46 protein-coding genes and 1 pseudogene are annotated in these 57,671 nt (G+C 45.8%); 34 read left to right on the forward strand and 13 right to left on the reverse strand.

The window, feature by feature from the left end; translation table 11 throughout:
• Positions 1-131: 131 nt before the first annotated feature.
• From rnr to K2Q13_RS07835, 10 genes are all read left to right on the forward strand, one after another.
• A complete protein-coding gene (gene rnr, locus K2Q13_RS07790) occupies positions 132-2,357 on the forward strand; it encodes a ribonuclease R (RefSeq protein WP_292920496.1) in 2,226 nt (741 codons plus the stop codon).
• A 123-nt stretch (positions 2,358-2,480) separates the two neighbouring features.
• Positions 2,481-3,221 carry a 23S rRNA (guanosine(2251)-2'-O)-methyltransferase RlmB gene (rlmB, locus tag K2Q13_RS07795; protein ID WP_292920497.1) on the forward strand — a complete coding sequence of 247 codons (741 nt, stop codon included), beginning with the start codon at positions 2,481-2,483 and terminating at the stop codon, positions 3,219-3,221.
• 104 nt (positions 3,222-3,325) lie between these two features.
• Positions 3,326-5,086 (forward strand): arginine--tRNA ligase, encoded by a 1,761-nt coding sequence (gene argS / locus K2Q13_RS07800; protein WP_292920498.1) that lies wholly within the window; start codon positions 3,326-3,328, stop codon positions 5,084-5,086.
• Between the two features lie 24 nt (positions 5,087-5,110).
• A complete protein-coding gene (locus K2Q13_RS07805; RefSeq protein WP_292920499.1) occupies positions 5,111-5,902 on the forward strand; it encodes an SPOR domain-containing protein in 792 nt (263 codons plus the stop codon).
• A gap of 96 nt (positions 5,903-5,998) precedes the next feature.
• Positions 5,999-6,643: a thiol:disulfide interchange protein DsbA/DsbL gene (locus tag K2Q13_RS07810; RefSeq protein ID WP_292920500.1), complete on the forward strand. Its 645-nt coding sequence runs from the start codon at positions 5,999-6,001 to the stop codon at positions 6,641-6,643.
• Between the two features lie 10 nt (positions 6,644-6,653).
• On the forward strand, positions 6,654-7,118 hold the full coding sequence (msrA, locus tag K2Q13_RS07815; RefSeq protein WP_292920501.1) for a peptide-methionine (S)-S-oxide reductase MsrA: 465 nt from the start codon (positions 6,654-6,656) through the stop codon (positions 7,116-7,118).
• Between the two features lie 149 nt (positions 7,119-7,267).
• Positions 7,268-8,890 carry an HDOD domain-containing protein gene (locus tag K2Q13_RS07820; protein ID WP_292920502.1) on the forward strand — a complete coding sequence of 541 codons (1,623 nt, stop codon included), beginning with the start codon at positions 7,268-7,270 and terminating at the stop codon, positions 8,888-8,890.
• 39 nt (positions 8,891-8,929) lie between these two features.
• Positions 8,930-9,547, forward strand: coding sequence for a guanylate kinase (gene gmk / locus K2Q13_RS07825; RefSeq protein WP_292920503.1), 618 nt, complete (start codon positions 8,930-8,932; stop codon positions 9,545-9,547).
• Positions 9,548-9,629: 82 nt separating this feature from the next.
• The gene (gene rpoZ, locus K2Q13_RS07830) at positions 9,630-9,836 is read left to right on the forward strand and encodes a DNA-directed RNA polymerase subunit omega (RefSeq protein WP_292920504.1); all 207 of its coding nucleotides are present in this window, start codon (positions 9,630-9,632) and stop codon (positions 9,834-9,836) included.
• A 186-nt stretch (positions 9,837-10,022) separates the two neighbouring features.
• Entirely contained in the window at positions 10,023-12,128 is a 2,106-nt protein-coding gene (locus K2Q13_RS07835; RefSeq protein WP_292920505.1) for a bifunctional (p)ppGpp synthetase/guanosine-3',5'-bis(diphosphate) 3'-pyrophosphohydrolase, read from the forward strand.
• An 87-nt stretch (positions 12,129-12,215) separates the two neighbouring features.
• Here K2Q13_RS07835 and K2Q13_RS07840 read toward each other — a convergent pair whose 3' ends face one another.
• From K2Q13_RS07840 to K2Q13_RS07855, 4 genes are all read right to left on the reverse strand, one after another.
• The gene (locus tag K2Q13_RS07840; RefSeq protein ID WP_292920506.1) at positions 12,216-15,662 is read right to left on the reverse strand and encodes a DEAD/DEAH box helicase family protein; all 3,447 of its coding nucleotides are present in this window, start codon (positions 15,660-15,662) and stop codon (positions 12,216-12,218) included.
• A 15-nt stretch (positions 15,663-15,677) separates the two neighbouring features.
• Positions 15,678-16,853 (reverse strand): restriction endonuclease subunit S, encoded by a 1,176-nt coding sequence (locus K2Q13_RS07845; RefSeq protein WP_292920507.1) that lies wholly within the window; start codon positions 16,851-16,853, stop codon positions 15,678-15,680.
• Positions 16,850-18,379, reverse strand: coding sequence for a class I SAM-dependent DNA methyltransferase (locus tag K2Q13_RS07850; protein ID WP_292920508.1), 1,530 nt, complete (start codon positions 18,377-18,379; stop codon positions 16,850-16,852). The genes K2Q13_RS07845 and K2Q13_RS07850 overlap by 4 nt, the downstream gene beginning before the upstream one ends.
• A 146-nt stretch (positions 18,380-18,525) precedes the next feature.
• Positions 18,526-20,025, reverse strand: coding sequence for a helicase HerA-like domain-containing protein (locus tag K2Q13_RS07855; protein WP_292920509.1), 1,500 nt, complete (start codon positions 20,023-20,025; stop codon positions 18,526-18,528).
• A 173-nt stretch (positions 20,026-20,198) separates the two neighbouring features.
• Between K2Q13_RS07855 and glk the strand changes: the two genes are divergently transcribed.
• The 3 genes from glk (at position 20,199) to K2Q13_RS07870 (ending at position 24,273) form a co-directional block, all read left to right on the forward strand.
• Positions 20,199-21,191 carry a glucokinase gene (gene glk, locus K2Q13_RS07860; protein WP_292920510.1) on the forward strand — a complete coding sequence of 331 codons (993 nt, stop codon included), beginning with the start codon at positions 20,199-20,201 and terminating at the stop codon, positions 21,189-21,191.
• Between the two features lie 88 nt (positions 21,192-21,279).
• Positions 21,280-23,832: an alpha-glucan family phosphorylase gene (glgP, locus tag K2Q13_RS07865; RefSeq protein WP_292920511.1), complete on the forward strand. Its 2,553-nt coding sequence runs from the start codon at positions 21,280-21,282 to the stop codon at positions 23,830-23,832.
• Between the two features lie 60 nt (positions 23,833-23,892).
• Complete coding sequence (locus K2Q13_RS07870) at positions 23,893-24,273, forward strand: VOC family protein (RefSeq protein ID WP_292920512.1); 381 nt, start codon at positions 23,893-23,895, stop codon at positions 24,271-24,273.
• A gap of 149 nt (positions 24,274-24,422) precedes the next feature.
• Here K2Q13_RS07870 and K2Q13_RS07875 read toward each other — a convergent pair whose 3' ends face one another.
• Positions 24,423-24,953, reverse strand: a complete 531-nt coding sequence (locus tag K2Q13_RS07875) for an FxDxF family PEP-CTERM protein (protein ID WP_292920513.1) — start codon at positions 24,951-24,953, stop codon at positions 24,423-24,425.
• Positions 24,954-25,653: 700 nt separating this feature from the next.
• Between K2Q13_RS07875 and K2Q13_RS07880 the strand changes: the two genes are divergently transcribed.
• Positions 25,654-27,639, forward strand: a complete 1,986-nt coding sequence (locus K2Q13_RS07880; RefSeq protein WP_292920514.1) for a multicopper oxidase domain-containing protein — start codon at positions 25,654-25,656, stop codon at positions 27,637-27,639.
• Between the two features lie 202 nt (positions 27,640-27,841).
• Here the strand turns inward: K2Q13_RS07880 and K2Q13_RS07885 are convergent, their stop codons facing one another.
• Positions 27,842-28,702 (reverse strand): HDOD domain-containing protein, encoded by an 861-nt coding sequence (locus K2Q13_RS07885; protein WP_292920515.1) that lies wholly within the window; start codon positions 28,700-28,702, stop codon positions 27,842-27,844.
• 250 nt (positions 28,703-28,952) lie between these two features.
• On the opposite strand from K2Q13_RS07885, the gene K2Q13_RS07890 reads away from it, so the two are divergent.
• The 6 genes from K2Q13_RS07890 (at position 28,953) to K2Q13_RS07915 (ending at position 35,905) form a co-directional block, all read left to right on the forward strand.
• On the forward strand, positions 28,953-30,218 hold the full coding sequence (locus K2Q13_RS07890) for a glutamate-5-semialdehyde dehydrogenase (RefSeq protein ID WP_292920516.1): 1,266 nt from the start codon (positions 28,953-28,955) through the stop codon (positions 30,216-30,218).
• Positions 30,219-30,240: 22 nt separating this feature from the next.
• Positions 30,241-32,007, forward strand: a complete 1,767-nt coding sequence (gene lpdA / locus K2Q13_RS07895; protein ID WP_292920517.1) for a dihydrolipoyl dehydrogenase — start codon at positions 30,241-30,243, stop codon at positions 32,005-32,007.
• 61 nt (positions 32,008-32,068) lie between these two features.
• Positions 32,069-32,473, forward strand: coding sequence for a hypothetical protein (locus K2Q13_RS07900; protein WP_292920518.1), 405 nt, complete (start codon positions 32,069-32,071; stop codon positions 32,471-32,473).
• Between the two features lie 324 nt (positions 32,474-32,797).
• Positions 32,798-33,379, forward strand: coding sequence for a RimK/LysX family protein (locus tag K2Q13_RS07905; RefSeq protein WP_292920519.1), 582 nt, complete (start codon positions 32,798-32,800; stop codon positions 33,377-33,379).
• On the forward strand, positions 33,379-34,929 hold the full coding sequence (locus K2Q13_RS07910) for an inactive transglutaminase family protein (protein WP_292920520.1): 1,551 nt from the start codon (positions 33,379-33,381) through the stop codon (positions 34,927-34,929). Before K2Q13_RS07905 ends, K2Q13_RS07910 begins: the two co-directional genes overlap by 1 nt.
• Before the next feature lie 28 nt (positions 34,930-34,957).
• Positions 34,958-35,905 carry an alpha-L-glutamate ligase-like protein gene (locus tag K2Q13_RS07915; RefSeq protein WP_292920521.1) on the forward strand — a complete coding sequence of 316 codons (948 nt, stop codon included), beginning with the start codon at positions 34,958-34,960 and terminating at the stop codon, positions 35,903-35,905.
• A 45-nt stretch (positions 35,906-35,950) separates the two neighbouring features.
• Here K2Q13_RS07915 and K2Q13_RS07920 read toward each other — a convergent pair whose 3' ends face one another.
• Together K2Q13_RS07920 and K2Q13_RS07925 are read right to left on the reverse strand one after the other, a co-directional pair.
• Entirely contained in the window at positions 35,951-37,615 is a 1,665-nt protein-coding gene (locus tag K2Q13_RS07920; protein ID WP_292920522.1) for a diguanylate cyclase, read from the reverse strand.
• 482 nt (positions 37,616-38,097) lie between these two features.
• Complete coding sequence (locus K2Q13_RS07925; protein ID WP_292920523.1) at positions 38,098-38,826, reverse strand: hypothetical protein; 729 nt, start codon at positions 38,824-38,826, stop codon at positions 38,098-38,100.
• A gap of 187 nt (positions 38,827-39,013) precedes the next feature.
• Here K2Q13_RS07925 and K2Q13_RS07930 point away from each other — a divergent pair, with 187 nt between their 5' ends.
• The gene (locus tag K2Q13_RS07930) at positions 39,014-39,703 is read left to right on the forward strand and encodes a VIT family protein (RefSeq protein ID WP_292920524.1); all 690 of its coding nucleotides are present in this window, start codon (positions 39,014-39,016) and stop codon (positions 39,701-39,703) included.
• Positions 39,704-39,747: 44 nt separating this feature from the next.
• Here K2Q13_RS07930 and K2Q13_RS07935 read toward each other — a convergent pair whose 3' ends face one another.
• The 3 genes from K2Q13_RS07935 to K2Q13_RS07945 all read right to left on the reverse strand — a co-directional run bounded on the left by K2Q13_RS07935 (position 39,748) and on the right by K2Q13_RS07945 (position 41,519).
• Positions 39,748-40,110: a hypothetical protein gene (locus K2Q13_RS07935; protein ID WP_292920525.1), complete on the reverse strand. Its 363-nt coding sequence runs from the start codon at positions 40,108-40,110 to the stop codon at positions 39,748-39,750.
• A gap of 57 nt (positions 40,111-40,167) precedes the next feature.
• Positions 40,168-40,680: a DUF1993 domain-containing protein gene (locus K2Q13_RS07940; protein WP_292920526.1), complete on the reverse strand. Its 513-nt coding sequence runs from the start codon at positions 40,678-40,680 to the stop codon at positions 40,168-40,170.
• A gap of 401 nt (positions 40,681-41,081) precedes the next feature.
• Positions 41,082-41,519 (reverse strand): CBS domain-containing protein, encoded by a 438-nt coding sequence (locus tag K2Q13_RS07945; RefSeq protein WP_292920527.1) that lies wholly within the window; start codon positions 41,517-41,519, stop codon positions 41,082-41,084.
• A 291-nt stretch (positions 41,520-41,810) separates the two neighbouring features.
• Here K2Q13_RS07945 and K2Q13_RS07950 point away from each other — a divergent pair, with 291 nt between their 5' ends.
• The 13 genes and pseudogenes from K2Q13_RS07950 to K2Q13_RS08010 all read left to right on the forward strand — a co-directional run bounded on the left by K2Q13_RS07950 (position 41,811) and on the right by K2Q13_RS08010 (position 55,737).
• Positions 41,811-42,197, forward strand: coding sequence for an NADH-quinone oxidoreductase subunit A (locus tag K2Q13_RS07950; protein ID WP_292920528.1), 387 nt, complete (start codon positions 41,811-41,813; stop codon positions 42,195-42,197).
• Positions 42,164-42,640, forward strand: a pseudogene (locus K2Q13_RS07955) (NADH-quinone oxidoreductase subunit B family protein); the annotation flags it as partial. The gene K2Q13_RS07950 and the pseudogene K2Q13_RS07955, both read left to right, overlap by 34 nt.
• A gap of 24 nt (positions 42,641-42,664) precedes the next feature.
• Complete coding sequence (nuoD, locus tag K2Q13_RS07960; RefSeq protein WP_292920530.1) at positions 42,665-44,377, forward strand: NADH dehydrogenase (quinone) subunit D; 1,713 nt, start codon at positions 42,665-42,667, stop codon at positions 44,375-44,377.
• A gap of 13 nt (positions 44,378-44,390) precedes the next feature.
• Positions 44,391-44,870, forward strand: a complete 480-nt coding sequence (gene nuoE, locus K2Q13_RS07965; protein ID WP_292920531.1) for an NADH-quinone oxidoreductase subunit NuoE — start codon at positions 44,391-44,393, stop codon at positions 44,868-44,870.
• A 6-nt stretch (positions 44,871-44,876) separates the two neighbouring features.
• Positions 44,877-46,157, forward strand: a complete 1,281-nt coding sequence (locus K2Q13_RS07970; RefSeq protein ID WP_292920532.1) for an NADH-ubiquinone oxidoreductase-F iron-sulfur binding region domain-containing protein — start codon at positions 44,877-44,879, stop codon at positions 46,155-46,157.
• A 2-nt stretch (positions 46,158-46,159) separates the two neighbouring features.
• Positions 46,160-48,469, forward strand: coding sequence for an NADH-quinone oxidoreductase subunit NuoG (nuoG, locus tag K2Q13_RS07975; RefSeq protein ID WP_292920533.1), 2,310 nt, complete (start codon positions 46,160-46,162; stop codon positions 48,467-48,469).
• Positions 48,466-49,428, forward strand: a complete 963-nt coding sequence (gene nuoH / locus K2Q13_RS07980; protein ID WP_292920534.1) for an NADH-quinone oxidoreductase subunit NuoH — start codon at positions 48,466-48,468, stop codon at positions 49,426-49,428. The genes nuoG and nuoH overlap by 4 nt, the downstream gene beginning before the upstream one ends.
• Positions 49,429-49,433: 5 nt before the next feature.
• Positions 49,434-49,988: an NADH-quinone oxidoreductase subunit NuoI gene (nuoI, locus tag K2Q13_RS07985; RefSeq protein WP_292920535.1), complete on the forward strand. Its 555-nt coding sequence runs from the start codon at positions 49,434-49,436 to the stop codon at positions 49,986-49,988.
• Between the two features lie 106 nt (positions 49,989-50,094).
• Entirely contained in the window at positions 50,095-50,586 is a 492-nt protein-coding gene (locus K2Q13_RS07990; protein WP_292920536.1) for an NADH-quinone oxidoreductase subunit J, read from the forward strand.
• Positions 50,583-50,906, forward strand: a complete 324-nt coding sequence (gene nuoK, locus K2Q13_RS07995) for an NADH-quinone oxidoreductase subunit NuoK (RefSeq protein WP_292920537.1) — start codon at positions 50,583-50,585, stop codon at positions 50,904-50,906. Before K2Q13_RS07990 ends, nuoK begins: the two co-directional genes overlap by 4 nt.
• On the forward strand, positions 50,903-52,840 hold the full coding sequence (gene nuoL, locus K2Q13_RS08000; protein WP_292920538.1) for an NADH-quinone oxidoreductase subunit L: 1,938 nt from the start codon (positions 50,903-50,905) through the stop codon (positions 52,838-52,840). Before nuoK ends, nuoL begins: the two co-directional genes overlap by 4 nt.
• 7 nt (positions 52,841-52,847) lie before the next feature.
• Entirely contained in the window at positions 52,848-54,356 is a 1,509-nt protein-coding gene (locus K2Q13_RS08005; RefSeq protein ID WP_292920539.1) for an NADH-quinone oxidoreductase subunit M, read from the forward strand.
• Positions 54,334-55,737 (forward strand): NADH-quinone oxidoreductase subunit N, encoded by a 1,404-nt coding sequence (locus K2Q13_RS08010; RefSeq protein ID WP_292920540.1) that lies wholly within the window; start codon positions 54,334-54,336, stop codon positions 55,735-55,737. The genes K2Q13_RS08005 and K2Q13_RS08010 overlap by 23 nt, the downstream gene beginning before the upstream one ends.
• A gap of 16 nt (positions 55,738-55,753) precedes the next feature.
• Here the strand turns inward: K2Q13_RS08010 and K2Q13_RS08015 are convergent, their stop codons facing one another.
• Positions 55,754-56,131, reverse strand: coding sequence for a hypothetical protein (locus tag K2Q13_RS08015; RefSeq protein ID WP_292920541.1), 378 nt, complete (start codon positions 56,129-56,131; stop codon positions 55,754-55,756).
• Positions 56,132-56,231: 100 nt separating this feature from the next.
• A complete protein-coding gene (locus K2Q13_RS08020; protein ID WP_292920542.1) occupies positions 56,232-57,515 on the reverse strand; it encodes a hypothetical protein in 1,284 nt (427 codons plus the stop codon).
• Between the last annotated feature and the right edge of the window lie 156 nt (positions 57,516-57,671).

Raw genomic sequence — 57,671 nt, forward strand, 5'->3', positions numbered from 1 at the left:
AGAGGACTCGAACCTCCACACCCGAAGGCACATGGACCTGAACCATGCGCGTCTACCAATTCCGCCATCTGGGCAAGAGACAGCCGGATCGGACTGCCAAAGAACGCGTAATTCTATAGGAAATCACTGTTTTGTCAAATGAGAAAAAGCGAAAGCTGCGCCACTTGGATCCGCACTATGAGCGAGAAAAAGAACGCTACAAGCACCCATTACCTAGTCGAGAATATATTCTTCAAACCCTAAAGCAGCAAGGTATTCCGATCGCCGAGCAATTGTTACGAAAATTACTGTCCATTACAAGAAAAGAGGAAGATCTCTTTAATCGCCGCTTATCGGCGATGATGCGTGATGGCCAGATTTTCCGTAACCGCAAAGGCGATATTTGCGTGATGGAGAAACTGGATTTAATTAAAGGAAAAATTCAGGGGCATGCCGATGGGTTTGGTTTTCTGATTCCAGATGATGGTAGTGCAGATTTGTATCTGAGCGCCAAGGAAATGCAAAAAGCGTTGCATGGCGACCGTGTTTTAGTGCGTGAAACCGGTCTGGATCGGCGCGGACGCAGGGAAGCTGCGATCGTGGAAGTGTTGGAGTCTTGCAATACGAGATTAGTAGGACGGCTACATATTGATCATGGCATTCTATTGGTGGTAGCCGAAAATAAACGCATCAGTCAGGATATTTTGATCGCCCAGGAGCACTCACTAAAGGCTGAAGCCGGTCAAGTCGTGATGGTGGAAATAATCCAACAACCGAGCAAACGCGCCCAGCCCATCGGTAAAATTATTGAAATTCTTGGCAACTATACTGCTCCCGGGATGGAAATTGAAATCGCTTTACGCAAGCACGATCTACCTCACGAGTTCTCGCCTGATATTGAAAAACTTTCAGCCAAATTCCCTAAAAATGTATTAAAGAAAGAGTTGGTCGAACGCAAAGATCTATGTCATTTACCGCTGATAACCATTGACGGGGAAACTGCAAAGGATTTTGACGATGCCGTTTTCTGCGCAAAAGATGGCAAAGGATACCGATTGTATGTAGCAATTGCGGATGTCAGTCACTATGTAAAACCGCACGATCCGATTGACCACGAGGCCCTCAATCGAGGGAACTCGGTTTACTTTCCGCGCCGCGTCATCCCGATGCTGCCAGAAGTATTATCTAACGGATTATGCTCCTTAAACCCTGATAAAAAACGTCTGTGCATGGTGTGTGAAATACAATTCCAAGCCAACGGCGATATACTGGACTATTCTTTTTATCCCGCCGTAATGTACTCACATGCGCGACTGACCTATACCAAAGTTGCGGCTATACTGGCCGATGCAAAAAGCTACGAGGCTCAGGAATATGCAGAATTATTACCGCATTTACAACTAATCTACAAGCTCTTTAAAGCCTTACTGAAAGCACGCAAAAAACGCGGCGCTATTGATTTTGAAACCACTGAAACGCAGATGTTTTTCAATGATCAAGGAAAAATCGAAAAGATTTTACCAGTGCATCGCAACGAGGCGCACCGTTTAATTGAGGAATGCATGCTGGCGGCCAATGTCTGCGCCGCAGATTTTCTGCAGAAACACGGGCAGACCACACTCTATCGTATTCATGAAAGCCCTAAGCCAGAGAAAATTGACATATTGCGCAATTTTTTGAAGGAATTTGGTATCCAGCTAGGAGGAAAAAACAAACCCAGCGCACAAGATTACGCGCAAACCTTACTCAAAATACAAGGAAGACCGGATGCACAGCTACTTCAAACAGTGATGCTAAGATCATTGCAGCAAGCCATTTATAGTCCCGATCTCGCCGGTCATTTCGGACTTGCATACGATGCTTACACACATTTTACCTCGCCAATCAGGCGCTACCCTGATCTGCTGGTACATCGTGCGATTAAAGCAGTATTAAACGGAGAGACTTACCATCCTGGCGATTGGTCCGAATTTGGGCACCACTGCTCAATGACCGAGCGACGCGCCGATGATGCCACACGTGACGTTGAATCCTGGTTAAAATGCTTTTATATGCAGGATAAAATCGGCGAATGTTTTGACGGAGTGATCAGCAGCGTTACCGGATTCGGTTTATTCGTCGCGCTTGATAACGTATACGTAGAAGGACTGGTGCATATTTCCGAGCTACCGAGTGACTATTTCCATTTTGATGCAACCAAGCATGTTTTACTGGGCGAACGTAGCGGCAAACAATATCGCCTAGGCGATCGAATACGCATCAAATTGGTTCGGGTCGATTTAGAAACCAGTAAAATAGATTTTGTTTTAGCCGAACCAGAAAAGAAAGCCGGGCAATCTAAGGCAAAGACTTCCACTAGAAACAAGAAATCGCATTAAGTTTTTGAAATTGTTTTACAATACAGATACACACAAAAATTCAGTCACACAATCTATCGGTTCCTATTTTGACACGCTTCACGATAAGTGATGCCTCATCATTTTTTTAGGATTAATTAAAACGTGCCCAGCACTCGCTTTATATTTGGCTTTCATGCAGTTACCAGTCGCTTACGACAGAATCCGAATAGTATCAAAGAGATCTTTATCGATGCCACACGCGCAGATCAACGCGCACAGGAGCTAATCAAGCTGGCCGAAAACAAGAAAATCCACGTTACCTCCTGCGATGGATCAAAACTCACTAACATGTCAGGCAACGACCATCATCAAGGCATTGTGGCCAATATCGACGGTATAAGCAATTATGTCAGTATTGATGACATCCTCGACGCATTAACCGAACCTGCGCGATTGTTGGTGTTGGATGGAATTCAGGATCCGCACAATCTAGGTGCATGTCTACGCGTTGCCGATGCTTTTGGGGTGCATGCTGTAATTGCGCCAAAAGACCGGGCTGTTGGATTAACTCCCACTGTATACAAGGTCTCTAGTGGTGCGGCTGATACCGTGCCTTTTATATCGGTCACCAATCTGGCGCGCACACTGAATCAATTGAAAGAACAAGGTGTTTGGATTTTTGGTACTGCCGAAGACGCTGAACACGACTTAGCCAATTTCAAGATTAGCGGTGCTGTTGCCTGGGTATTCGGCTCTGAGGAAAAAGGACTACGACGCTTAACGCGCGAGAATTGCGATCAGTTGGTTCGAATTCCAATGCAAGGCAATATCGAAAGTTTGAATGTTGCCGTCAGTGCAGGAATTTGTCTTTTTGAAACCCATCGTCAACAATCTTTGGCCTGAGTCACGCACCTGATAAAATGTATTTCATGTAGAAATAACACAGCTGTGTATGCTATGCGCTTTAATTTAGTGCAATAAACTAATAATATCGCTTGCCCTTAACTATGACATCAACTGATTTCCCCAACTTCAAAACTCACTTTATCGGGCTTTTCCAGCAAGCAAGTAACGCTATTAGATCTCTTGAAGCCGCAGTGGTTGACATTGAATTGACCCGTACCAAACAAGCCAGTCATGGCGATTATTCGTGTAATCTGGCCATGCAATTAGCCAAACCGTTACATAAAAGCCCACGAGAAATTGCACAATTATTGGTTAATGCACTGCCACCTTCACCTTATCTTGAAAAAGTGGAAGTGGCCGGCGCTGGATTTATCAATCTGTTCTTAAAAAATTCTGCCAAGCAACAATTTCTGCATTATATATTGCATAGCAAAAATACATTCGGAAATTGCACCCTTGGACAAGGAAAAAGAATCCAGGTGGAATTTGTCTCGGCCAATCCAACTGGACCACTGCATGTTGGTCATGGCCGTGGCGCAGCGATTGGGGCAAGCTTATCCAATATTTTGGCAGCTGCAGGATTTGATGTGTCCCGGGAATTCTACGTCAATGACGCAGGGCGGCAAATGGATATCTTGACGTTGTCAACGTGGTTGCGTTATCTGGAGCTTAATCACATCCATATTCCTTTTCCGCAGAATGCTTATCAGGGAGAGTACGTTAAAACTATGGCGCAACAAATTTTTCAAGCGCATGCACAACGTTATGTACATCAACCCGAGTTATTGCTGGATAGTTCGCCGGAAGCTGTGCTAGCGGCTGAAATGAATATCGACGAACAACTAGACAAACTGATTGCCAACACGAAGAAAATATTGGGTCAAGATTATGCATATATACACAATTTTGTGCTAACGGAGCAACTGGGCGATTGCCGCAATGATTTAATGGAGTTCGGTGTCGAATTTGATACCTGGTTTTCAGAACAATCGTTATTTGATAATGGCTTGGTGGCACACGCGATTGAACTACTTGAAAAAAAACATCACTTATATCAACAAGATGGAGCGACTTGGTTTCGTTCCACAGATTTTGGCGACGAGAAAGATCGTGTCGTGCAACGGGAAAATGGCCAATTTACCTATTTCGCTTCGGATATCGCTTATCATCTGAATAAATTTGAGCGGGGCTTTGATCAGGTAATCAATATCTGGGGTGCAGACCATCATGGTTATATCCCACGAGTAAAAGGCGCGTTGCATGCACTGGATCTGGATGCCGAAAAATTGCAAATCGCTTTGGTGCAATTTGCCGTACTTTACCGGAATGGCAAGAAAGCTCCGATGTCTACTCGTTCCGGTGAATTTGTCACCTTACGTGAATTACGCCAAGAAGTCGGTAAGGATGCCGCGCGATTTTTTTACGTGATGCGCAAAAGCGATCAGCACTTAGACTTTGACATGGATCTGGCCAAATCGCAAAGCAATGAAAATCCGGTCTATTATGTTCAGTATGCTCACGCTCGTGTGTGCAGTGTGTTAACACAATGGGATGGAAATGTCGACGATCTGCAAGATGTCAATGCAGACATATTGTCCAGCCCAGCAGAATTGGCTCTGCTGCAAAAATTAATTGATTTTCCCGATACGCTCGAAATGGCAGCCAAAGAGTTTTCGCCTCATCTCATTGCATTTTATCTCAGAGAACTGGCCAGCGAATTTCATAGTTACTATAATTCAACGCGTTTTCTGGTACCTGAAATTTCATTGCAACATGCTAGGCTAGCGCTAATTGCATCGATTCGTCAGACATTGAGTAACGGTTTACTATTACTTGATGTGAGTGCACCTGATAAAATGTAACTTAAAAATTGTATAAGGACGCTCATGAGCCGGGATTATAAAACTCGCAAGTCTTCAGCCAAATCCACAAATGAGAAAGGGGGGTCGGCATTCTTAGGCGGATTCGTCGGTTATGCGTTAGGTCTTGCGAGTGCAATTGGAATATGGTTGTATCTTAACTATGCACCCAGTCCATTCTTACCCGCTGAGAAAAATCAAACTCAGTCTTCTATCGAGACACCCAAAAGCACTGAAAAATCCATGCTTATGACAGAAGAACCAATAAACTTAGTCGAAGAAAAACCTCGGTTTGATTTTTACAAAATACTACCAGGTATAGATGAACCTGAAATGGACCATGAGTACCAAAAAGATATTGAACCGCCAGCACAACCGCAAGTGGCTGCCAAAGCACCCGAAGTCAGCAACAAGTCGCTGGAAAGATCACCACAAGTAGCTTTACCGAACTCTGGCATCACGTCTACAGCACCTCCTCAACAAACTGCCGCCATTCCATCTCGCGTGCTTCCAATCGAACCCCAACCTATTCCACAATCGCAGCAGCCTGTATCACCTCAAATACAAAGCCCTCCAGCTATGAAAGAAAGAATATTTTTACAGGCTGGCGCATTCAGAAAAAATGATGAGGCTGAGAACCTTAAAGCACGGCTCGCATTACTCGGCGTGTTTGCATCCATACAATCCATTGATTTAGCCGAAAGAGGAACCTGGTATAGAGTTCGAATCGGCCCTTTTACAAACAAATCGGATAGCGATCAAACTAGCCATTCTCTAAAGGAGAACGGCATCGATACTCACTTTATCAAAATACAATAAAAGATTTACCAAACAACGCTGAAATTTGTTTTGACCGTGTTCTGCAGCATCCAGAATCCAGTAATCAATGAAATACTTTTTTATTAGGAGATTTAAATGAATCGATACCAGTCTGTTACGATTTTCTTCTTGGTTTTAGTGTCGGTTTTTTCTTTTATCACTAAAACTCACGCACAAGCTAACATTATTGAAGGTAAGGATTATGTTGTTCTGAGTAAAACCCAGCCTACTGACGATGATACCAAGATTGAAGTTCTTGAATTTTTCTGGTACGGTTGCCCGTCTTGCTACAGCTTACATCCGCACCTTAAAACCTGGCTGATGAATCTACCTAGTGATGTTAGCTTCCGTTATGTGCCTGCTATTCTTCGCACCAACTGGGCATTCGGTGCCAAAATATTTTATGCCATTGAAGCCATGTCGCTAACCGATACGCTAAACGACAAGATTTATGATGCCATTCATCGCGACAAAATTGATTTAAACAATGAATCTGTTTTATTTGATTGGATCGAAAAACAAAACATCGATAGAAAAAAATTTGAAAATACCTACAATTCATTTACGGTTCAAAATCAGGTAGCGAAATCGACACAAATGACACGCCAATATCAATTCAAAGGCGTACCTTCTTTAATAATTAATGGAAAGTATCTCACCAGCGGTGGAATGAGCGGAACGCCACAAGCTACTATTAAAACTCTGGAAGCGCTCATTGAAAAAGTACGTAAAGAACGATGAGAAAAAATTAATGGCTGCAAACAAGATCATTTTTGGAGCGGGCTGTTTCTGGGGAGTAGAAGCAGCTTTTCGTCGCAATAAGGGCATTAAAAATGTCACCTGTGGTTATTCTGGCGGACACACTACTAATCCAACTTACACATCAGTCTGCACCGGCACTACCGGCCACATTGAAGTAGTATTAGTAGAATATGATGATAATGAAATCTCTTTTGAAGCTTTGTTAAACGAATTTTGGAACTGCCATAATCCTACCACACAGGATCGACAAGGCCCGGACATCGGTGAACAATACCGCTCAGTCATTTTTTATTTCACGCCAGAGCAAGAAAAATCCGCAAGAGAATCCAAGGAAAAACTAAAAACAAGCAAACGCTGGCAAGATCCGATCATAACGCAAATTTTGCCCGCCAGCCAATTCCATAACGCAGAAGAATACCATCAGAATTATCTCGCCAAACATGGCATTTATTAACTATATTATCAATCAATTTCGATTTGTGTCGATAACAGAAAAACTAAAAATACAATTAATTAATAGTGTATTCAGACAAAGAATCTGGCACGAATAGTTATAACACTATTATTTCAAATATATCAGTATCTTTTAAAAAGAACATTACGATGGGATCTATACAAAAACCTGGTTATCCACAAGGCCCATCAAATTCCTTTGTTCATACGGCCACAATAAAAGGCGATGCCATAACTTTAAAAGATCGTCTGTTCAATGCCGTCACTAATGATCCAAATCTTCCTGCACTTGGTAGTTCCATCGCGCGAATTGTAAAACTGTCTTCTTCGGATGATCAGTCGATACAACAATTGACTTATTATGTTTTATCCGATGTTTCATTAACGCAAAAAATCCTGCGCTTATCGAATTCCGCAGCTTTCAAAGCAATTACAAATAAAGAAATTTCCAGCATCAATAAGGCAATATTCTTGTTAGGATTTGATTCTGTCAAGACCAGTGCTTTGGCTATATTGTTAGTCGATGGAATGTCCGCAAAACATGCAGCACATGTACGTATCGAATTAATTCATGCATTAGCAGCAAGCATGATTAGCCGCAAATTAGCTGCGCGAACTTCATTTGTTAAAGATATCGAAGAAGTTTCTATTGCTGCTTTATTCAAAAATCTTGGACGCATTTTATTAGCCACTTATGAGCCTGATCTTTATCACCAAATGATGGCGCTTGCCGCTCAAGGTCAGCACACGCCAGAACAAGCATCCATGCAAGTACTTGGCTTCAGGTTGGATAGTTTGTCAGAAACTTTATTAGATGACTGGAATGTACCTGTCAATGTGATTCAGGCCCTCAGTGCAAAACCATCCAGTGTCTTGATTACGCCCAAGAACAAACAAGAATGGATGCAGATAGCAGCAGAATTTTGTGAGAAAGCCTCGCCGCTTGTTCTAAGTGCCAATCCAACCAAGGAATATCTCAAACTAAAAGAAGAATTACTTAGTCGGTTTGGCAAAGCGCTCAATCTGACTATGCCTGTACTGAATGAGTTGATCGATAAAGCTAGCTTAGAAACTCGTGAACTTCTAATCACAGCCGATTTGGCTTCGGTGGATAAGAATAATAAAATCAGCCAAGACTCAGCGCATTGCGAATTCGATATTGCTGCGGAAGAAAATTTAATCAATAATTTGACGATAAATAACGATGAGACTCATAATCTACAAATTACTGAACGTTATTCCTGCAACAAACCCTATAATGCATCGATATTGCTATTAAAAGGCATTCAGAACACCACTGAAATGATGTCATCGGGTGATTATAGACTTGAAAATCTTATCAACCAAAGCTTGGATTCTCTTTGTTCTGCACTTGGATTTCGTTTTATTACATTATGTCTAAGAGATTCTAAAATGAATTCTTTTCGTGCACGCAGTTCGCTAGGTAAAAGAAATTTAGAATATCAAAAAAGCTTCAATTTCTCTGCCGTGCCTACTAATGATTTATTTCATCTTGCCATGCAAAGAAATATAGATCTCGTCATTTCGAATGCCTTTATACCCAGAATCCGTAAACTTATGCCGCTGTGGCACACAACTTTATTACCTGATGCACACAGCTTCCTTCTGCTTCCCTTGGTAGTTAATAAGAAACCTATTGGTTTAATTTATGCGGATCGTGAGACCGTATCATCTGAAGTAATAACGCACGATGAAGCGAAGCTTGTTAGAATCCTGAAAGGACTAATACTGATCGCTCTTAATTCAAAATAAGAAATCAATGACGTATAAAGTTGGTTGGATACAAGCATTATGATTAAAACTCCAGGCTGTTTGTTTGTTATCAGCGCACCATCAGGAGCCGGAAAAACTAGTCTGGTTCGAGAATTGCTGCAATCGAGTTTGAATCTTAATCTGTCAATCTCACACACCACTCGACCACCCCGCAATGGAGAAATCGATTGCCGTGACTATCACTTTGTCACTGAAGCGAAATTCAAACAAATGCTATTTAATGGTGAATTTGTGGAAAGCGCAGAAGTTTATGGCAATCTCTACGGTACCTCGCAACACTGGCTCAATGACGCGATGTCATCCGGACAGGATATTTTGCTTGAAATTGACTGCCAGGGCGCAAAGCAAATAAAACAAATTTTCCCTCATTCTACCGCTATTTTTGTTCTTCCGCCTTCAGCCGAAGCGCTGGCAACCCGGCTAAAAACTCGCGCACAAGATGATCCTGAGGTCATCAAAAAGCGACTTAAAGCGGCTCGGGAAGAAATCAGCCATATTGCAGAGTTTGATTACATCATTGTTAACGGCAAACTGAACGAAGCGCTCAGCGACTTAATTTGCCTTGTTAAAGCTGAACGCTTGAGGACAGAACGGCAAATGATGAAGCACCACGCTTTAGTTGCGCAGCTATCATAATTGGTGTTGATTAATAAACGCCATCATTTCATGTTTTTTCCTGTAAAATTCGTACATTATTATCATTCCTGAGGCAAATGAAATGGCACGAATTACTGTTGATGATTGTTTGAAAAGGATATCCAACCGATTTGATATGACGCTAGTTGCAACGACGCGTGCAAGACAACTGGCAATTGGTTCTGCACCTTTGGTTGAAGCTGGGCGTAATAAGCCTACGGTTGTAGCTTTGCGTGAAGTAGCCCAAGGCAAGGTGGGTTTGGACATTCTCAATCCCAGAAATATGTAAAATGACTTTAAAATTACAAAACACGTAAACCCCGGTAGTTTATAAAATCTAGTTACACGTCGATTGTGTTGGATATCCTGACACATCGTCGCAACAAATTTTAAAATATTAATTCTGATTTAAGCTTAAACTTGAGAACTTAAATATTCAGTAATTTAATGACGCATACTAAATTAATTAAACTCAATGGCAGAAGCAGATTTTTTATTTTCAGAGACATCGCAATATCTTAAACCTGAAGATATTATTCAGCTCAGAAATGCTTATTCATTTGGTTTAGGAGCGCATTCAGGGCAATTCCGCAAGTCTGGGGAGCCCTATATCTCTCACCCTGTAGCGGTAGCAAGAATTCTAAGCAAGCTGCATCTTGATGCTCCTACCCTGACGGCAGCCCTATTGCATGATGTGGTCGAAGATACAGATATCTCTAAAGCTGAAATTAGTGAAAGATTCGGTGAGCCCGTCGCGGAATTAGTGGATGGTGTTTCTAAGCTTGCAAAAATTGAATTCCAGACACAAGAAGAAGCGCAAGCTGAAAATTTTCGCAAGATGTTACTGGCAATGGCCCGTGATGTGCGTGTCATTCTAATAAAATTGGCAGATCGCTTGCATAATATGCAAACATTATCCGTCATGATCCCGGCCAAACAACGCAGCATCGCGCGCGAAACTCTGGAAATTTATGCCCCCATTGCCCACCGGCTGGGACTTAACAATATCTACCAAGAACTTCAAGAATTGGGCTTTCGCTATTCTTATCCCTTGCGCCATAAAGTACTGGTGAAAGCGACTAGGGCCGCGCGCGGCAATCGGCGTGAAGTGGTTGGAAAAATACTCGAAACCATTACGTCAAAGCTCAAAGAAGCGCATTTGGATGCGGAAGTGACCGGGCGTGAAAAACATCTTTACAGTATTTATAACAAGATGCTGGAGAAACATTTGTCTTTCTCTGAAGTACTTGATATTTACGGTTTTCGCGTGATCGTCAAAGATATACCCTCATGCTATGTTGCACTAGGAATGTTGCATGGTCTATACAAACCAATCCCGGGAAAATTTAAGGATTACATCGCGATTCCAAAAAATAATGACTATCAATCCTTGCATAGCACATTATTGGGCCCCTTTGGCATACCGATCGAAATTCAAATCCGTACTGCTGAAATGCACCGAATTGCTGAAAATGGCGTAGCTTCCCACTGGCTCTATAAAAATTTAGATGGAAATTTTGATGAACTGCATTTAAAAACTAGTCAATGGCTGCATAGCTTAATGGAAACACTCAGCAGCTCAACGGATTCATCAGAATTTCTGGAACATCTTAAAATCGATTTATTCCCAAGCGATGTTTTTGTTTTCACCCCACAAGGTAAAATATTAACGCTACCCAGGGGATCAACCGCCGTTGATTTTGCCTATGCAGTGCATTCCGATGTCGGCAATTGCTGTGTAGCTGCCAAAATTAATGGTGAAAATGCGCCATTACGCACAAAATTGAAAAGTGGAGACCGTATAGAAATCGTTACCGCGCCATATGCCAAGCCCAATCCATCCTGGCTTGGTTATATTGCAACCGCAAGAGCGCGCTCACATATCCGCTATTTTCTCAAGACGATTCAATATGAGGAATCCGTTAAGTTAGGTGAGCGCTTGTTAAATCAGGCGCTTATATCGTTTAATATCAATCCAGACTCTATTACCGCGACTCAGTGGAATAAGTTAGCGCGCGATAGCGGCGTCAAATCCAAGCAAGAATTATTTACTGAAATGGCTTTAGGCAAACAGCTTGCAGCCGTGGTAGCGAGGCGATTAATAGCCCCGTCAGAATCCATTTCCAAGGAACAGACTGCAACCCCCATTACCATACTGGGAACAGAAGGTTCAGCGGTGCAATTTGCCAAATGCTGCCGCCCGATACCAGACGACGCCATCGTCGGCATTATCAAAAAAGATTCTGGATTAATTGTTCATGTACTGAATTGTAATAACATTTCACACAACCCCAAGAATCAGGAAAACTACCTCAATGTGACCTGGGGAAAAGACATCACGCGAACTTTTGAAGCGGCTATTGAGATAATCACAGACAATAAACAAGGCGTTTTAGCGCGAGTTGCAGCTGAAATTGCCAAGGCCGATTCAAATATTGATGATATTGCCATGGAAAACGAAAATGAGCGCATGCACATGCGCTTCGTCCTGCAAGTTAACAACCGGCTCCATCTCTCACAAGTCATTCGCGGCCTCAGGCATTTACGTGAAATTACCACCATTCGCCGCATAGAAGATTAGAACCGTCACTGATGACAGCCGCCAAAATAGCGGATGATTCAGGAATGGACTAGTCAGAAACGCATAATACTGACAAGCATTACCCATTTATTTTCGCGCAGCAACCATTCCCGCGTTCTGATTTACGTCATGAATACGCTCGACAATCTGTCGGCTCAGTTCATCGCCAAAAACACCGACCACGCCCAGCTCATGATAATGATTAAACGGCGTTTCAAAAATCGCGCGAGGCTCCATCACGCCGTTTTTCACCAGATATTCGACGATCTCGTTCAAGAAAGCCATTTGATCCGCATTCAAAGCGGGCGATCGGGCTAAAAACTCGGCAAATACCGCCTTGGCGGCACTGCGATCCAGACCGATAACCGAGCGCACCAGTTTTCCCAGCGGCTCCTGACCATAAATTTTCGCATACTCGTCTTTGGGGATCGGGCCACTTTCGGCGAACAGAATGGTTTCCAGCGCCAAAATGTCGGTCGGTGCGATCGGTTCATTATTTCTCAAGCGCCGGATCGTGACATGATCCTGATGCTCGCGGATAAAGCGCTGCACCCGCTCGCGATAATTCTGCAGATTCGGATCGCGCTTGACCACCTGATATTCGGTCGCTTCTTCCTGAATCAGCGTATCGGTAAAATGCGTGTACACATCCGCCTGCTCCTGCAGGCTGATAAACCGCGTCAATCCACGCAACCGCACCCGCACGTCTTCCAGCATCGGCAACGTGACATCCTGCCACCAGGCATCGGTTTGCAGCTCCAGAATGAGCGTCATCTGCGCCGCCACGCTGGGAATCGCCGCCTTATCTTCCAGTTCCCTGGCGATTTGTCGCACTGTGCGTTGATAGTTCTGCTGTGCCGGATTATTCTGCCACAGCGCTAACTGCAGATTCAAGAGCAACAGATCAAAACGGCGCACGCTTTCATCGTCGCTATCCACCGCGGGCAATCCGCTGATTTTTTTCGCCAGCACGTTCACATCGCGCTCATCCAGCGTTTGCCAGGCTTGCTGCCGGGCGTATTGCTCCACTGCCCTGCGCTGCTTGCGGATGATAAAATTATCCAAATCCAACGCCGCCACCACGCCGTGCAATTGATCCTTCAACTGCACCGCAAAATTTCTCACCGCCGCATCTTCCACACGTCCGTTTTGCAACGCGACCGCCAATTCCAGCCGCCGTTTGAAAACCTTCTGCTTCACCGAATCCTGCGTCGCGGCATCATAACCCGCAGGATTAACGTCAAAAAACTCCAGGTTCTGGCAGTAATCGAAAATGATGAATTCTTTTTTGTGCTCGCCGGGTGCGAATAAATCCTCGCACAGCCGCGTGCCCCGCCCCAACATCTGCCAGAACTTGACGCGCGAGCGCACCAGCTTGAAAAACACCAGATTGACGATTTCCGGCACATCGACACCGGTATCCAGCATATCGACCGACACCGCAATCTGTGGAAATTTGTCCTTAATCTTGAATTGGTCGATCAGACTTTGCGCGTATTTCACCGAAAAATCGATTTTCTGGCAAAACTGGCCAGCAAAGTGCGGATAATTCCTGTCGAACTGCGCGACGATAAAATCCGCGTGCTTGCTGTTCTTGGCGAAAATGATGGTTTTGCCAAGCGTATCGCCGCCTTGCACCTTGATGCCGTTTTCCATCAAGTGCATCAGCACCTTATTCACAGTATCCACATTGAACAACCACTGATTCAGCGCCGGTGGGTCGATCGCCTCCTTCAGCTCGCCGCTTTCCTCGTCGTAGAAACGTTCCTGCTGCTCGTATTCCTCCTGCTCCTGCGGCGACAAATCATGGTACTTGATGCCCTCGCGCTGAAATTTGAGCGGCACCGAAATCGCGCGCGGCGGTACCAGATAGCCATCCGCCACCGCCTGCTCCAGTTCGTAGGCAAAGGTCGGCTGGTGATCGTCGAGTTCAAACAACCGGTAGGTATTGCGATCCACCTCGCCGCGCGGCGTGGCGGTCAATCCCAGCAGCAGCGCGTCGAAATAATCGAAAATCGCGCCGTACTTCTGGTACACCGAGCGATGCGCTTCATCGATGATCACCAGATCAAAATGCGCCACGCTGAAAGTCTCCGTAATATCGCGCCGCGTGCCGTCGATGCAGTTCAACAGGGTCGGATAGGTGGAAAACACCACGCGCGCGTCGCCTTGCGTCGGTTCCAGCAGGCTCGTCACCGTCACGTGCGGCAAATACCGCTTGAATTCGCGTTTCGCCTGCCCCACCAGCGTGATGCGGTCGGCCAGAAACAACACCCGCCGCACCCAGCCGGCGCGCAACAGTATGTCGACCAGGGCAATCGACAAGCGCGTTTTGCCGGTGCCGGTGGCCATCACCAGCAGACTTTTGCGCTTGCGCTCGCGGCCAAAATGTTCCAGCACGCGGGTCGCGGCCTCGATCTGGTAAGGACGCCCGATGATCTCCGGTTTCGCTTGCAGCCCATGCAATGCCTCGCGCGTGGTGCGCTGATGCAGGCGCCATTGCAACTCGTCACGGGTGGCGAAGCCCTGCACTTCGCGCGGCGGGTAACAATGATCGTCCCACAACCACGTGGTGTAACCATTGGAATAATAAATCAGCGGGCGCTGGCCGAACTGCCGTTCCAGACCATCGGCATACAGAGCCGCCTGCTGCTTGCCTGCGAGCGGATTGCCACGGGTCTTTTTGGCTTCGATCAGCGCCACCGGCTTAGCGTCGCTGCCCCACAACACGTAATCCACATACCCATTGCCCGTGTGCTCGCCGCTGGCCGTCGGCATGCACTGCCGCACCTCGTATTCGGCCACATGCGCTCCCTTCGGGTCCCAGCCAGCCTCGCGCAGCATCACGTCGATGATCAGCTCGCGCGTCTGCGCCTCGGTATATTCGCCACTGCCGATGGTTTTCTGGTTGGCTTGCTTGAGTTGCTGCAGCGCAGCCAATTGCGCCTTTAGTTCTGCCAGTTCTGTTTCGGTGTGCGTGAGTTTTTCGTGCGCGGCGGCAGCCGTTGCATCCTTGGCAGCCAGTTGATCCTGCAACTGCTCCAGTTGCCGCACCGTCAATGGCGGGGTTTGCGGCTCAGTGCGAGATGTCGGTTGCGGCAGCCAATCCACCTGAAACGGCTGCGGCGCAGCATTCTGCCGCGTATACACGCGCGACAGCCAGCCGAGGAAGGTGTGCAGCGCCTGCGCGGCTTTCAGGCTTTCTTCTGCGGAAATATACTGATCGCCATGCGCGGCGACATTGCCCAGCCGGTGAATGAACTTGATGTCGTGAAACAAACCCTGTTTGATATTCTCGGCAAACGTCGGCTCATGAATCATCGCCGCCAGACTTTTTTCATATGGATGTTTCAAAGCGGTATCGTTGGCGAACAACCAGCGCAGCGACAACTCCAATGTTCGGCGAGCATAAATCGCCGCCGCGCGCGGATCGCGCAAGGCGTAGCTTTCGACTTGCTGCGCGTCGGCGTGTAGAAAAACCCAGTGTTTGGTAAGGAAACTGAAGTTGCTCAATTTTTCGTTGTTTCCCGCCATTCTTGGATTCCCGTTTTATGCAATTTTGAATTGTTGGGTTAATTCGCTACGAAAAACTTGCTGATTTAAAGCAGAAAACAAATGGCAAGAATCTTCAGTAAAAATATTTAATTTCTTATTATTCTTTATAAACCTAATGAACATTTCCGAAAATTGCTTCTGTAATTCAATTGGAGGGACCATTATTTCGTATCGCGCAAATTCTTCACGATTGAGTTTTGGGATGTTCGCTCGTGATGGTAGAGATTCCGTATATTTTACAAATGCTTCAGATATCAAAATAAACCATAAATATTCTTTTAAAAGAATTCGATCATCGGGTCTTACAGGATAAATATCTGCGCTACAAATACCAACAAAATCTGGAAGCGCAACTTTCCTCAAATACGGACGAATCTTGGTATACAGGATATATCGACCATCGAAAAGAAACTTATTACTTATCAAATTTTCCTCTATAGCTGATAAGCATTTCCGTATCTTCCCGGTATCTTTCTCTATTCTTTCAGCTCCAACATGTTTCAGATGTTTATATTCATCTTTCTTTGGGTCGATCATCCTTGCATCTAAGTAGGTACATTCACCAAGTTTCAGAGTATTCCATCCCTTCGGATTCGTCACCGGATCACCAAACATGTCCAGAAAAACGGAGCGAAGAAGTTGGTCGGTGAGGGCTATGGCTTGCTGGCGTTTGCGGCGTATGGCATCGGCCTTGTCCAGTATCCCTGCGATGTGTTTTTGTTCTTCTAATGGCGGAAGAAAAATTCGAATATTTTTAACTTCACTTGTTTTTATTGATGGATAAGCATCATTAACGATCAATCCTGATGGTGGGTTCTTTTCAAACCATCTATGCAGATAGCCTGCATCAACTTGTTTTCCGGGAATAACTGCTGCCAAATGACTTACTAAGAAAGCATCTTGTTTAAGACAATACACTCGCCCAATCTTTGCTGACATACCGCTTTTAGCAAAGATTACAGTATCTTTATTAAAAAGCTTTAGTCGAAATTCTTTTGCTTTTTCTTTATTAATTTTCTCAAAATTAGTTTCCTGCATTCCAGAAATTAATCCATTAAGACTACCTGCTCGAATAAAAGGTATGCCTTCTTCTGAAAACGCTTCTTGATCTTGTGGTGCACTTTGCCCAGTCGTGACTCTACAAACATCGCCTAATAGTACTTCTTTCACAACATTCCCCTCAACGCTCTCAAATCCGCCAAAATCTCCACTTCCAACGCCTCCAGTTGATCCAGAATCACCTGCGGCGCGTCGTATTCCACAGCTTCATATTCAAGTTCCCGATAACGATTGATCGACAGGTCGTATTTGTTGGCGGCGATGTCGGCTTTGCTCACCACAAAAGCTTGTTGCTTTTTATCCTCAAAACCCTGTCGAGTTGTTTGCCATTGTTCATAACGGGCGATAATATCCGGGATATTATTTCGGATGTGAAGTGCTGGATTCCCGCTTTCGCGGGAATGACGGGTGAGTTCCAGTTGTTGCTCCGGGGTCAATAGCGGTTCGCGTTTGTCGTCCAGGCTGTAGCCGTCGGCCTGCATGTCATAAAAGAATACCTTGTCGGTGCCGCCGGAGTCGGTGCGGGTGAAGATCAGGATCGCGGTGGAGACGCCAGCATAGGGTTTGAATACGCCGGAGGGCATGGAAATGATGGCGTCGAGTTTTTGTTCTTCCACCAGTGTCCGGCGCAGTTGCTGGTGCGCGTTGCTGGAACCGAACAGCACGCCGTCCGGGACGATGCAGGCGCAGCGCCCGCCGGGTTTGAGCTGTTTCAGGAACAGGCTGATGAACAGCAGTTCGGTTTTTTTGGTTTTACAAACTTGCAGCAGATCCTTGGCGGTGCCGTCAAAATCGAGCGAGCCCTTGAACGGCGGATTGGCGAGGATCAGCGTGTAGGCATTGCGTTGCAGCGCGTGGTCTTCGCTGAGACTGTCGCGGTTTTCGATCGAGGGGTTGTCGATGCCGTGCAAGGTCATGTTCATCGCGCCGATGCGCAGCATCGACGAATCAAAATCGGCGCCGTGGAACATGTGGTGATGAAAATGTTCCTTCAACGCGGCATCAAAGAACAGCGATTTGTGGTGCCGTTCCAGATATTCCGCCGCCGCGACCAGATAACCGCAGGTGCCGCACGCCGGATCGCAAATGATATCCTTCGGCGTCGGTGTGGTCAGCTCGACCATCAGCTTGATGATATGGCGCGGCGTGCGAAACTGCCCGTTCTGCCCGGCGCTGGCGATCTTGGACAGCATGTATTCGTACAGATCGCCCTTGGTGTCGCGGTCGTGCATCGGAATGGCGTCGATCATGTTGGTGACTTTATCCAGCAGCGCCGGGGTCGGGATGATGAACACCGCATCCTTCATGAAGCGGGTGTAAGCGCTCCCGGCGCGGCCATTGAGCGATTTGATGAACGGAAATACCTGATCGCGGAATACGGTGAATTTGCGCTCCGGGTCGAAATCCTTGAAGTACGACCAGCGCAGTTCGCTCTGCTGCGGTTCAAAAATGGGGTTGTCGAGGGTTTCGCCGAGCAGATTGGCCTGGCTTTCCTTCGCGGTGTGCAGTTCATCCAGCCGCTTGGCGAACAACAGATAGGTGATCTGCTCGATTACCGACAGCGGATTGGACACGCCACCGGACCAGAACGTGTTCCAGATTTGATCGACTTGATTCTTGATGGCACCAGTGATCATAATAATTCAAAGCCTGCTTATTCGTTTAAAAAAGCAGCAGCGTACACTAACAGGCGGTTAAAAATCTATCGGCATTGCCGCTGCGGTGTTAAAAACAGGATAAAAATTCTTATTTGTCAAGTACTTCCGAAATATTGACCTACTTTCTAGCGCCGCCTTTGACCTAATAATGATCCGAGCAGGCCGCGAGTAATTGCGCGTGCAATGGACGATCCGATTGAACGCGCTGCACTTTTCGCCATCGCATCCATCACCCCATCGCGCCGCCCTCCTCGCCCGCTTGATGAGCTTGAGAATAAATCGCTCAAATCTTTCAGCCCTCCCTCTTCCAGCGGTCTTTTCAAGTTTTCATTATCGGACGAGCTTCCAGTGCCCGCCCGTGCCAGGAGCAGTTCAAAGGCACTTTCGCGGTCGATTTCCTGCTCATACACGCCCGCCACAATAGAAGATTGCAGCAGCTGTTGTCGCTCTTCCTGTGAGATCGGCCCAATCTGGCTGGCCGGAGGAAGTATATACGCGCGCTCGGTAATGCCCGGAGAACCGTCGCGCTGAAGAAATGAAATCAACGCCTCGCCCACGGAAAGTTCAAGGATAGCTTGCTTGATATTCAGTTCCGGATTGGGTCGCATGGTATCAGCCACAGAGTTCACTGCTTTTTGATCACGTGGCGTAAATGCGCGTAAGGCATGCTGAATACGATTGCTTAGCTGGGTCAGCACTTTCTCGGGGATATCAAACGGATTCTGCGTGATGAAATAAATGCCGACACCTTTGGAGCGTATCAACCGTACAACCTGTTCGATTTTCTCCAATAAGACAGGCGTCGCGGTGCTAAACAACAAATGCGCTTCATCGAAAAAGAATATCAGCTTAGGTTTATCACGATCTCCGATTTCCGGTAAATTCTCGTACAACTCGGATAACAGCCACAGCAAAAAGGTGCTGTACAATCTTGGCGCGTTTAATAACTTATCAGCCGCAAGAATATTTATAACGCCTTTGCCATCGATAGTCTGCAATAAATCCTCGATATTCAACATGGGCTCACCGAAAAAGTGATCTCCACCCTGTTCTTCTATTTGCAACAAACCACGTTGAATGGCGCCAATCGATGCCGATGAAACGCTGCCGTACTGGGTCTTGAATTTATCCGCGTTATCGCCCACAAATTGCAGCAATGCGCGCAGGTCTTTGAGATCGAGCAACAACAATCCATAATCATCCGCCACCTTAAAAACCAGCGTCAAGACACCTTCTTGCGTTTCATTGAGATTCAGCAGACGAGCCAGCAACAACGGCCCCATGTCGGAAATAGTCGCGCGCAACGGATGTCCATTTTCTTGCAACACATCCCACAGCGTAACCGGAAAACCTTGCCATTGTGGAACATCCATCTGCATCCTATTCAGATGAGTTTCTAATTTATCTGTCAATGAACCCGGTTGACTGATGCCGGTTAAATCACCTTTGACATCGGCCATGAATACCGGCACGCCGATGTTGGAGAAGCTTTCAGCCAGTTTTTGCAAAGTCACCGTCTTGCCTGTCCCCGTGGCACCTGTAATACATCCGTGACGCGTGGCCATTTCGGGCAAAAGCGCCAACTCGATTTTGTTTGTTTTGGCAATAATCAACGGCTCAGACATTTGGATTGATGAGATACCAGAATATGCATTGAAGGTCGCATTGTAAGTCAATTAAGCGGAATGGCAATGGAAACATACATATCGATGTATACTACCCATTGGTTTTGCTAAAGCCTAAAGTCGCTTATCAGCTTTAAATCAAGATTTTTGATTAATTTCTAAATAAAAAGCCCTTGAACAAGCAATTAGTCTGTGGAGATATTGGCGGTACCAAAACCATTCTGCAAGCAGCAGAAATAAGTAATGGTATGGTGCGCGAGTTATTCACTCACCGTTACGACAATCATAAATTTGCGACCTTCTCTGAAATCTTGCAAGACTTCCTGAACCGGACCCAAGCTACAAATCGTCCACTTTCAGCATGCTTTGCAGTCGCGGGACCCATTGTTACGCAGCAAGCACAACTGACTAACTTGCCCTGGCAAATCAGTAGCAGCGACATTTCGGCTGAATTTTCAATTCCTTCTGTCAAACTGATTAATGATTTTGAAGCCGCCGCTTTAGGCATTGAAAGCTTGTCACCGAGCGATATGGCAACACTACAGACTGGAAAATCACTGGCACAGTCAATGCGCGTGGTACTTGGCGCAGGCACGGGAATGGGTGTAGCCTGGCTCACTTGGCTGGAAGATCGCTATGTTGCAATACCCACCGAAGCGGGTCATATGGATTTTGCTCCGACCAACGCACTACAAATTGAGCTGCTTGAAACGCTCCTTAATAAATTTGGTCATGTATCCGTAGAGCGATTACTCTCGGGGTCCGGATTAACAAATATTTTCAAATTTCTACAAATGAATTCTACAACTGTTTCAAATCTTGCGCCTATCGACCTTGAAGAAGATTGTGGTGCCACAATTACAACACTGGCGTTTACGCATCAGCATCCAATCGCGATAAAATCGATCAGTTTATTTGCCGAGATTTATGGCGCCTATGCCGGGAATCTGGCATTGACAGGACTCACACGAGGCGGTGTATATATAGCTGGCGGCATTGCCCCTAAGATTCTCAGTATTCTGGAATTTGGTGGCTTCATGCAAGCATTCCACGACAAAGGGAGATTTTCTCAATTAATGCACGAATTTCCGGTGTCTATCATTACAAATTCTGAGGTCGGCTTGCTGGGCGCGAGACAGGAGGCACATCGCTTGCTCAACAGTTAAGATTGAAAGTTTGACTACTTCAGATTTAAATCTGATTTCCTTACTTTTCAGATCAACTCAAACATAACTCTAATTAAGGAGAACATGAATGTTTCCGCGCACCGCTTACACCATTACCGTCAATCCTAAAATACCAAACCGCCTTAGACGGCTGGAAGAATTGGCCAACAATCTTTGGTACAGCTGGGATCGCGCTACGCGCACATTGTTTTCCCGCCTTGATCCACATTTATGGGAAGCAGTCGGCCATAATCCTAAAGCATTTCTTAAACGCGTGGATGAGTCAGTACTCATAAAAGCCACAGAAGATCGTGTTTTTCTGGCTTCTTACAATAGTATTCTATCCACCTATGATTCCTATCACGATGCTACTGCAGCGCCGATTAATGACGAGTTAGATCCACAAGATCAGATTGCCTATTTCTGTTTTGAGTTTGGTTTTCACGAAAGCTTGCCCATTTATTCAGGGGGCTTGGGCATCTTGGCAGGCGATCATTGCAAAGCAGCCAGTGATTTACATCTTCCATTTGTAGCGATTGGCTTACTGTATCGGCAAGGATATTTTTCTCAAACTATCGATGTTTTGGGTAATCAGCAAGTCGCTTACACTGTTTCTGACTTTGATGATCTGCCTGTCACGCCGGTAACGCGCGAGGATGGTTCGAGTTTGCAAATTACAGTGCCGCTTTCGCAGCGTGAGGTCACGGTAAAAGTATGGCAGGCAAAAATCGGTCATGTCACATTGTTTCTGTTGGATGCCGATTTGCCGGAAAATTCTGCTGAAGATCGTTACATCACCCACAACCTCTATGGTGGTGACAAAGTCATGCGCATAGAACAAGAAATTATTCTAGGTATGGGCGGCGTGCGTGCTCTGCAAGCGCTCGGCATCAAACCTACGATATGGCATATCAATGAAGGTCACGCTGCTTTTATGATTCTGGAACGCATTCACGCGCTTGTGCAGCAAGGACTCGACTTTGCCAGCGCTTTGGAAAGTGTGGCAGTCAACACAGTTTTCACAACCCATACCGCAGTTCCTGCCGGACATGATCATTTCAATACTGATCTCATCCAAACCTATTTTGACAACTTTTATCGTAGTTTGAATATTACTCGCGAAGAATTCATGGCACTCGGACATGTGGCAGGAAGCCCGGATTTTAATATGACAGCATTGGCAATCCATGGCTCACGTACTCATAACGGGGTCAGCAAGATACACGGTAGTGTTTCCTCGAATATTTGCCGGGATTTATGGCCACAAATCGAGCCGGAAGAAAATCCGATTTCTTATGTTACCAATGGCGTCCATGTTCCGACCTTTCTTGCGCAGGAATGGTCCGATCTGTTTGATCGTTATCTAGGCCATGAATGGCGCAACAAAATGTGTGATACCGATTATTGGTCAGGCATTGATGCAATACCGGATCATTTGTTCTGGAGTGTACGACAATCATTAAAATCACAAATGTTTTATGGTATTCGCTCCCGTATTAGCGAGCAGAACGCTAGAAATCGTGGCTCCGAGGCACATCTCGACCGGCTGTTAAAATTTGTCGACCCCATCAATCCGAATATTCTGACATTGGGTTTTGCGCGTCGTTTTGCAACCTATAAACGCGCTGCATTATTATTTGAAAACCTCGATTGGCTACGGAAAATTATTCTCGATCAAGAGCGCCCCGTACTGTTTTTGTTCGCCGGCAAGGCACACCCAGCCGATGTGCCAGGACAGGACTTGATACGGCGCATCAGTCAGATTGCACATTTTCCTGAATTTGAAGGACGGATTTTATTGGTGGAAGGTTATGATCTGCGGCTCGGCCGACGCCTTGTCGCCGGGGTCGATGTCTGGCTTAACAACCCGATTTATCCATTGGAAGCAAGTGGCACTTCCGGCATGAAAGCCGGCATCAATGGCGCAATTAACCTGAGTGTACTGGATGGCTGGTGGGGAGAAGGCTATGATGGGAGAAATGGCTGGGCGATCAAACCAGGGCTTGAAAATATGGATGCAGCATTACGTGACCAAGAAGAAAGCCGGGCACTCTATGAAATCCTTCAAGATCAAGTGGTTCCACTGTATTACAACTATGGCAAGCTTGGCTACTCGCCGGAGTGGGTAAGAATGGCCAAGCTTTCGATGATGTCCCTATTGCCGCGCTACAACGCAACCCGCATGGTCGATGAATATGTGACAAAATTCTATCGTCCGGCCAGCAGCAAAGGCATGTTATATGCAGCAAACGATTTTACTGACGCAAAGAATATTGCTACGTGGAAAACCAAAATAAAACAGGCATGGCGCGGCGTTACGATACGCCGGTTGGATACGCCTTGTGAGCGGATTCATTTTAATGAAGCAGTGAATTTCAAAGTGGCCGCAAATCTGAATGGCCTGTCCCCGGAAGACGTCGTCATCGAGCTGCTGATCTGTCGCCAGTTTAAAACGACCAAGCTATGTAATTTCCAACACTTCAAGTTTGAATCCACCGGCACTCAGGATTCGCACGAGCATTTATTCGAACTTAAACTGATTCCTGAATTATGCGGCAAACAGGAGTATTTCATCCGTGCTTACCCTTACCATTCATTGCTTTCCCATCCTTTGGAAATGGGCTTGATGGTATGGCTGTAAGGAAATTTTTTAGGTGTAATTATCGCGAATCTTTACTTTTTTTCTACAGGAGAAATTAGGATGAACAATAACCCTGTCGGCTGGTTCGAAATTTACGTACAGGATATGGATCGGGCCAAGCGCTTTTACGAATCGGTTTTTCAAGTTCAGCTGGAACGGTTAAACAGTCCTGTAGAAATGGAAATAGAATTGTGGAGCTTTCCAATGAAAAGTGATCAGTTTGGAGCGTCTGGAGCACTGGTCAAAATGGAAGACGGTCCCGGCGGAGGGAATGGCGTACTCGTCTATTTTACCTGCGCTGATTGTGCTATTGAAGCTGATCGCGCAGCCACTGCAGGTGGACACATCGTACGCGAGAGAATGCCCATTGGCCAATATGGCTTCATTGCTTTGATCCAGGACACTGAGGGCAATATGATCGGCTTGCACTCCATGAAATAGTTTTATTTTTGAATCTGAAATAACTAACGGCATTGGTCATAGTATTCGTTTTCAACACTGATTTGGATCGTAAAAAAGCCACAGGGAAAATTTCCCCTGCGGCTTAAAATGATGAATTAGCAACTAATTATAATTATAATTATAATGTTTTATACTGCACGACGGCGTCGTAATGAAAAGCCAATCATCCCTAATCCAGCGAGTAACATTGCATAGGTTTCCGGTTCGGGTACTGGGGAAATGTAGGAATCCAGTGTATAAGAACCACCTTTCGAGCCTAAAACAGCGCCTGTAACTTCATAATAGTAATTACCAGGCCCCAGTTTGCCAAAATCCATGCCTACCGATGAAGAATCAAATGCAAACGACCCCACGGAGGTGTCATTCGTGTAGTTACCATCAACACTGGTTTCTTTCCACAACTGCAATGCAGCGCCATTAATATTAAACTTTCCGAAATCATTGGTGACCGCGATAGACACCACATCGTTTCTATTGGGCAAGTTAAATGTAAATATGTGATCAAACGAGCCGGCACCTGATCCTAGCAATACACTTGCATGCTCAACAGGATCATCGTGAATACCCCAGTTGCCCATAACAGTCGGTGCAGCGTTAGAAACACCACTTGCCATCAGAATTGCAGCTGCTAATAGTTTCAGTTTAAAACTGTTTCTCATTTGAATCTCCAATAGAGTAAATAAAGAAAATATTAAAAAACCAACCGTCTTGGACCTACTGAGGTTTTAATGCAACACAGGTGACATTCTAGGTTTAATATTTAACTGTATCTATAGGAAATTACTACTTATTTTATACTACGCCCGGATAGCACAGCATAGTACATTCATACTGATTATAAATATTTAGTTTAATCTAATTAATTAGATATACGATATTTCTCAATCAGGACAAGCAGGGTTTACTGGTCAATTTTGGTCCGCAATAACGAATTTGAAACCTCGGCAAAAGGCATCATTCAGACCGATCTTTCCGTACTGCATCCAAAAGGCCGCAGTTCGTAATTTTGGCTATGACGCAATTTTTAATCATGACAGCTTGAAATGTACAAATAATATCTGCAAATAGAAATTCCTCCACAAAAAATCTCCGGCAAATCCACGAGAATTTACACTGACTTGCTCGCACAAAGAATCAAATTTCTCTCATTACTTTTTGGGACAAAACCAGGACAAGCAGACTAGAAAAAAAGTTCAGATGTCTCTTACTTATATATCTGTTTATTAATACTATTTAAGTGGCAGTTATTGAAAGTGAATAATCACCGACTGTCGTTGTAAAAATTAATCTGACCAAGATCAAGTGAAGGTTGTACGTCATGAAGGTTATGGTCATTACACAAAATCAAGAGGGGGAAAAATGAAGGGAAATCAGTCAAGAAAGATGTATTGCAACTTAATTGTTGCAGCATTTCTTTGCATAGGATTACAGGTTTCAGTGCATGGAGCATTACCGGGGGGGTCACTTGATCCAACGACGATTCCGAAATATATCAAGCCACTCAAAATCCTACCTGCAATGCCGAAATCAACAAACCCAAATAATTTTTCTGGAGATTATTATGAGATCGCTGTGCGGCAGTTTCAACAAGAAGTGGTACCGGGTTTAAATACTACCGTCTGGGGTTATGGTTCGATCAGTGATGATAGCAGTTTCAGCTATCCAGCCTACACCATTGAAGCAGTCCAAAATAAACCGGTCCGGGTCAAATGGATAAATGATCTGAAAAAGCCAAACGGAAAATATCTGCCACACCTCTTGCCGATTGATCAAACCCTGCACTGGGCTAATCCGCTTATGGCAGATATGCACGGCGATGATCCCACCCCTTACACAGGGCCCGTGCCGATGGTGCCGCACCTTCATGGTGCGCACGTAACCCAGGACAGTGATGGTTATCCTGAAGCCTGGTTTCTGCCGAATGCCACCAATATTCCGGCTAGCTACGCCAGATTTGGCACCAAGTATGAACAATTCAAAGGTGAAGCAGAAGCAGCCTACGGACAAACATGGGAACCAGGTACCGCCGTTTATCAATACCCTAACGATCAGCGGGCTGCAGCTCTCTGGTACCATGACCACTCTCTGGGTATGACCCGCACTAACGTGTATGCCGGACCGACTGGTTTCTACTTGATTCGCGGCGGAAGCGACGATTTAACCTCTGGCCTTCCTTCCGGCGCTTACGAAATCCCCTTGATCATCCAGGATAAATCATTTAACAAGAATGGGTCGCTGTTCTATCCAGACAACCGCGCCTTTTTTGAAGGACTAAAACAAAATAAATTGAAGATACCATTTATTCCGGAGCTGACAATTGATGGCGAACAAAGCGATGTATCGCCTATCTTCAATCCGGAATTCTTTGGCAATACCATGGTAGTCAATGGCAGCACCTGGCCTTATCTCGAAGTGGAAAAACGACGCTATCGTTTCCGTGTATTGAATGCTTCAGATTCCCGCTTCTTAATCCTAAAGATGAGCAATAATCATAAGTTTTGGGTAATCGGTAATGACGGCGGTTTCTTGTCAGCGCCGGTTAAGCTTAAGACGCTGCTCATCGCACCGGCCGAACGATTCGACATTATTATCAATTTCGCTAAAATTCCAGCGGGCACAAAGATTACTCTGCAGAATATTGGCCCAGACGAACCTTTTGGAGGCGGAGAGCCAGACAATGATTTCGATATAGCAGATCCTGACACTACGGGTCAGGTAATGCAATTTCGTGTTGTGGCGAATAGCGGTTCTGATGACAGTATTCGACCAAAAAATATACAGTTGCCTGCGATCACTCCCATTTCTGGCAATCCGGTTATCCGTCATCTGTCGATCAACGAATTGGTATCGCAGACCGTATTCATTCCCGTTGATAGCGAAGGTGATCCCATATTGAACAATCAAGGCAAACTTGTCGCAGTGCCAGCAAACGCGCCGGGGGCAGATAGGTTTGGGCCGGTAAAAGCGGAATTAGGAACCATGGAAAACGGCGTTCCGGTACCACAGTCCTGGATGGGACCAATAAGCAATACCCCTACCGTGGGTCAAACCGAAGAGTGGGTGCTCTACAACTACACAGAAGATGCCCATCCTATCCACCTGCATCAAATACAGTTCGAGGTCATTGAGCGCATCGATCAAATGGGAAAAGTAACAGGCCCAGAGCCTTGGGAAACCGGATTCAAGGACACCGTTATCGCCTATCCTGGTGACGGAGATGCAAATCCAGGTATTACCCGCCTCAGGGTCAAATTTGACCTTCCTGGACTTTTTGTGTGGCACTGTCATATTCTCTCGCATGAGGACAACGAAATGATGCTCCCGATTAAAACCGTAGCGCCATAGATAACAACGTTAATAGAGTAGATAAATGAAAGCCGCAGCTTTGCTGTGGCTTTTTTGGGTCTAGGAAATCAAGTGAATTACCTTATTCTTTCAAGAAATAAAGATGTGAGAGAATAAAAAGATAAAAATTCAAGCCAACTACCCCGTGAGGCGCAAAACAAATTGATAAGGCGAAAAAAGACGGATGTGTAACGAAAATCGATTACGAGCATAAAGCCTCGGTTAACAGCCTTACTTCATCTTCTGAATCTTTTAAAATATTGCTTAGTGTTACATCATCGGTTAAAAAATCAACGTTGGCGCAAGCATCATACCTTTTTTGATCAGAGGGTAAAGCAAAAGGCGATTTGACGGGAGCCAGTTGATTGGCAATTAGCAGTGTATCGCCAAGTGAGCTTGGTGGAAATGCTAAATACCCTTGCCACAGATAAGTTATATTTTCCAATACCAATTCTGGTACTGAAAGTGCTTTTAAGATGGCAGTGCCGATGATAATTTCACAATTGAGCTCATTCTCGTCTTCCAGCTCTTCGTCACTGTTCCATGAACTCGCCATGCTTTCATCGATTAATCCCGGATAATATTTTTCTCGAGCTAATAGGTAAAACCAGCTAATTTCATGGATCATTCCGGCAAACATGGCTGTTTCCGGATCTTGCCGCGTGACTCGACGTGCGATCACTTGGGCTAGTGCAGCTACATAAGCGGAATGTTTCCATAATTGGGTAACTTGCTCACTTTTAGCTAACGATGCTACTAGTTGCTGCACCACCACAGCTGTTGCTAAATTTCGCACCGTTCGCATGCCAATCAGCGTAACCGCTGAGCGCACATCGGTGATTTTTCTGCCTGAGCGGTTAAACACAACTGAGTTGGCGATTGCAACCACCTTTGTCGATAGCAACGGTTCGGCTTGAATCAACCGTACTATAGAATCGATACTACAATCGGGATCTTCTAATTTTTCCTTGATCTTGATCGCCGCAGTGGCTGACGTCGGAAAAATCAATCGACCTTGTTCTACTTCGGCTGCCAATACACCTAATATTGCGCTTTTTTCCATAAATACCTCTTTTCACTGTACCGGGCACTGCGTGATTTATTTTCACTATCCTGTAGGTTACGCCAAGATGTTAAAAATAAATTAACAAAAAGAGCAGCTAATAGAAGCTATTTCTAGCGCACTCTGTTGTAACAACTGAAATAAAGAATAGTTTTGTAACCGGCAGCGCCTGTGGCAGCTTATAATGAAACCCTTATCTTGTATATAATCCTAAATATTACAAATTTAAATATCGGTTAAAACTCAATCCATGGACACCACAGACATCAAAAGTTATATGCATTTCGTCGGCCAAGAGGCGCGTGCGGCCTCCCGTTTGGTTGCGAAAGCCGATACTGCGGCTAAAAACCAAGCATTAACCGCGATGGCCAATGCAATCCGACGCGATGAATCATCTCTATTGGCGGCCAATGCTAAAGATCTGGAAAATGCGCGCGCGAAAGGCCTGGATGCCTCAATGATCGACCGGTTAGCTTTGTCGGCTAAAAGCGTGGCAACGATGGCGGAAGGTTTGATGCAGATTGCTGCATTGGCTGATCCGGTGGGAGAAATCAGTGAATTGAATTACCGTCCATCCGGCATCCAGGTAGGAAAAATGCGTGTGCCTCTTGGTGTCATCGGAATTATTTATGAAGCACGCCCGAATGTGACAGCTGACGCTGCGGGTTTGTGTTTGAAATCGGGTAATGCAGCTATTTTGCGTGGCGGCTCGGAAGCCATTAATAGTAATCAGGCAATTGCTGCGTGCGTAAAAGAAGGATTGCGCTTGGCCGGATTACCGGAAACGGCGGTACAAGTGATTGAAACCATCGATCGCGCGGCAGTTGGTGAACTAATCGCGATGAAAGATTTTGTTGACGTGATCGTACCTCGTGGTGGTAAAGGTTTGATCGAGCGTATTACAAAAGATGCACGCATTCCAGTGATTAAACACTTGGATGGTGTTTGTCATGTTTACATTGACAATGAAGCAGACTTTGATAAAGCGGTACGGATAGTGGATAACGCAAAAACCCAACGATACGGCACCTGCAACACGATGGAAACGCTGCTGATCCACGAAGCAATTGCACCAAGGATATTGCCAGTGCTGAGCAAAATCTATTTAGATAAAGGCGTCGAGTTACGAGGCGATGAAACGGCTTGTAGCATCATCCCACATATGAAAGCGGCTACTGAGCAAGATTGGTATGAAGAATACCTGGCACCCATATTGAGCATCCGCATTGTCGATGGATTGGATCAGGCGATTGACCACATCACGAAATACGGCTCGCAACATACCGATGCGATTGTTACCGAAAACTATGCCCGTGCGCGCCGCTTTCTACGTGAAGTCGACTCCAGCTCAGTGATGGTCAATACCACTCCGCGTTTCGCAGATGGATTTGAATACGGTCTGGGTGCAGAAATTGGCATTTCTACCGACAAAATCCATGCTCGCGGCCCAGTTGGACTAGAAGGATTGACCAGTCAAAAATATATCGTGCTGGGTGACGGCCAGATAAGACAATAAATTCATCAATAAAAAAGGTGTTATGGCGCAAGTTGTTGAAGTAAAGATTCCCGATATCGGTGATTTTAAGGATGTTCCAGTTATCGAAGTGCTTGTTGCACCCGGAACATCAGTTGAAAAAGAAACCTCGCTTATTACGCTGGAAACTGATAAAGCTTCGCTGGAAGTACCTTCTCCACACGCCGGAGTGATTAAGGAAATCACAGTTAAAGTCGGCGATAAAGTATCTGAAGGCTCGGTTATCCTGACTTTGACAATAGCTGAACAATCCACGGGCGCAGGGAGTCTTGAAAGAGAAGCCAGAGACAGCCAAGAAATACCGGTGGTATCAGTTGCTGCTTCGATCCCTGCGACAACATCAACGAAATCCCTGTCACAAGGCGATATTCATGCGGAAGTGGTGGTTATTGGTGCCGGCCCCGGAGGATATACCGCGGCTTTCCGCGCAGCTGATCTAGGGAAAAAAGTGGTCCTAATCGAGCGTTATCCGACGCTCGGTGGCGTGTGTTTGAATGTAGGCTGCATTCCATCCAAGGCTTTGCTACATATTGCCAAGGTAATTACTGAAGCGGAAGATGTGCGAGCGCAAGGAATCGTATTTGGCAAATCTCAAGTAGATATTAACAAGCTGCGCACCTGGAAGGAGTCAGTCATCAGCAAACTGACCAAAGGCCTGAAAGTACTCGCTAAACAACGAAAAGTTACAATCATTCATGGTGCCGGAAAATTTGCCACGCCACATCTAATAAAAGTTGAAACAAGCGAAGGCGAAAAAACGGTATCATTTGACAACTGCATAATTGCGGTCGGCTCTAGCGTGGCCCGTATTCCCGATTTTCCGTATGACGATCCACGATTGATGGATTCTACCGGCGCTCTTAAATTGAGCGATATACCTCAACGTATGTTGGTTATAGGAGGTGGCATTATCGGTTTGGAAATGGCAACCGTCTATGACGCACTAGGAAGCAAAATCAGTGTTGTGGAATGGATGGATCAATTGATTCCGGGCGCTGATGCTGACCTGGTAAAGCCATTGTACCGCCGCATTAAGAAACGCTATGAAGCGATTTATCTTAAAACCAAAGTAACCCGGATTGAAGCTAGAGAGAACGGACTCATTGTGACCTTTGAAGGCGAGAATGCGCCGAAACCGCAAATCTATGATCGCATTCTGATGGCGGTTGGGCGCCGCCCTAACGGACGCGCCATCGGTGCCGAGGAAATTGGCATTCAAATCAACGAGCGCGGTTTCATTCCTGTGGATCAGCAGATGCGTACTAATCTTCCGCATATCTTTGCAATCGGAGATACCGCTAGCGAACCAATGCTAGCCCATAAAGCAACCTATGAAGGCAAACTAGCCGCCGAGATAATCGCCGGGCACAAAGCAGTTTTTGAGGCCCGCACCATTCCTTCAGTGGCATATACCGATCCCGAGATCGCCTGGATGGGCTTGACCGAGAAAGAAGTTATTCAGCAGGAAATTGATTACGAAAAAACTAGCTTCCCTTGGGCGGCTAGTGGCAGAGCAATCTCAATGGCACGTGAAGAAGGATTAACGCAACTACTCCTGGACAAAAGCACACGACGTATTCTGGGAGCCGGTATTACAGGCGTCAATGCCGGTGAACTGATCGCTGAAACCGTACTAGCATTAGAAATGGGAGCAGACATGCAGGATATTGGTTTGACAATCCATCCCCATCCCACGCTCTCGGAAACAGTTTTATTCGCAGCCGAAATGGCAGAAGGAACCATTACCGATCTTTTCATACCTAAGAAATAGTTTCATCGATAAATCAATAAATTAATGTTAATAAGCAATATTCACAACTACTCCAATTTCTATGATGGCTCCTAAAAAAATTTATCTCATTTCATTGATCCTCCTCTGTGTATGTAGTGGAGTAAAAAATTCATTTGCGACACATATTTCGCAACCTATCTTAATCGACCCTAAAACACACTATGCTGTTGGCGACACCATTATTCTAAGTGGATGGGTGGAATACAATACCCAACCCGCGCCTGATGTTTTACTTCATTTCAAGCTAACTCGTTTTGATGGATTGCTAGTGGCGGATCAATCCTATCCTAGCAATCAAGAAGGCCATTTTGAATTTAAATTCGATACCCAAAAAGAAACTCCTGGTAAATATCAGTTCACCGTTACGTCGCATTGTCTGGAAATTCATCGATATGCTTGTATTTATAAAAATCAAACCCTACCCATTCAGTTAAACAATCCATAGCAATAACATATGATCCCGTAAAGCTTATTGAGTTTTGCAAAGCAAGGATATTTCAAGCTGCGTCCAATAAATGGACAGATTAACTGATATTATCCGTGCAGCTATAATGCCATCGTTTAGATAATTAAAACTAAGAAAGTTATGAGAATTGTTCACCGGCCTTACACGAAAAATTGTTGCTGTTATTTGTTGTTAACGTTTGCAATATTCACTTTATCGGCCTGTAACACGCGCGAAAGTCAACTAGTTGAGCGTGAAGCCAAGATTAGTGCTAGAGAATCAGAGCTAGTTTCCTTGTTATCTGAGCTGGTTGAACAAAAAAAAATGTTAGAAAAAAATGACTCCGAAAATCTTCCCGAAGCAATACAGGATTCAGCGAAGAAAACTTGTTCGTGCGATTCAAACCTTGACGAAGAAACCAAAAAGAAACTATCGGATATAACTGAGACTAGAACTAAAACATTATTGGGTGGCATAGAGAATGTTTTTCTCGATCCTCCTGGCATGGAATTTAGCGCACGAATCGATACCGGAGCACAAACTTCATCGTTGAATGCGCTCGATATTGTTGAGTTTGAAAGAGATGGGAAGCCATTCGTAAAATTCAACTTAATTCATCCGTTCACCGGAGATAAACTGGAACTGACCCGGCGATTACGGCGGCACGTACGTATTAAGGGACGTGGCGGCAGGGAATCACATCGTCGCCCGGTGGTCAAAATTCGTGTTGTACTCGCCGATATTGATGAGCAAATCAATTTTACACTGGAAGATCGCAGTCGCTTCAAACACCAAATACTGATCGGGCGCAATTTACTGCAAGATCTGGCTATTGTCGATGTCAGCAGGAGAAATGTTGCAACACCCAAAACCGAAAACTCAGATACAGCGAGCGAGATTAAATAATGCATGCAAAACTAAGGCTCTATATTCTCGTTATCCTAATCATGGGATTTGGAATTGGTCTGATTTTGTACAAGCACTTTGCTTTAGGATTTCCCTTATTACCAGACGACAAGAAAGCAGTCTGGACTATTGAAGCTCGAATAGATTTTGCCGCGCGCGGCGATCCTGTAATCGTATCTTTTGCATTACCCCCGAGGACTCCAGATATTGTTTTTATGAAAGAAGACTTCGCTTCCCCTGATTACGGGTTTAGTGAAGTTACTTCACCAACAGGGCGTCGTGCTGAGTGGAGCAAAAGAACCGCAAATGGCCCGCAAACAGCTTATTACCGACTTAGTCTATATGAGACCGAGCAAATTGTTTCTACTCAATTAACAGATGACCTTCCCGCAGAACCTGAGAAACCTGAATTTGATGAAGTTATCAAGACGGCAGCAATTACTCTGTTGGAACAGGTGCATAGCAGATCTGCCAACACTGAAATTTTTACTCGTGAATTGATCACCACATTAAACTCCAAGGCACCTAGTCAGAATCAGAGCCTGTTACTAAATGAAAAATCTAGTGAAGATTATAAAACTCATCTAATTATCAATCTGTTGGCAATGGAAGGAATCAGCGCACGTATTGTCCGCGGGCTGTACCTAGAAGATGGCCGTCGCAGACAATCACTCATCAATTTTGTGGAGGTTTATATTGGCGGGCAATGGCTCTTGTTCAATCAGAATACCGGCGTGCATGGAAAACCGGAGAATTTTCTGATCTGGCAGCGTGGCGATCAATCTTTGCTCGATGTAGTGGGCGGCAAGAACTCACAAATATCATTCGCTATCATTAAGAACGTTCATTCGACCCGCAATCTAGTGGTAAGCGATGGCATGAACAAACAAGCTGGCTTGGTGGATTTCTCTATCTACAGTCTACCCATTGAGCAGCAGAATGCATTCAAAATGATTTTATTGCTACCTATTGGCGCCTTAATAGTTGTTATCATGCGTTTACTGATAGGCATAAGGACTTCCGGAACTTTTATGCCCATTCTGATTGCATTAGCATTAATACAAACAACTTTGCTGACCGGCATTATCATTTTCTTAACAGTTGTCGGGATAGGATTACTGATCCGATCATACTTATCGCGTCTAAATCTCCTGTTTGTAGCGCGCATTTCGGCCGTGATTATTGTAGTGATCGCGATCATCGCAAGTATCAGCATTATCAGCAACAAACTTGGGCTCGATCAGGCCATGACGGTCACTTTCTTTCCAATGATTATTCTATCTTGGACCATTGAACGTATGTCGGTGCTATGGGAAGAAGATGGTCCCCGAGAAGTATTTATCCAGGGAGGCGGCAGTCTGTTGACGGCGGTGATTGCCTATTTATTTATGACCAACCAAACCGTTGAGTACCTGACTTTTAATTTTCCCGAATTGATGCTGGTTAATCTGGCCCTCATCCTGGTGCTGGGACAATATACCGGTTACCGTTTATCCGAGCTGTATCGTTTTCATTCACTGGAAAGACGCAATGTTTCTGGCAAGCGCTAGGAAACTCAGAAGTTTAGGCATCATCGGGATGAATCAAAGAAATTTTGGCTTGATCTCTCGTTATAACCCGCGCCATTTGTATCCCCTTGTTGATGACAAGCTCAAGACTAAACTGTTAGCGCAAAAAGCCGGCATTACGGTGCCGAAGTTACTCGGCACCGTGCAATATCAGCATGATGTCAAGTTATTGAAAGAAATACTCCACCCACATGATCAATTTGTAATCAAACCAGTCAAAGGAAGTGGGGGCAAAGGCATTCTGGTTATTACTGAACATGATCATAGTCTTTACTTCAAACCCAGTGGTGATTCCATCCAGCTGGTGGAAATTGAAAGACACGTATCAAATATTCTAAGCGGTTTACATAGTCTGGGCGGCAAACCGGATACTGTCATGATTGAATCGCTGATACAATTGGATCCAGTTTTTTCAGACTATAGTTACGAAGGTATTCCGGATATACGTATTATTGTTTTTCGAGGCTACCCTATCATGGCAATGCTACGACTGACGACGCATGTTTCGGATGGAAAAGCCAATTTACATCAAGGTGCAGTGGGTGTCGGGATCGATATAGGATCAGGCAAAGCGTTGCATGCAGTGCAATACGGCAAATCTATTTCGCACCACCCCGATACACGCAAGACATTTTCAGAACTAACGGTTCCTCATTGGGATAAACTGCTGCAACTTGCCGCTGCTTGTTATGAAATGACCGGCTTGGGGTATTTAGGTGCTGATCTGGTATTGGACAGAGATAAGGGTCCCATGATTATTGAACTTAACGCACGTCCTGGGCTAGCCATCCAAGTGGCTAACTTTTCTGGCCTAGCGCCACGTGTTGCCGCAATCGAGGCCCTTAAAACTATTGATCCCAATCCGAAACTACGCGCCGCTTTCAGCAAGACTCATTTCGCTGCCGATGCAGATATTCCATCGCTTCGTCAGCTCCGCACACGTAGTGATGACCCTTGACCTTGAAACTATTTTGCAAAATCAGACTTATCGCCAGTAAGTATTTTAATCATTTTTATTAATAATCACTTTGTTCCGACCTCTTTGTTTTGCTTGATAAAGTGCAGCATCAGCTGCTTCACTCAAGCTTGCAGCATCGGGAAAATGTGCAAGATCTGCTATACCGCAGCTAAAATTCACAAAAAATTCCTCATCGTGACTCAAATGTAATAGCCGCGAGAAAACATTACGTATCTCGTCAATCACTTTCGCTGCCGAAGTTGCATCTGTATCATTCATAATAATTGCAAATTCTTCGCCACCATACCGGCCGACAATATCTGTTTCTCTTAAGCGTTGCTTGAGCAACCGCGCTAAGCTTTTAATAACGCGATCACCTGCAGCATGCCCATAGGTATCATTGATATTCTTAAAAAAATCAATATCCACCATAGCAAATGATAATGAAGTATTCAATCGGCTGGAGCGTATTACTTCACGCGCCAGCTCTTCTTTGATGGCAGTATGGTTGAGTAAGCCGGTCAATCCATCATGAATCATTAAAGATCGTAAGAATCGTGCTCGAGTCACACGTGTTGTTACCGCTGAAATCAAATAGATCGGATCGATGGGCTTAACCAGAAAGTCATCACCGCTCAGGGTCATAGCTTCCGGTTGCGTATTGAAATCATTCTCAGAAGAAAGATAGACGATAGGTGTACTCAAAAAACCATCTATCTGCCGGATAATTTTCGCCAACTCCACACCATTACATCCCGGCATGTACAGATCCATCAAAATGAGATCAGGATTAAAATCATTCAATTTATCTAATAGTTGCATTGGCTCGGAAACCGTTCTTACATGCATTTCTGCCTGCTCTAATATGGCTGCATGATAAGCAAGCAGCGTTGGACTATCATCCACAATCAATACACGAAACGGCTCCTGAATTTGCGATGCTGTGATTAAGTCCAGTTGATCAATTAATTCATTAGAGTTAATGGGTTTTGTAAAATACGCGACACTGCCGGCTCGTACTGCACCTAGCCGATACGCCATATCGTCATGCGCTGAAATAAATATCACTCGAAGTGGCCGTGCCTGCCCTTTCTGAATTTGTTCCATGATTTGAATTCCGCCCATTTCATCCTCAGGAAACTCAATATCCATTAGGATAATCGCATGGGGACACTGCTCAACAGCGACACGGAATTTATCGAGATGATTGTAAACCTCAACTTCATAGCCATAATAACGTAACTGCAAAGCGAGTTCTTGCGCTGCCTCGTAATCATCTTCCACCACAAAAATTAGATTAGATGCGGGAATATTTGGAAGAAGCGCAGACTCATCAGTAGCTTTTGAAATAACCTCGATAGTTAGTATGGATTCTTTTTCAATCGAAATTTTCTTCAATTCAAGAATCTGCTGCAGAATCCGGGATGTTTGCAATGCATCGGCTGATATATCTTTCTGCATCAGGTTCTTAAGAACCTGTTCCAATGCTCGCGCCTCTATACTCAGTTCGGGATAACCAAATGTTTTTCCATTGCTGACTAAATTATGCACAGAACGATGCAGCTCTTGAAGCACTTTGACATCCCATTCAATTTGTAGCTTGGCCCAGAGAGCTTCAATTTCATCCATTCTATCTGGAAGCTCGTGCGCAAATAGTGCCAATAACAAGCGCATCCTTTCCCGAAATTCTTTGTGTTCTGTCATGTTCATAGTTTTATCTACCTAATGATGTGAGATTTCAGCTATCAGTTACATTGAAGGGAACTTCTCAATCCTGCTTGTTGTTTTCAAAGTAGATTCCAATAAAACACCCTGTTCCAAGGAGCAAGCGATTAATTCTGCAAGAGATTAAATCCGTACTCCCATTCACTCACTTTATTTTAAATAATAAGAATTTAATTTTTGAATCTAACATATAAAAATCAATTACTAAATCAAATTACTTCTAAACTTACTTATCATCATATACAAGATTGTAAACTCAATAAATAAAATTACGAACGAATTGACTCTATCGAAAGATAAAAATCTATTGCCAATATAAAGTAACTCATTGACTAAAAGCAGAAAAACAAAGATCTCCTGAAGACTGGAATTTTAATCAAGCTATGCAATATGACTCATGCTGCCAGCATTATAGCAGACCATATAGACTTCCCTTTAAAACAAAGTGTTGTACGTTAACTTGAAATCTAATCAACAACTTCGATTTCTGAAACAATGGATCGAGACCCAAATCCATAAAAAGTAGTGAAAAAAGCAAGCCGGTCACTATAATGCACTTTGACGATGGCCGCATTTTTTAAGGCTGTGACTGCAAAATCATACAAATCATGATCATCGATGAAGAAATGGCGAAACTTGCTGCCGCCAGTACCAACCTGTATGGTCATAAAATAGTTTCTATTCGCACTCCTGTTTTTAATCAAATTTGTGATCCTCCCGAACTCAACACCATGAGCTATTTCCCGATCCATAGTATAAATACTGCCAATAAGATGTTTCTGTTCCAATGGTTGATTCTGAATAACCGGATAAACTTCCACTAATTCGTTTACAGATGAGCAAGAAAGTAATGAATTATTCTTGGGTGTTTTAAATTCCAGCACGACATCACTACCAATGAGATTTTCAAGCTCTTCGTAGCGATCTTTCTCAAAACAAAACTGCCATGGATTAGAAACCAGATTAGGCGGCTGATTTCCAAGACTGATAAAAGTCATACTCTCATGGCCTAGCGATATTTCACCGACATAAGCTCTGGTTACATTAATATCGCGGCTTACCCTGCTTAATTGACCAGAGGCGTAACCTTCCGTCGAAAGAAGTAGCGGTCCAGCAATAGCCCATTTAGAAGAATAAATCAGCATAAGCAATAGAGACATCACAGTGATGCCAGAATACTTGAGTGATTTAGCCATAATTTTTATGCCCTTGTGTTTAAGTTGAGTTTGCATTACAAATATACCTTTAAACGAGATTTCAATATGCCTTTCGGCAGTGAGTCGATATAAATTTTTCCTATTGATGCTAATCTACACGATTAAAGTTAAATAAATACTGAATGGAGCAAGAGTCCATCACTAAACAACCACCTCGGAGAAAGCTATGAGTCGTTACAAGACACATCGATCACACCGTACTGGATGGTTACGTGCTGCTGTTCTCGGCGCCAATGATGGTATTGTTTCAACAGCGAGCCTTATTATCGGCGTAGCATCGGCCCGGGCAATGCATGCTGATATTCTTATTGCTGGCGCTGCCGGATTGGTTGCAGGTGCCATGTCTATGGCTGCAGGTGAATACGTATCGGTCAGCTCTCAATCAGATACAGAAAAAGCAGATCTTGAAATCGAAAAGGACTCACTAAAAAATGACTTTGAATTTGAGCTGAAGGAACTTGCCAATATTTATGAAAAAAGAGGATTGGATTCAAATTTAGCCCGGCAAGTAGCAGAGCAGCTAATGGCATATGATGCATTAGGAGCACATGCAAGAGATGAATTAGGCTTAGCTGAAAATGCTAGAGCTCGTCCCATTCAAGCCGCATTGTTCTCAGCGAGCACATTCACTATTGGCGCTGCGCTGCCATTATTGGTGGCATGGAATATGGCAGGTTCTCAACTTATACTCGCAGTTGCAGTATCATCACTGGTATTTCTGGCAACCTTAGGCGCTATGGCTGCACGCGCGGGCGGTGCAGTCATGTCTATCGGCGCAATCAGAGTTACATTCTGGGGCACACTTGCAATGAGCCTGACGGCGGCAGTCGGTAGATTATTTGATGTAACTGTATGATTTATTGCTACCAGGTAATAATAAATCATTGTCAAGACAAACCATCAATGCACACTTTGAGGTCGAAGCTGGTTTCCGATGATTTCGGCAGCGATGATCTGCAATCCCTGTTCAGGCATCAGTTTCGAACCATCCACTTGCCAACTCTTTCTATTAAGTGGATGTCCGGGATGCATAAGCTTACTCATAAAGTCCAACAAAAATCCGCTAATTATCCGCTGCGCTGATTGGCTGGTATCACCAAAGCTGCTTGCGCCATGAGTTGCCATCTGCTGCAAAAATAGAATAGCTTCATCTTTCGCGTGAAAATCATCTTTCGTCATGACTCCAGGTGCATTAAGCCACGAGTTTGCTTTGAGAAGCTCTAAGATTAATTCTGCAGCATGCTCTGCGGTGATAGTTTTCATCAAAGTCAAATCATCAGCATTTGTCTGATTAGTATCGATAATCAATTGCGGAAAAACTTAAAAATTACCCATAAAATCACCTTTGCCAACTGCCAATCCATTGTGTCGCAGAATTGCATAGGCGGTAGTCACATGGAAGAAAAATTGTGGCAGCCCATAGTTATTCAAATAGTTGTGTCCAAGCAGCTTTTTCTCTTTTGGTGTACCCGGGCGTAACACGATTTCACGCATCTCGCTGCCTTCGAATTGGGTGGGCGCCAAACTTTCAATAAACACCAGAGTTTTACTAATTCGCGCCTGCAGATCAGCAAAGGTCTGTTCATTATCTTCATACGCTGGCACTTCAACCCCTGCCAATCGCGCTGATACGCTCTTGGCAAAATCGGCGGCGACTTGCACCTGGCGAAGCAAAGGAAACATATCAGGATACAGCCGGGCATTCAGTAACACTGCTGGTTCAAATTTTTTTTCGGCTGCGTAAGCTTCGGCTTTAGTTAAAATACCGCTTAAACTGTTTAATAATTGTTTAAAAACGGGTATGGATGTTTTGTGCATGTAAGAGCTGATCATACGATTTTCCCGGTTAATTGATGAAAGACATTATTGAATATTGCAGTGAAGTATCTCATGAACGAATGTGAATTAGCACGAACAACGCATGAAATATGATTAACCGAGATAATTAATTGACCCTGAAAAAGAAAAGTATTCAATATAGTCATTTTGACAATTCATCAGAAAATGGCTATAAGTGTCTGCAAGAATGCACTTACGATTCAAAGTATGAGATCTTTGAACTGATGGTGATTATGTCGCAACTGTAAAGGAAGGAGCGGATTGGAGTATAGCTGAGAGTTCTGCTAAGAATCAGGGCAAGCCAAAATAAGAACTGCGTCAGCATGGGATTTTCTTGTACCCCGAAGCCTTACCATGGGGTAGTTACAAAAAATAAACGCGACTACGCTACCGTATCATTCCGGCGTGCTGTATATATAACGCTCAAGCTGATGTATTATAAATTGATGTTCTGAAATCGTATCCTTAACCAGATCGCCAATCGATATTAAACCTATCACACGGTCGCCATCCAGAACGGGCAAATGACGAACCCGCATTTCTGTAACCAATGCCATACAATCCGTATTGGTATAGTCCGGACTAACATATGCCACCTGACGAGTCATAAGTTCATTGACACGCACATCCGTTAATGGCTTGTTCAAAAGATACGATTTCCGGGAAAAATCTCTTTCTGTCAGAATACCCACCAATTTGCCACCGTCCATTACCAGCAATGCACCAATGTTGTTGGAGGACATTTGCTGCATAGCATCGATGAGCGAATCTTCAGGAGATACAATTTTAACCTCATGTCCTTTTTCATCTAATAACTGTCTTACGGTTTTCATGGCAATCCCCCTTTTTTCCTACAAAATAAATCTAGTTTCTATTCATATCCAAATGACAATTCTAGCATAGCATCTCGGTTCAGCGAACGCATAGCCTATGAGAAATGACAACAATTCTTTCACTTGACAAGCGACTAAACTTACCGTAGTTTTTTAATGAAACAGTTCTTTCCTGAACGTGGTCATATTTTCAACTGTTTCGACGCTTTTGACTGCAGAAATTAACAGGCATGAACGAAGCTGATATGAACGATTCCGAGAACCGTTCATAAAAACATAGGGGATGCCGCAATGCAAAACCTTTCACCCGCTACCGTTATTGGTCTTTTTGCGCTACTTGTATTGTTCGCGCTATCAGGTTTGTTATGGCTTTCCCACTGGCTGGGGGGATACCGTTCACAGTGGGACAAGGAACAACCCTATGAATGCGGTATTCCCCCAACAGGTGATGCGCGTGCCCGTATGCCGGTGCGCTTCTATGTGGTCGCGGTCTCTTTTCTGATATTCGATATTGAAGCAGCGTTCTTGTTCATCTGGGCTGTAACTTACTGGGAGCTGGGCGCACAAGGCGTGATTGGTGCCTGTGTGTTTATCATGATTTTGCTGTTCGGCTTAATTTATGAATGGCGCAAAGGAGGTTTGGCATGGACTCCGGACAAAACAACCAGGGGCCTTTAACAGCCGTTTTCGGCAAACTGGAAGAAGCCGTTTCTTGGGGACGAAAGTATTCCTTATGGCCATTCAATTTTGGCCTTTCATGCTGTTTTGTCGAGATGATGGCGGCATTCACGCCGCGCCACGACATAGCCCGTTTCGGCGCCGAAGTAATGCGCGGCTCACCACGGCAGGCCGACCTGTTAATTGTTTCGGGGACGGTGTTCATCAAAATGGCGCCCATGATCCTACGGCTCTATCATCAGATGCTCGAACCCAAATGGGTTATCTCCATGGGCTCATGCGCCAATTCCGGCGGCATGTACGATATCTACAGCGTTGTTCAGGGAATAGACAAGATTTTGCCGGTGGATATTTATGTGCCAGGCTGTCCTCCACGACCGGAAGCATTATTACAAGGTTTAGTCTTATTACAGGAATCAATTGGCAACGAACGCCGACCGCTTGGCCTGAGAATCGAGGGATAATTGATGACTGATGGAGAAATGGTGCTTATCTCGCAATTAGAGTCGCGCTTTAACGCGGTTTCCAGCGAACTGCCCTGTGACGGAGTCACTACCTTATCAGTGCTACCGGAACGTATTACCGAAACACTCAAATTTCTCAAACATGAGGCAACGCCCCAGTTTGAGATGCTCTTTGACTTGTCTGCAATAGACGAAACAAAAAGAAACGGCGGTCTGACCGTGTTCTATCAACTGCTATCACTATCCGGAAATGCTGATTTACGTATAAAAGTTAATCTACCTGCAGAAGATCCAGTATTGCCCAGCATTTGCACTATCTGGAATGCCGCCAATTGGTATGAACGTGAGCTCTATGACATGTTCGGGATCCACGTCGACGATCACCCCAATCTACAACGGATTCTAATGCCCGAATATTGGGAAGGCCATCCCCTGCGCAAAGAACATCCTAATCGTGCCACAGAAATGCCACCCTACCAGCTGCCTGAGGCACGTTATCGTGAGATTATGGAAAGTTACCGCGCCGAGGATTATCACGAACCAGCAAATATCGCCGAAGAAATGACTCTTAATATCGGCCCTACGCATCCAGGCACACATGGTTTGCTACGTCTGGTCGTGCGGCTGGAAGGCGAAGAGATCCGCGACGTACGTCCTGATATTGGATTTCATCACCGTGGCGCCGAAAAAATGGCCGAGCGCCAGACCTTTCACAGCTACATTCCTTATACTGACCGCATAGACTATCTATCCGGCGTACAAAATGAACTACCTTACCTACTGGCGGTAGAACAGCTTGCTGGGATTACGGTTCCGCAACGCGCGCAGGTAATCCGTGTGATGCTTTGTGAGTTGTTCCGTATTTCCAGCCATCTAGTCTGGTTGGCCAGCTACTCTCATGACTTGGGTGCTTTGGCGCCTCCATTCTATGCGTTCCGAGATCGTGAGTATCTGTTCGATGTAATTGAATTGATTACGGGTGGACGTATGCACCCGGCTTTTTTTCGCATCGGCGGCGTAGCAATGGATTTACCTGAAGGTTGGCACGAAGCATTACAAGACTTTCTGAAACGCATGCCTGCTGCGATAGATGAGTATCAGGCACTACTCACGAGCAACCCCATCATGCGCCTGCGTACTCGCGGCATTGGCGTTCTGACCACCGCGCAAGCGATCGACTGGGGATTCAGCGGACCTAATCTCCGCGCCTGTGGATTTGCATGGGATTTACGCAAATGTCGCCCCTACAGTGGATATGAGCAGTATGATTTCGAAGTGCCTACCGCAATCGAAGGCGATTCCCTGGCCCGCGCCGAAGTGCGTCTGGAAGAAATCCGTCAAAGCCTTTACATCGTTGAACAAGCCATGCAAAACATGCCTGGCGGCCCGGTTCTTTCCGACCAGGCACGCTATGCCTTTGCGCGCAAGGAAGCAACATTGCAAGATATTGAAACACTAATCCACCATTTCATTACCGTAGGGCGAGGAATGGCCTTTCCACCCGGAGAAAGCCTGTTTATCACCGAAGCCCCCAAGGGGATGAACGGCTATTTTGTCGTCAGCAACGGCACGGAACATCCTTACCGCCTGCGCATTCGTACGCCTTCTTTTCCGCACATGCAGGCCCTTGCGTCACTCGCAACAGGACATTTCCTGGCAGACTTGATCGCTATACTCGGATCAATCGACTACGTCCTGGCCGACATCGATCGCTAAAGGGATTGCAGACATGAATAATATCTTGAAAGAATTGCAAAAAGATCTGCTCCACCTGCCACGCACCCATCCGAAGCGCCGGGCGGTGGCAATACCGGCAATGCAGGCGTTGCAAGCCGAATTGGGTTATCTCGACGATGCGGCAATTGAGAAAATCGCACAGATTACCGGCCTATCTACAACCGAAGCAGAAGAACTGGCTACATTCTACAGCTTAATTTATCGCCGGCCTGCAGGCCGACACACTGTCCGGATCTGTGACAGCGTCTGCTGCAGCATGCGCGGCGCAGATCAGTTATTGACAGCAGCCGAAGAATATATTCGTACGCCTTTAGGCACGGTTACTCCAGATGGCGCTCTTACCGTTTTACCTGGCATTTGTCTGGGTCTGTGCGACAAAGCGCCTGCGGCACTTGTCGACGGAGAAGCGTTGGGACCATTGAACGATGCATCTCTGAAAGCGCTGCTGCAACGCTTGCAGCAAAAGGATTAGCGCGCCATGGAAGCTTTACTGACTCGTCATCTTGACCCAGTCGCTCCACTGAACCTGGTCGCTTACCAAGCAACCGGCGGCTATCGCAGTCTGACTTCAGCTTTTGATCTCAAGCCTGAAAAAATTATTGGCATAGTTGAAGCCGCTAATCTGCGCGGCCGCGGCGGCGCAGGCTTCCCATGCGGTCTGAAGTGGCGCCTGCGAGGTGCTGATGCGCCATCGCCACGCTACCTGATCTGTAATTTGGATGAGTCTGAGCCTGGCACTTTCAAGGATCGTTACTTGCTTTATGGCGGCCCTCATCAGATCATTGAATCAATCATTGTTTCCGCCTTTGCACTACAGGCCGAACGCGCTTTCATATTTGTACGGGGCGAGTACGCCAAAGGCGGGAATGCTTTGAATCAAGCTATTCAGGAAGCAGAAACGGCCGGATTGTTGGGAACTAATATCAGAGGTAGCGGCTTTAATCTACAGATCGAAGCGCATCTGAGCGGCGGACGCTATATCTGTGGTGAAGAAACCGCACAGATTAACGCTATTGAAGGCAAGCGCCCCAACCCCCGCCACAAGATACCGCGACCCAGCACGCATGGGTTATGGGGACAGCCCACCACCACAAATAACGTCGAAACACTGATCAATGTACCGCATATTCTGCTCAATGGCGCGGACTGGTTTCGTGAACTTGGTGTCAATGGTGGCTGTGGTTCCAAATTATTTTGTGTCAGCGGCAAAGTAAAGCATTCAGGCCTGTTTGAACTGCCATGCGGCACGCCGGCCCGGGAATTGATCTTCGAACATGCTGGCGGCCTTGACGAGAACAGAGCACTGCTCGGCTTCTTGCCGGGTGGTGCTTCAACAGCTTTTTTGTTACCCAAACACCTTGATGTACCAATGGATTTTGATCCTATCGCAAAAGCAGGATCAAGACTTGGCACAGGCAGTATCATTGTCCTGGATGACGCCACCTGCCCGGTTGAAGTTACGTTGAACCTGATGCGCTTCTTTGCACGTGAATCCTGCGGTTTTTGCACGCCCTGCCGAGACGGATTGCCCTATCTAACACAGATTCTAACTACTATCAGCTCTGGTTCAGGTCGAGCTGATGACTTGGCACTCCTAGATGAACTGTGCGCCACAATTGCTTCACAATCTTTTTGCGCCTTTGCGCCAGGCGCAGTGATGCCACTCGTCAGCAGCCTAAAATGCTTTCACGATCATTACGAGCACCATGTTACAACAGGTCGTTGCCCATTTAACGAAGCTAACAAAAACGGGGCATAACCATGGGTAAAATTATGCTTGACGGTCATGCCATCCCCTTTAAACTGGGCGACAACATTCTCCAGACTGCGCTGGAAGCAAATCTAGAAATCCCCCATTTCTGTTACCATGCTGCACTTGGTAGTCTCGGTGCCTGTCGTCTCTGTGCCGTGGAGATCACCCCTAAAGATTCCGGCAAAGCTCCAAGGGTTGCAATGGCCTGCCTCGAGCCCTCCGAAGACGGACTTAAAGTCTCCGTTTCTGCCATTGCAGCACAGCAGGTAAGGCAGCACGTGATCGAATTCTTGATGATCAATCATCCTCATGACTGCCCAATCTGTGACGAAGGTGGAGAATGTCACTTGCAGGATATGACTGTCGTCTGTGGTCCGCCCTATCGCCGCTACCGCGGCCGTAAACGCACCTTCCCGAATCAGGATTTAGGCCCCTTAATTCACCATGAGATGAACCGCTGCATTACCTGCTATCGCTGCACCCGATTTTACCAGGACTATGCGCTAGGCAACGATCTCGGCGCAATGCGCCTGCGCAATGAAGTATATTTTGGGCGTTTTCAGGACGGTCCGCTGGAGAATCCCTTCGCCGGCAATTTAGTTGAGGTTTGCCCGACCGGGGTCTTTACTGATGCCATATTCCGGCAGCACTTTGCCAGGGTCTGGGACTTGAAAACCGCACCTTCCATCTGTCCCCATTGCAGCGTCGGCTGCAATACCCTGCCTGGCGCAAGAGATGGCACACTGCGCCGCGTGCGCAATCGTGCTCATCCTGAACTCAATCGATGGTTTATCTGTGATCGTGGCCGTTACGGTCATCAATACAGCGAACACAGTGCCCGGCCGCTAGCACCGCGTGTTTCAGGTACAGATACGAGTTATCATGATGCGCTTAACGCCGCTGCTTCACAGATCAAATCGACTCAAGATTGCATCGGAGGACTCGGATCGACACGGGAGGATCTGGAAGGTAACGCAATGCTGCAGGCTTTACTGAACAACCTGGGCGGTATCTTTACTGCATTTAGTGATCCCAAACTAGAAACAGCAACAATCGCAGCCGTCAGTTCACTTCAAAATATAGGTAACGCACCATCCCTTGCGGAAATAGAACAAATAGACGCAGCATTAATTATTGGCGATCTAACCGCTCATGCGCCTATGATCGATCTAGCCCTGCGCCAGGCTTACCGTAAAGGTGCCAAACTAGCGTTTCTGTACAGCAGTCCCACGCCACTGGCGCAATTCGCAACTACTGCAATAACCGTATCACCACAGGAAATGTGCACAGAACTATCGCGTTTATATCAACTGATAAATGCTCAATCTGCAGCCGAAGACATAACTGATACACCAATGACAGATATCGCAGCGTCTCTGATGGGAGCCCGGAAATCACTGCTGATTGGCGCTATCGAAACTATGACTTCCCAAGAGGTATCTACACTTTCGAAACTGGCCACTGCACTTGGATCGGACACCAAACTCGCATACGCATTTTCTGGAGCAAATGCTTATGGAGCCGCTCTACTCTCACCTACAGGCAGTGCTGTGGCTATGCTTGAAGCAGTTGAAGCTGGTCAGATCCGGATCCTGATTGTTGCTGGCAATGATCCACTCGGTGATTCACGTTTTGGCACGCGCTGGCGTGCCGCCTGCCGCAACCTTAGCGCTCTTATCGTTCTCGATTGTATTTTGACCGCTACTGCAAAAGCAGCAGATATTCTGTTTCCAGTAGCTGCCTGGACAGAGCGTGGCGGCACTTTCATCAATTATGAAGGCCGTGCTCAAGGCTTCGCGACTGTCTTTCACCGCCCAGAATACCTTCCCAACGTAGCTAGGGTAATTACAGATCTGGCTCAGTATCTTGGTCACTCCTTACAAGCTGCTCCATCTGTGCTAGGTGATATCTTTTCTGACTTTCAAATACCCAAACCCGGCACAACGGGATCACTGATAACCGCCCCCTCCTTGCCCATGCCTGCCACTGCATCCGCACATTCAATTCAAGAATCTTGCAATAGTACATGGCAAGCCGCTTTAGCGAGCTGGTATGGCGATGAAGCACTTGCCAGCTTTGCACCGGGCCTGATGGCACTCACACCTAAAACTGTCGCGATGATCGAACCGACCTCAGCCATTGATGCAGGCATCAAGAATGGTTCGAAAATAAAATTGCGTGGTTCTTCCGGCTCAATGGTTCTATCTGTGCGGTTTAATCAGGATGTGGCAACCGGTACAATTGCCATTGCACGCAACGTGCTCGTCCAATTGGGTGTCGGTCACGGCGATTCACTTGAACTGGAGCAGGTTCTATGAATTTCACCCAATGGCTTCTCGCGTTTTCCGGCCTAGGATTAGTGCTGCTGGGACTGTTGTTTATTGCTGCTCTTATGGTATATGGCGAGCGCCGGATACTCGCCCTGCTGCAGGATCGCCTTGGTCCTAATCGCGCCGGTCCTTTTGGCTTGTTACAACCCGTTGCTGACTTTCTCAAACTGTTGACCAAAGAACATTTCGTACCACCTTTTGCCGATCGAAACATCTATATCATTGCTCCCATTATCGTGCCTTTCACCGCACTGCTTAGCTTTGTTGTCGTTCCAGTGAGCGATGATTGGTGGTTGGCGGATCTCAATATTGCACTGTTATTTATACTGGCGCTCTCCTCGCTGCGAGTTTACGGCATCATGCTCGGCGGATGGGCATCCAACAGCAAGTATCCACTGTTCGGCGGCCTACGCTCCGCTGCACAGATGATCAGTTATGAACTGCCTATGAGTCTTGCTCTTATGGGTGTCGTTATATTAAGCGGTTCCTTCAGCCTGGTGGATATCGTCGCGGCCCAGGAATTACCATTTATTATTTTTCAACCCATTGGATTCATGATCTTTCTCGTATGCGGTATTGCCGAGACTAATCGTCTGCCATTCGATCTTCCCGAAGCAGAAAACGAGTTGGCATCCGGCTACAATACCGAATACGGTGACATCAAATTCGCTTTCTATTATCTGGGTGAGTATATCGGCGTACTGCTCATCGCGGCGTTGATAGCGGTACTGTTTCTGGGTGGCTGGCATGGTCCCTGGCTACCTGGTGTCTTCTGGTTTATGCTAAAGACACTGGTATTAATTTTCCTATTTTTCTGGTTGCGCACTAGCCTGCCCCGACTGCGTTATGATCAACTCATGAATAGTGGCTGGAAACTGCTGTTGCCGGCAGCCTTGATTAATCTTCTGGGTACAGCTTTATTAGGGCTGTTCTGGATGGAAGGTTAATAATCATGAATAAAAAACAGACAAACAATTACACATTAGCACTGATTAAAGGATTAGGCCGTTCACTATGGGCGGTTCTGCGCCATGCTTTCGTAAAACGTGAGACAGTATCTTATCCAGACATCAAGCGAACATTGCCTTCACGCTGGCGTGGACGCATTGTTCTGACACGTGACCCTGATGGTGAAGAGCGGTGTGTCGCCTGTTACTTATGCTCGGCTGTCTGTCCGGTAGATTGTATCCATCTGCAGGCTCGTCAAAATGGCGATGGCCGCCGTTACCCAGAAACCTTTTCTATCGATTTCAGCCGCTGTATTTTTTGCGGTTTTTGTGAAGAAGCCTGTCCAACACTGGCGATTCAGCTTACACCGGATTTCGAAATGTGTGAGCGGCATCATGAAAGCCTAGTTTACGAGAAAAACCAATTGCTGATTGACGGTCAGGGAAAACATCCCGGCTATAATTTTTATCGGCATGCCGGTGTGGCGATACCCGGCAAAGCCATCGGCGAAGCTGAAGGTGACACGCCGCCTGTGGATCGTGATAATAATTTGCCCTGACAAAAGAATAATTGACCTATTGGCCAAGCAGCACAGCAATTGACCACGAATAGAACGGAATAAGTAAAAATCATGACAACAACCATTAATTTAATGAATAAAGCTTATGTATGAAGTTATTTTCTATCTCACTGCCGCCATCGCGGTGCTTGCTGCCGCTGCGATATTGAAAGTGACCCACCCGGTGCATGCCGCGCTTTACCTCGTCATCTCATTGCTGGCATTGGCACTGATATTTTTTCTCCTCGGCGCACCACTACTGGCGGCACTGCAAGTCATGATTTACGCCGGTGCAATCATGGTTCTGTTTCTTTTTCTGATTATGGTAATGAACCTGCGATCCGAACGAAATCAGTCACTTCCTCTGCCCTCTGGCTGGAAAGGGCCTGCATTCCTGGCGCTGATTCTGTGGCTGGAGCTCCTGCTATTACTCAACAGATATCCGGCAGAAGAAACAAATGAAAATACGGCAATTGAACCTAAAGCAGTAGGGCATGCACTGTTCGGACCATATCTTGTGTTGGTAGAAGCCGCTGCAGTTTTACTACTGGCAGCACTTATTGCCGCTCTTTATCTTAGCCGCAAAGGACGCTCATGATTCCTTTAACTCATAGTCTTATTATTGCAGCGCTATTGTTCACCCTGGGGCTCTTGATCATACTGCTACGACGCGAGCTGCTCTTCATATTGATGGGATTGGAGGTCATGTTCAACGGAGCGGCTTTGACAGCCATAGCGGCCGGTCAATACTGGAATAATGCTGATGGTCAGGTACTGACCATCTTCCTGATGGTAGTAACTGCTGCTGAGTTGGCCGTAGCGCTGATTCTGGTATGGCTGGCCTATGAACACTTCAAGGTAACACAAGTAAATATGCTCACCCAACTCAAGGATGATACTCGAGGTGAACCGCCATGAGTCAGCTTCTGTGGTTGATTCCTGGCGCACCCATGTTGAGCGCACTGATCATTGCCTTGTTGGGAGGGCTACTGCAACGTAGACATCTCGCTATCTTGGCGACTTGTGCTGCGGCCATTGCTTTTCTAGTCGTGCTGCTGACATGGCTGGCCGGTGCCGCTACCAGCCAGCCATTACAACAAACGCTTTACACCTGGATAGCGGTGGGCAACTGGAATCCAACGATAGGATTTACCCTGGATCGTCTTGCTCTGGTAATGGTGAGCGTAGTAAGCGGCATCGGTTTACTGATTCATATTTACTCGATAACTTTCATGGCCGAAGACAACGATCAACGCCGCTACTATTTTTTCCTCAACTTGTTTCTCGCAGGTATGCTCATTCTAGTACTTGCTGATAATCTGCTGCTTCTCTATCTGGGATGGGAACTGGTCGGACTCTGTTCTTTTGCCCTGATCGGCTTTTGGTATCGTGAACCAATGCGGGCCAGCGCAGGACGCAAAGCATTCGTCACCACTCGTATTGGCGACATGTCACTGGCACTCGGTATCTTTCTTTTGTACAGCCAGTTTAACGATCTGTCACTGTCATATCTGCTTGCAAATGCCACTGCGCAGTGGGAAACGGGTTCACAGCTGGCCACACTAACAGCGCTCCTGATACTTGGCGGAGCTATCGGTAAATCGGCGCAGTTACCACTCCAGGTCTGGTTACCGGACGCCATGGCTGGCCCCAGTCCGGTCTCTGCATTGATTCACGCCGCCACCATGGTCACAGCCGGAGTCTATTTAATCGCCCGCACTTATCCTTTGTTCGAACTGGCACCTCATGTTCAGTGGTCGGTGGCAGCCATTGGTACGTTAACGATTGTCTATGGAGCCAGCGCTGCTCTGGCGCAAAACGATTTCAAACGCGTATTGGCATACTCCACTATCAGTCAGGTCGGTTATATGTTTCTAGCGCTGGGTTGTGGCGCTTATGCGCTGGCACTGTTCCATCTGGTTACGCATGCCTTTTTTAAATCCTTGTTGTTCCTGGCAGCGGGAACAGTAATCCACTTTAGCGGAAATGAACACAATATTCATAATCTGGGCAGACTTGACAATCACTCACCTCTGGTTCGATGGACTTTTCTGATCGGCGCTGCTTCGTTAGCAGGATTCCCCTTAATTACCGCTGGATTTTATAGTAAAGAGGCCATTCTTACCGCTACGTGGTCGGCACCTGCAGGCCCTTTATTATGGGCTTTTGCAGCTTTCGGTGTACTGTTGACTGCAGTTTATATCTTTCGTGTTTATTTTATTGTTTTTCAGGGTTCTCGATCCAACGCTTCAACACCATCAGCTCCCGGTTCAATGACATGGCCATTGCTTATCTTAGCCTTGCTCAGCCTTATTGGCGGATTTGTTGAGTTTCCAGTAGGTTGGCTGGCTCCTCACCAGTGGAGCGTATGGTTGGAAGATGAATTCAGGTTAACAGTGCATCCTCCGCTTGAGATTGCTTACAGCCTGCAATTCATCACCAGTCTGTTGACATTAATCGGTATCGGACTGGCCCTTGTGCTAGTGCGCCGTGAACAGGCAGGCCATTACCTGACCAAAATAATTTTTTTACGTACCGGATGGGGTTTCGATGCTCTTTACCAAACCATGTTGATACAACCGTATTTCAGCCTGGCTCGCTTATTAAAGGCCACAGATGCGCTTTTAATTGAGGGAATACTGCATAAAATGACACATGCATGCCTGCTCCTTGCCTCCGCCTGCCGCAGAGGTGTAGAGCACGGTGTGCTGGATAAGAGTATCGCTGGCTTGTTAGCAGGATTTCGATTCGGATATGCACGACTCAGCGCCACACAAAATGGCTTGTTAAGTCGCTATGCTCTGATGATCAGCATGGGAGCCGTCTTTTTGTTAAGCTATTGGTTATGGTGAGAATACTATGTACTGGATAAGCGTTCTAATATTTCTGCCTTTGTCAGGAGCGCTCATAATTGCGTTGACAAGCCGCTTTTCTGTAAACTGTGTTCGCTGGCTAGCACTGGCCATTACGGTCGGCGAGCTATTGATTGCATTGAGTCTTTGGTGGAGCGCAAGCCCTGATTCAAATGGCTACCTGTACCTAGTCCAGGCTCCCTGGATTCCGATAATGGGTATTCAGTTTCTGCTGGGCATGGATGGCCTCAGCCTGTTGCTGGTACTTCTGACCGCACTACTTGTTCCGATAGCTATACTTGTGTCATGGAACTCAATTCGCCACAACTGGCCTGCTTACGCCGCACTACTACTTGCAACCCAAGCCGGCATCATGGGCGTCTTTCTGGCATTGGATCTAATATTGTTCTACGTATTCTGGGAGCTCATGCTGGTGCCGATGTATTTTCTAATCGCATTATGGGGCCATGAACGGCGGCTCTACGCCGCCTACAAATTCTTTCTTTTTACAGTTACCGGCTCTCTATTAATGCTGGTGGCTATTCTGGGATTGTATTTTATTCACGGCGAACAAACCGGCGTTTACACATTCAGCTACTTTGATCTACTGCACACCAATCTGTCTGACGGTATCGGAATGTGGCTTATGCTCGGGTTTTTCGTAGCATTCGCTGTTAAAATTCCACTCTTCCCGATCCACAGTTGGTTACCTGACGCCCATACAGAAGCTCCGACAGCAGGCAGTATCATTCTTGCTGGCCTATTACTGAAAACAGGTGCCTATGGCCTGCTACGTTTCTGCTTGCCGCTTTTCCCCGAAGCCTCCGTAGATTTTGCACCATTTGCTATGGCTTTGGGTGTTATCGGTATTCTCTACGGTGCCCTACTGGCTCTGGTACAAGAAGATATGAAACGCCTGATTGCCTACTCCTCTATCAGCCACCTCGGCTTTGTCGTTTTTGGAATTTATGCCTGGAATCAGGAGGGCTTGCACGGCGCAATGCTTCTGATGCTTGCTCACGGCGTGACAACAAGCGCAATGTTTGCCATTGTCGGCATGCTGGAAGAACGCGTCGGTACCCGCTTGTTGCCCCGCATGGGCGGCCTGCTGTCACCCATGCCACGCTTGGGCGCCATGCTGTTGCTTTTCACACTCTCAGCCATGGGCATGCCGGGATTAGCCAATTTCGTCGGTGAATTTCTGGTTCTTGCTGGTGTATACCAGGTCTCAATCGGGCTTGCCATAGCGGGTGTCATAGGCATTGTTGCAAGCGCTATTTATCTGCTATGGATGTACCAGCGCGCCATGTTGGGCGAAATAAGTAGCGACCACGCATGGAACGACCTTGATCACCGCGAAATGCTGATACTTGGGTTACTGGCAATCACTGTGCTTTGGCTCGGACTGTACCCGGCTCCTTTCCTGGATTATTTGCAAGCTCCGGCAAGCGTTATTATCGAATCGAATACTGCAACATTGGCAGGAACAGAAGATGCATTCCGCAGACCTGATTAGCCTAGCGCCTTTCATTGTACTCATATTGGGTGGACTGACAGTACTGGCTCTAGGCATCTGGCCGCAGCATGTCTCTACGCGGACCTTAGCGACGGTTTCGGCACTGTTTCTATTGCTCGGGGCTGCGACTACTATGCTCTGGGAAACACCTCAGACAGTAAGCGGCATGCTTATCATTGACAATTTAGGGAGATTGTTTGCTCAGTTTTTTATGTTAGGTGCTGTAGCCATCATAATTCTATCTTTTAACTATGCGCCCACCAAGAATGAAGTGCGAGAAGAGTATTTGAGCCTGATCGTATTTGCAACCTTGGGAATGACTTTGCTCGTGACCTCGCATAACCTTGTTACGGCATTTGTTGGACTCGAAATTCTGGCCGTACCACTTTTCGCACTTATTGCCTGGAAACCACAGCGAAGTGGCGCAATTGAGGGTAGCGTGAAATATGCCATACTCGCTGGTTTTGCAGCTGCTTTTTTTCTATACGGAATCACTCTAGCTTATGCCAGTACCGGCACACTGAATCTGGCAGCACTGGGTTCTATAACTATCGACAATTCTTTACTGATAGTCGCTGTAACCTTGATCCTGGTTGGCGTTGGATTCAAACTCGCGCTGGTTCCTTTTCATATGTGGGCGCCTGACATTTATCAGGCTGCGCCCGCTCCGATAACAGCACTATTCGCTAGCATTGCAAAGGTGGCAGTATTAGTGTTTTTGATCCGGTTATTATGTCTGCAACTACAACATATATGGGAAGCTTTGCTACCATTATTAGGGATTCTTGCCGTAGTCACTATGATAGCTGGTAATTTATTAGCACTGCATCAGCAGAATTTGAAAAGATTACTAGCCTATTCGTCCATCGCCCATCTCGGCTATATTCTGGTTGCGCTGGCAGCAGGGAATTCCCTGGGACGTGACGCTGCTATTTACTATGCTTTGACCTATGCACTGATGAATCTGGGTATTTTTGCTGTTGTAGCTGCCTTTTCTCACCCCAACCAGGATCGCCAGAATCTGGAAGAATATCGTGGATTTGGACGACGATTTCCTGCACTGGGTATAGCCATAGGGATATGTTTCCTGGCTCTTGCAGGCCTTCCTCCAACCGCAGGATTTGTTGCCAAACTGCTCGCGTTTGGTGCCGCCATCGAGGCCGGTCATATGGCACTTGCGATCATAGCGGTGATTAACACGGCACTCGCTTTTTATTATTACTTACGCATCTTAATTGTATTTTATGGAGAAGAATCTACAAGAGAGAATGTCATGTATCTCTCACAGGGAACACTATCCATCGTGACTATTACCAGTTTACTTATCATCGGATTGGGTGTTTTCCCCGAGTGGATATTGGATTTTATTAAAACTCTTTGATTGAGTTGTGCTTCGATTATTTCTGCCACAGTAAATTAATCGACAAAACAATCACCATAAAACAAATAATCCAAAAAACAATAGGAGCCGCGCCTCCCTTGAATTTAAGGCCACCTATTTCAAATTCTATTGGTCCTGTCGATATTCGCAAAATCAGTGTGACAAAAAGTGAACCCAGACCAGCCATAGGTAATCCGATTAATACCGGGAATTGCTCTTTAACCATATTTTTCCAGTAATCACCAGGTGTATTATGGAAATTGGTTAGCTTATACAACATGAGTGTCCCGAAACAGGTCAGGATAATTACCACAACCCAGCTTATAAAGATTCGCAAGCGTACATTGTGTGATTCATCCGTCGTAACTTCTAAGTTTTTTTGTTCTTCACTCATATATTTATCTCGGCTTTATCATTCTTAAACAAAACGTTATTTTAAGTCAATGTAGCGAAGTTCATGATCTGATTTTATCGAATACAAGTTCTCAATAATATCAGGACGGTTGCGGAGGCACTTTTATCCATTCACCGGAGCATTGCTTAACATACGGATAATATCCTTCCGGATTACGACAATAGTACCAGTAATTATTTCTTTGCACAGTAGCTGGCCGGGGCGCCACATTTTGTTGAATATACGTTGGTCTTATTGCCGGGGCGGTGACAACGCCAACAGGATAACCACCTAATGGATAATAGCTTTCAAATTGGCGATAAGGACCAAACGCATAATTATTATAGAAGCCACCTACCCTTCGTGCGCTGTAGAAACCAACGCTATTAAAAGGTGCAAAACCAGCATAACCAATCCCCCAACCAGGACCCCAACCCCAACCCCAGCCTGGCCCCCAGCCCCAACTTGGGCCTAATCCCCAGCCTAATCCCAATCCCAGACCAAATCCTAAACCAAACCCATCGAAATGGTGATGATGCCCATGATGATTGTCATGGTGGTGATCAGAATTATGATGGTTTGCAGTATTTTGATCCGCCTGTACGTTGTTTTGTATATTCACATTCTGAGTGTTGGAGCCTTCCTGATTTGTTCCATCGGCTCCCGTTGAATCGTTATTCTCAATGGCTTGATTATCTGGAGTCTCGGTATCTTGTGAAACAGCGCTGTCTTGAGCAACTTCATTGTCAGAGTCGGAATTATTTTCATTAATTGCGTTTTGGACGGAAGGGTCAGCTTGATTAACATCATCTCTTTGAGCAGATGTTCCAATTTCGCTCGATTCATCGGGAGTCGCCAAGTTATCTTGGAAGGATTCTGGTGCAATTTCTTTACTTTGTGCAGCGTCAGTATTTAAATCAGCGTTATTATTCACACCAAAATCATCCGTTTGGTTAAATTCACCCGTTTGATTTAAGTCGTTTTCCGAGTTTAAATCATCGGCAAAATCGATACTTTCTTGTTGATCCAACGCATTATCTGGATAAAATGCATCGTCTTGCCCAAAATCACCTTGATCATAACTCTCTTCGAAACCACTATTCTGGTCATAGTAATCTCCAGAATCAAAACCGCCATCATCAAAATTGTCATGGCCTCCGCCATCGTAGCTGTCGTAACTGTCGTAACCTCCATCATAACCCCCATCATAACCCCCTCCGTCGAAGTCTCCACCATCGAAACCTCCTCCATCATAACCACCGTCGAAGCCACCTCCATCAAAGCCTCCCCCGTCAAAGCCTCCGCCGTCTTCAGCTCCTACAGTGCTGATTAAAAAAACGCTGCATAGCGCAATTGCCATACACGTGATTTTAAATTTTTTCATATACCCCTCACCTTTTGATTTCCCATTTACAGCTATATTAGCTGTGTTAGTCTGAACAGATACTGAATAAAGCTTTGGGTTTTTTATTATGGTTTCGATACCTTAGTAGTTAGCGGGGCAGTCAGTAAGCTCTTCAAAAGTAACATAAATTAATGC

It is taken from the genome of Nitrosomonas sp., assembly GCF_019752095.1.
Lineage (GTDB): Bacteria > Pseudomonadota > Gammaproteobacteria > Burkholderiales > Nitrosomonadaceae > Nitrosomonas.

What these genes read in the sequence shown, in the direction of transcription:
- K2Q13_RS07900 (WP_292920518.1), top strand. Translation starts at nt 32,069, where the DNA reads ATGATGGCTCCTAAAAAAATTTATCTCATTTCATTGATCCTCCTCTGT.
- K2Q13_RS07855 (WP_292920509.1), bottom strand. Translation starts at nt 20,025, where the DNA reads ATGTCTGAGCCGTTGATTATTGCCAAAACAAACAAAATCGAGTTGGCG.
- K2Q13_RS07890 (WP_292920516.1), top strand. Translation starts at nt 28,953, where the DNA reads ATGGACACCACAGACATCAAAAGTTATATGCATTTCGTCGGCCAAGAG.
- K2Q13_RS07850 (WP_292920508.1), bottom strand. Translation starts at nt 18,379, where the DNA reads ATGATCACTGGTGCCATCAAGAATCAAGTCGATCAAATCTGGAACACG.
- K2Q13_RS07945 (WP_292920527.1), bottom strand. Translation starts at nt 41,519, where the DNA reads ATGAAAACCGTAAGACAGTTATTAGATGAAAAAGGACATGAGGTTAAA.
- msrA (WP_292920501.1), top strand. Translation starts at nt 6,654, where the DNA reads ATGGCTGCAAACAAGATCATTTTTGGAGCGGGCTGTTTCTGGGGAGTA.
- lpdA (WP_292920517.1), top strand. Translation starts at nt 30,241, where the DNA reads ATGGCGCAAGTTGTTGAAGTAAAGATTCCCGATATCGGTGATTTTAAG.
- K2Q13_RS07805 (WP_292920499.1), top strand. Translation starts at nt 5,111, where the DNA reads ATGAGCCGGGATTATAAAACTCGCAAGTCTTCAGCCAAATCCACAAAT.
- K2Q13_RS07875 (WP_292920513.1), bottom strand. Translation starts at nt 24,953, where the DNA reads ATGAGAAACAGTTTTAAACTGAAACTATTAGCAGCTGCAATTCTGATG.
- nuoE (WP_292920531.1), top strand. Translation starts at nt 44,391, where the DNA reads ATGAATAATATCTTGAAAGAATTGCAAAAAGATCTGCTCCACCTGCCA.
- nuoH (WP_292920534.1), top strand. Translation starts at nt 48,466, where the DNA reads ATGAATTTCACCCAATGGCTTCTCGCGTTTTCCGGCCTAGGATTAGTG.
- glgP (WP_292920511.1), top strand. Translation starts at nt 21,280, where the DNA reads ATGTTTCCGCGCACCGCTTACACCATTACCGTCAATCCTAAAATACCA.
- nuoI (WP_292920535.1), top strand. Translation starts at nt 49,434, where the DNA reads ATGAATAAAAAACAGACAAACAATTACACATTAGCACTGATTAAAGGA.
- rpoZ (WP_292920504.1), top strand. Translation starts at nt 9,630, where the DNA reads ATGGCACGAATTACTGTTGATGATTGTTTGAAAAGGATATCCAACCGA.
- nuoL (WP_292920538.1), top strand. Translation starts at nt 50,903, where the DNA reads ATGAGTCAGCTTCTGTGGTTGATTCCTGGCGCACCCATGTTGAGCGCA.
- argS (WP_292920498.1), top strand. Translation starts at nt 3,326, where the DNA reads ATGACATCAACTGATTTCCCCAACTTCAAAACTCACTTTATCGGGCTT.
- nuoD (WP_292920530.1), top strand. Translation starts at nt 42,665, where the DNA reads ATGACTGATGGAGAAATGGTGCTTATCTCGCAATTAGAGTCGCGCTTT.
- K2Q13_RS07880 (WP_292920514.1), top strand. Translation starts at nt 25,654, where the DNA reads ATGAAGGGAAATCAGTCAAGAAAGATGTATTGCAACTTAATTGTTGCA.
- K2Q13_RS08020 (WP_292920542.1), bottom strand. Translation starts at nt 57,515, where the DNA reads ATGAAAAAATTTAAAATCACGTGTATGGCAATTGCGCTATGCAGCGTT.
- K2Q13_RS07920 (WP_292920522.1), bottom strand. Translation starts at nt 37,615, where the DNA reads ATGAACATGACAGAACACAAAGAATTTCGGGAAAGGATGCGCTTGTTA.
- K2Q13_RS08010 (WP_292920540.1), top strand. Translation starts at nt 54,334, where the DNA reads ATGCATTCCGCAGACCTGATTAGCCTAGCGCCTTTCATTGTACTCATA.
- K2Q13_RS07930 (WP_292920524.1), top strand. Translation starts at nt 39,014, where the DNA reads ATGAGTCGTTACAAGACACATCGATCACACCGTACTGGATGGTTACGT.
- nuoG (WP_292920533.1), top strand. Translation starts at nt 46,160, where the DNA reads ATGGGTAAAATTATGCTTGACGGTCATGCCATCCCCTTTAAACTGGGC.
- K2Q13_RS07940 (WP_292920526.1), bottom strand. Translation starts at nt 40,680, where the DNA reads ATGATCAGCTCTTACATGCACAAAACATCCATACCCGTTTTTAAACAA.
- K2Q13_RS08005 (WP_292920539.1), top strand. Translation starts at nt 52,848, where the DNA reads ATGTACTGGATAAGCGTTCTAATATTTCTGCCTTTGTCAGGAGCGCTC.
- gmk (WP_292920503.1), top strand. Translation starts at nt 8,930, where the DNA reads ATGATTAAAACTCCAGGCTGTTTGTTTGTTATCAGCGCACCATCAGGA.
- K2Q13_RS07820 (WP_292920502.1), top strand. Translation starts at nt 7,268, where the DNA reads ATGGGATCTATACAAAAACCTGGTTATCCACAAGGCCCATCAAATTCC.
- K2Q13_RS07870 (WP_292920512.1), top strand. Translation starts at nt 23,893, where the DNA reads ATGAACAATAACCCTGTCGGCTGGTTCGAAATTTACGTACAGGATATG.
- nuoK (WP_292920537.1), top strand. Translation starts at nt 50,583, where the DNA reads ATGATTCCTTTAACTCATAGTCTTATTATTGCAGCGCTATTGTTCACC.
- K2Q13_RS07840 (WP_292920506.1), bottom strand. Translation starts at nt 15,662, where the DNA reads ATGGCGGGAAACAACGAAAAATTGAGCAACTTCAGTTTCCTTACCAAA.
- K2Q13_RS07970 (WP_292920532.1), top strand. Translation starts at nt 44,877, where the DNA reads ATGGAAGCTTTACTGACTCGTCATCTTGACCCAGTCGCTCCACTGAAC.
- K2Q13_RS07915 (WP_292920521.1), top strand. Translation starts at nt 34,958, where the DNA reads ATGAATCAAAGAAATTTTGGCTTGATCTCTCGTTATAACCCGCGCCAT.
- K2Q13_RS07990 (WP_292920536.1), top strand. Translation starts at nt 50,095, where the DNA reads ATGTATGAAGTTATTTTCTATCTCACTGCCGCCATCGCGGTGCTTGCT.
- K2Q13_RS07885 (WP_292920515.1), bottom strand. Translation starts at nt 28,702, where the DNA reads ATGGAAAAAAGCGCAATATTAGGTGTATTGGCAGCCGAAGTAGAACAA.
- K2Q13_RS07835 (WP_292920505.1), top strand. Translation starts at nt 10,023, where the DNA reads ATGGCAGAAGCAGATTTTTTATTTTCAGAGACATCGCAATATCTTAAA.
- K2Q13_RS07925 (WP_292920523.1), bottom strand. Translation starts at nt 38,826, where the DNA reads ATGGCTAAATCACTCAAGTATTCTGGCATCACTGTGATGTCTCTATTG.
- K2Q13_RS07810 (WP_292920500.1), top strand. Translation starts at nt 5,999, where the DNA reads ATGAATCGATACCAGTCTGTTACGATTTTCTTCTTGGTTTTAGTGTCG.
- K2Q13_RS07905 (WP_292920519.1), top strand. Translation starts at nt 32,798, where the DNA reads ATGTTAGAAAAAAATGACTCCGAAAATCTTCCCGAAGCAATACAGGAT.
- K2Q13_RS07910 (WP_292920520.1), top strand. Translation starts at nt 33,379, where the DNA reads ATGCATGCAAAACTAAGGCTCTATATTCTCGTTATCCTAATCATGGGA.
- K2Q13_RS08015 (WP_292920541.1), bottom strand. Translation starts at nt 56,131, where the DNA reads ATGAGTGAAGAACAAAAAAACTTAGAAGTTACGACGGATGAATCACAC.
- K2Q13_RS07935 (WP_292920525.1), bottom strand. Translation starts at nt 40,110, where the DNA reads ATGAAAACTATCACCGCAGAGCATGCTGCAGAATTAATCTTAGAGCTT.
- K2Q13_RS07950 (WP_292920528.1), top strand. Translation starts at nt 41,811, where the DNA reads ATGCAAAACCTTTCACCCGCTACCGTTATTGGTCTTTTTGCGCTACTT.